The following is a 57671-nucleotide window of genomic DNA, read 5'->3' on the forward strand; positions in this document are numbered from 1 at the left end:
CCCGGCAGGTACTTCGCCAGGTGCTCGCGCACCGCGACCGGACCCACGCCGGGACCGCCGCCGCCGTGCGGGATGCAGAAGGTCTTGTGCAGGTTCAGGTGGCTGACGTCGCCGCCGAACTTGCCCGGACGGGCCAGTCCGACAAGGGCGTTCAGGTTCGCGCCGTCCACGTACACCTGACCGCCGGCATCGTGCACCAGCCCGCACAGCTCGGCCACCTCGTGCTCGTACACGCCGTGCGTGGACGGGTAGGTGATCATGATGCAGGCCAGCCGCTCGGCGTGGTCGGCGATCTTGGCGCGCAGGTCGTCCAGGTCGATGTCGCCGTTGGGGCGGGTCTTCACGACCTCCACCCGCATGCCCACCATGGCGGCCGAGGCGGCATTGGTGCCGTGCGCCGAGGACGGGATCAGGCAGGTGTCGCGGTGCGAGTCACCGCGATCCAGATGGTACCGGCGAATCGCCAGCAAGCCCGCGTACTCGCCCTGCGATCCGGCATTGGGCTGCAAGGAGACCCGGTCGTAGCCGGTCACCGCGGACAGCCAGCCCTCGAGGTCCTGGACCAGCTGGATCAGGCCCGGCGCGTCGGCCTCGGGGGCGTACGGGTGCACCCGGTTGAAGCCCGGCCAGGTGATGGATTCCATCTCGGCCGCGGCATTGAGCTTCATGGTGCAGGAACCGAGCGGAATCATGCTGCGGTCCAAGGCGATGTCCTTGTCCGACAGCCCGCGCAGGTACCGCAGCATGGCGGTCTCGGTGCGGTAGCGGGTGAACGCCGGATGGGTCAGGAACTCGGAGGTGCGGACCTCGATGTGCGGGCGCGGCTTGCCGTGGAAGAGCGCGCCTTCCGGCCCGACCGGCACCTCCGCGCCGAAGCAGTCGAGGACCGCCACCACGTGCGCGTCGGTGGTGGCCTCGTCGCAGGCGATGCCCACGTGATCGGCGTCAACCAGGCGCAGGTTGATCCCGGCCCCCTTCGCCTTGGCCACAATGGCTTCCGCGCCGCCGGGCACGTTCACCAGCACGGTGTCGAAGAAGCTCTGGTGCACCACCGCGTCGCCGAGCCCCGCCGCCAGCCACTGCGCGTGCCCGTGCACCCGCCGCGCGATCGACTTGAGGCCGTCCGCACCGTGATACGAGGCGTACATGGCGGCCACGATGGCCAGCAGCACCTGCGCGGTGCAAATATTGCTGGTCGCCTTCTCGCGGCGAATGTGCTGCTCACGGGTCTGCAACGCGAGCCGGTAGGCGGTACTGCCGTCCGCGTCCACGGACACGCCGACCAGCCGGCCCGGCAGCTGCCGCGCGTGCGGGGTGCGCACGGCCAGGTAGCCGGCGTGCGGTCCGCCGAAGCCCAGCGGTACGCCGAAGCGCTGCGTGGTGCCGAAACAGCAGTCCGCGCCCTGTTCCCCGGGCGGCGTAATCAGCGTCATGGCAAGCAGATCCGCGCCGACGGCGACCAGCGCCTTGCGCTCGTGCGCGGCCGCGATGACCGGCGTCCAGTCCACGATCTTGCCGGACGCGCCCGGCTGCTGCACCAGCACGCCGAAGAAGTCGCCCTCGGGCAGTTCGCCGCCGGACAGATCCGCCTCGACGATCTCGATCCCGAGCGGCTCGGCGCGAGTGAACAGCACCGTGCGGGTCTGCGGGAACAGATCGGAGTCGATGAGCAGCCGGTTGGACTTGGAGCCGCGATTGGCCCGCTGCAGCAAGGTCATCGCCTCGGCCGCGGCGGTCGCCTCGTCGAGCATGGACGCGTTCGCCACGTCCATGCCGGTCAGATCGCTGACCATGGTCTGGAAGTTGAGCAGCGCCTCGAGGCGGCCCTGGGAGATCTCCGGCTGGTACGGGGTGTAGGCGGTGTACCAGGCCGGGTTCTCGATCAGATTGCGCACCAGCACCGGCGGGGTGAGGGTGTCGTAGTAGCCGAGCCCGATCATGGAGGTGGCGACGGTGTTCGAATTCGCCAGCGCCGCAAGCTCGGTGAGCACCTCGTGCTCGTTCACCGCGGCGGGCAGCACGCCCAGGCCATTGGTGTCGGGGGTGTCCAGAATGCTGGCGGGCACCGCGCGCGCGGCCAGCTCGTCCAGCGATTCGACGCCCACGACGGCCAGGATGCGTTCGAGTTCGCCGCTGTCGGGTCCGATATGACGATCGGCGAAGGATCGAGTCCAAATCACGGAAGCTCTCCAAAGGGTGGGCGGGGGTCGATCGGGCGATCGACGGGTCGTGCCCTCCCCCTCTGTCCTTTGCGCCTGAGAGATTCGGACTCAGCCGGTGGCCGTGGTCCTTTCACCATGGGCGGATGGCTCGGGGGCCATCGCTTTCCAGAGGCGTCGAAACTCCGCACGGTCCCTTGTGCCTGAGAGATTGACGGGGAGGTGCTGCTCCTTCGGCGTCCGAGGATTTCCCGGAACTCTCCCGCACGGCTGCGACGCAACCCCAAGTCTAAAGGGGCCCAAGTTACGGCAATGTTGCCTGGGTTCTGTTTCACACCGGCAGGCCGGGAAATTCATGATCGGCTTCGGGCGCGCCCACTCGGAAAAGCCGAGAGCGCGCTGCCTCGGCAGCGCGCTCTCGCTCAGCTCTGGACCGGACTAACCGGTCTTGCTCATCCGGGCCTTGCGACGGAAGGCCAGTTCGTCCTCCGGGCGATCCGAGGCGGTCGCGACTTCGGCCCGCTCGGCCGGGAAGTTGGCGATGGCCCCGGTCAGCTCGCGCATGGCGCCGCTGACCGCGATGCCGAACACGCCCTGTCCGCCCTGCAGTAAATCGACCACCTCTTCCGGCGAAGAGCATTCGTAGACCGAAGTGCCGTCGGAGAAGAGCGTGATCCCGGCCAGATCCTCGACGCCCCGGCTGCGCAGATGATCCACGGCGATGCGGATGTTCTGCAACGAGATGCCGGCGTCGAGCAGCCGCTTGACGATCTTGAGAACCAGGATGTCCTTGAAGGAGTACAGACGCTGGCTGCCCGATCCGGACGCGGAGCGAATGGACGGGACGACGAGTCCGGTGCGTGCCCAGTAGTCCAGCTGACGGTAGGTGATGCCGGCCACCTGACAGGCGGAGGGCACCCGGTAACCGACTAGTTCGTCCGGCACCGTGTCATCGGGGAACAGCCCTGGCTGCACCACATCCTGCGGTTGCGGTTGATCTCCCACTGACTACTCCCTACTGCTGGCCTATCAAGGGCGGGGCTCGTGTCATCGACCTGGAGCGTGGCCTAACAATCGAGGCTACTCCCCTGATTGTCTCGGGAGTAAGGGCACCTTCCAAGCCTGACGGACCGCGTGTTTCTCGACCTAAACCTCAGGTCGAGACACGATTCCGCATAGACGTCGGCGATCAGCTGTCGGTGGCCTTGAAGTCGTCGGGTGAGACCGACTCCAGGAATTCCTTGAACTTCTCGACTTCGTCTTCCTTCTCGTCCGGCATGACCAGTCCGGCTTCCTCGAGCACCGGTTCCTCGGCATAGATCGGACAGCCCACCCGCAGGGCGATGGCGACGGAATCCGACGGGCGCGCCGAGACGCGGAGATCGTTCTCGAAGACCAGATCGGCGTAGAAGGTGCCCTCCTGCAAGTCCACGATGCGCACCTCTTTCAAGGTGTGACCGAGGTCCTTGATGAGGATCTTGATCAGATCGTGGGTCAGCGGCCGGATGGGCGTGACGCCCTCTTGCTCGAGCACGATCGCGGTGGCCTCGGCCTGCCCGATCCAAATGGGTAGATACCGGTCGCCCGACACCTCGCGGAGCAACAGCACGGGCTGATTCTGTGGCTGTTCGACACGGATGCCGATCACACGCATTTCGCTCATCGCACTGCCTCCCGAATACTCGCCGGCCGCCCCGCGCGGGAACAGCGGGGCCGACCGTATTACCGAGTCTAGGCGAAGATTTCAGCCCCCGAGGGAAGCGCGCACAGAGGTCTTCACCAGGCATGTGTGCAGGGTCAGCGACAACGCCGCCAACTCGCGCACGGTCTCTTCGGCACGCGCGCGGGCATCCGCGTCACGGCTTTTCGCGATGGGTGCAGCGATCTGTGCGACCATCGCCGCCTCCCGGTCCGCGGCCAGTTTGAAGGCGCGCAAATGCCTTGCCTCCAAACCGAATTCACTCAACGCCTGGGCGGTGCGCGCCAGCGTGACGGCGTCGGCGTCGAAGTACCCGGCGGCGCCGGGGGTGATCAGGTTGGCCCGGATCAGTTCGGTCAGGAACTTCTCGTCGATGCCGGCCTTGTCGAGCAGATCCGCCCGGGTGATTCGGATTTCGTGATCGAACCGAAGCTCCTCGGGCGACACCTCACCGGGCACGACGCCCAGCCGGCGCAGCCGGCCGCCCCCGTTGGTCTCCATGGCATCCGCTCCCACGGCTCCCACGGCCGAAGCCCGGCGCGCGCGAGCCTCGCGCACACCGAGCGTCGCCGCCCCGCTGTCGATCGCTTCGAGCTGTTCCTTGATGACCTTCAAGGGGAGGTACTGATCCCGCTGCGCCGTGAGCACGAACCGCAGGCGCTCCACATCGGCGACGTGGAACCTGCGGTACCCCGACGGGGTGCGCTCCGGCATGATCAGCCCCTCGGATTCGAGGAACCGGATCTTGGAGATGGTGATGTCCGGAAAATCCGGACGCAGCAAATCCAGCACGGAGCCGATCGACATGCCTCCGCGTGCCCACTGCGCTGCGCCTGTCATTCCGGTCGGCCCTATAGTGCGCCCGCCGCCGATTCACTCGACGCGGGGCGCGGACCGGTCAGGAATACCAGGCGGAACTTGCCGATCTGAACCTCGTCACCGTTCTGCAGTTCGGAGGAATCCACCGGCTCGCGGTTGACGTAGGTGCCGTTCAGGCTGCCCACATCGACCACCTGGAAGGTGTCGTCGTCCTGGCGGAATTCCGCGTGACGACGGCTGACGGTGACATCGTCCAGGAAGATGTCGCTGTCGGGATGGCGTCCCGCGGAGGTGGTGGGCTGGTCGAGCAGGAATCGCGACCCGGCATTCGGGCCACGCTTGACCACCAGCAGGGCCGCACCCGCGGGCAGGCCCTCCACTCCCTGCACCGGCTGCTCGCCGGTCTGCTCGGTGCGCGACGTGTCGACCTCGTTCAGGAAATCAGCGCGGAACACCGAAGTGGTCTCTGCTGCCGTCTCCTGGTAACCCGGGTCCTTGTTCTCGCTCACCCTTGCTCTCCTCCTCGAACCGAATAATCCATGCAAGCAGTTGATGCCCTCAGTCAGCGTCGCGGCCGCCGGCCACTTCCCCGCTGTCGGGTAGGTCCGAGAACCCGGGCACCGGCTGCCGCACAACTGTTGGCATTGACCGTACCCTGCCGGGGCTTCCCCGTGCAGGTAGAACTGTGAAGGCTGCTTCAGCCTCCGATAACTCCTTGATAACCTGCGGCGTCCAGCAGCTTTTCGAGCTCGGCGTCGAGGGCGGCGGCATCGGCCACCTCCAGCTCGAACAACCAGCCGTCGCCGTAGGGATCGGAGTTGAGGGTTTCCGGCTCCGAATCCAGAAGCTCGTTCACCGCAACGACTTTCGCGGCCAGCGGAGCGTAGATGTCGGAAACGCTCTTGGTGGACTCGACTTCGGCGATGCTCTCGCCCGCGGCAGCATCGGAATCGACGCCCGGCAACTGCACGAACACGACGTCACCGAGCTGTGACTGCGCGTAGTCGGTGATGCCCACCCGTACCCGGGTCGGCCCCAGCTTGCGCACCCATTCGTGTTCCTCGGTGTAGCGCAGGTCCTCGGGTAGTGCGGTCACAGGTGTCCTTTCACTGGGCGTCCTCTCGCGGCAAACCACATCAAAGCAGCCGGGGCTGACATTCGATGCGTCGGGCACACCCTATCGGTTAGGGATTACGGTGCGGCGCGGCCGGTATGGCGCGTGCCACCGCGATGGCCTTACCGAGGTAGAGAATGCCGGTCCACACGTAGACCGCCGTGCCCCAGACCAAGAATGCCCCACCGAAGGCCCGGCTGAAACCCGCAGCGGCCCAGTCCATCTGCCCGGCGAGCCACCAGGGCAGTGCCGACATGAGGGCGAAGGTGGCGGCTTTGCCCAGGTAGATCACGTCGGGCGGGGGTAGTTCGCGGCGTTTGTAGATGCCCAGGGTGAGGGTCAGGATCGCGTCGCGGCCGACCAGGATGAGCACCACCCACCAGGGCAGGATGCCGCGAATCAGGAAGCCGCCCAGGGTCGCGATCAGGTAGAGGCGGTCCACCAGCGGGTCCAGGATGGCGCCGAGCCTGGACGACTGATCAAGCAGGCGTGCGAGTTTGCCGTCCAGGAAGTCGGTGAAACCGCTGACCACCAGCAGGGCGAAGGCCCAGCCGTCGGCCTCCCGCACCAGCAGCAGCCACAGGAAGACCGGGACGCCGATCAGCCGGATCACGCTGAGCGCGTTGGGCACGGTGAGGATGCGGTCGCTGTACACCGGTTCGGCGTTCCGCTCGGTAGTCACAGACCGGTCTTACCGCAATCGCTCCCGAGTCACCATCCGGCCACGCCGCTTCGCCCCGGCCGCGACTAACCGATATGGTCTCCGCCATAGCCGATGGGTGACAGAATGATATGACATCTTTCTCATCCATTGAGGCAAGTGGTCCGGGTGCACGGCGAGAGGAAACACCATGCCCGACTTCGACTACGACGTCGTTGTGATCGGCTCCGGGTTCGGGGGGAGCGTGAGCGCGCTGCGCCTGACCGAGAAGGGCTACCGGGTGGCCGTGCTGGAATCCGGCCGCCGCTGGAATGCCGAGGACATCCCCAAGACGAACTGGAATGTGCGCAAGGCGATCTGGGCTCCGCGCCTGGGCCTGACCGGCACCCAGCGCATCAGCGTGCTGGGCAAGTGCGCGGTGTTCTCCGCCTCCGGGGTGGGCGGCGGTTCGCTGATCTACGGGAACACGCTGTACGAACCGCTGCCGGCCTTCTACACCGATAAGCAGTGGGCGCACATCACCGACTGGCGCAGCGAGCTCGCGCCCTACTACGACCAGGCCCAGCGCATGCTCGGGGTGGCGCAGAATCCGCGAATGACGCCCGCCGACGAGGTGATTCGCGCGGTCGCCGACGATCTGGGCGTGGCCGACACCTTCCACGCCACCAATGTGGGCGTGTTCTTCAACGAGGCCGATCCGGGCACCGAGGTCGACGACCCGTACTTCGGCGGGGCGGGCCCGCGGCGCAGCGGCTGCATCCACTGCGCGCGCTGTTTCACCGGCTGCCCGCACAATGCCAAGAACACCACCCCGAAGAACTACCTGTACCTGGCCGAACAGGCCGGCGCGCAGGTGTTCGAGCTGACCACCGCGACCGAGGTGCGGCCGATCCTGGGCGGCGGGTACGCCATCGAGACGGTGCGCTCGGATCGCTGGGTTCGCAAGCAGCGCAAGGTGTTCACCGCCGAACAGGTGGTGTTCGCGGCAGCGGCGCTGGGCACCCAGAAGCTGCTGCACAAGATGCGCGACGAGGGCGTGCTGCCGGAGCTGTCGCCGCGCCTCGGCGAGCTGACCCGGTCCAATTCCGAGGCCATCCTGAACGTGGTGAGCAAGGCCCGCGACGATTTCGCCGAGGGCATCGCCATCACCTCCTCGATCCATCCCGAACCCGATACGCACGTCGAGGTCTGCCACTACGGCAAGGGACAGAACGGCCTGTTCCCGCTCTCGGTGCCGCTGGTGGACGGCGGCGCGTTCCGGTTCCTGCGCTTCCTGCTGGCGATCCTGCTGCATCCGGTGGTGTTCGCGCGCAGCCTCAATGCCCGGCACGCCTCCGAGAAATCGGTGATCCTGCTGGTCATGCAGTCCTTGGACAATTCGCTGACCTCGTTCCGGCGCTGGGGGCAGCTCAAGACGAGACAGGGCACGGGCAAGCCGAATCCGACCTGGATTCCGCTCGCGCACGAGGTCGGGCGCAAGTTCGCGGGACATGTGGACGGCGATGTGCAGATGCTGGCCATGGATGTGTTCAATATCCCGGCGACCGCGCACTACATCGGCGGCTGCGTGATCGGCGAGGGGCCGGAATCCGGTGTGGTGGACCCGTATCAGCGCGTCTACGGATACCCGGGACTGCACGTGGCGGACGGCTCGGCGGTGACCGCGAACCTGGGCGTGAACCCGTCGCTGACCATCACCGCGCAGGCCGAGCGGGCGATGGCGTTCTGGCCCAACCGGCACGAGGCCGATCCGCGGCCCGAGCTGGGCGCGGCCTACCGGCGCATTCAGCCGGTCGCGCCCAAGCAGCCGACGGTGCCCGACTTCGCGCCCGGCGCACTGCGACTGCCGCTGTTCCCGGCGCACTGACCAGCGGCTTCCCGGTCCGTCCGGTGGGCCCGCGGGCTCGCTGAGCGGACCGGTGAGCGCGCCGGTAAGTTGGAATGTTGTGTGCTCCAATGTGATCGACTTCCGTACCCCCGTCTCGGCCGAGGAGGTACGGGCCCGGGGACGGGCGCTGCGGGAGAAGACCCCCGTGCAATCCCGGGATCGGGCGGCGCTGGGAGCATCCCGGCCCGAGGTGCTGGAATTCATCGAGGCCAGCAATCGCGGGCGTTTGGAGCGGCTGATCCCGCTGCGGATCGGGCGGATGGCGGCCTCGCCGTACTCGTTCTTCCGGGGCGCGGCCGGTTTGATGGCGGCCGATCTGGCCCACGGCCCGGTGAGCGGGCTGCACGCCCAGCTGTGCGGTGACGCGCACGCCGCCAATTTCGGTCTCTACGGTTCGCCGCGCGGCGAAATCGTCATGGACATCAACGATTTCGACGAGACCGTGCGCGGGCCGTGGGAATGGGATGTGGAGCGGCTGGCGGCCAGCCTGGTGCTGGCCGGCCGCGAAGGCGGGGCCTCGGAGGACGAGTGCCGGGCCGCGGCGCGCGATGCGGCGCGCTCCTACCGGCTCACCGTGGCCGGTCTGGCCGAGGAACCGTTCCTGTCGTCGTGGACCGCGCTGTCGGCCGAATCGATGATCGACAAGGTGAGTGCCGAACCTTTGCTGGACGCCTTCAAGAAGGCCGCGAAGAAGGCGCGCAAGAACACCAGCGCCAAGGTCGCCCGCAAGTGGACCGAGCATCTCGAAGATCACCAGACCGGTGTCGCCAAGCGGAAATTCGTCGCCGATCCGCCGATCTTGACACCGGTGGACGGCGGCGTCGCCGAGGCCGTCATCGACGGGCTCACCGAATACGTGGGGACGCTGCGCGAGTCACGCCGGCGGCTGATCACCCGATTCACGGTGTCCGATGTGGCATTCCGGATCGTCGGCACCGGCAGCGTGGGACTGCACTCGTACATCGCGCTGCTGCACGGCAATGGCGACGAGCCGCTGGTGCTGCAGATCAAGCAGGCCGCGCCGTCCGCGCTCACCCCCTACGTGACCGCGCAGCCGTCCCGGCACGAGGGCGAGCGAATCGTGCAGGGGGCGCGGGCGGTTCAGTCCGAGACCGACATCCTGCTGGGCTGGACCACGCTGCGCCTGGACGGCGCCGAACTGCCGTTCATCGTGCGCCAGTTCCGCAATCTCAAGGGCGGCATCGAAGTGGCGGAACTGGATTCCGCGCATCTCGACGACTACGGGCGGCTGGCGGGCGCGCTGCTGGGCCGGGCGCACACCCGGTCGGTGGATCCGCGGCTGGTCGCCGGATATCTCGAGGACGGCGAGGCCTTCGACGATGCCGTGGCCGCCTTCGCCGTCCGCTACGCCGACCGCACCGAAGGCGATCACGCCGAGCTGGTCGCCGCCGTCAAGGACGGGCGGCTGGCAGCGGAAACCGACTGATCGGCACCGACACACGACCGAGTCGTAAATCTGTGCCGTGACGACCACCCGTCCGTACCATTTCACCTATCTATCGACGAGAAAGGTGTGAGCGCCGATGCTCGTTCGAGTACAGAACCCCGCGGGCACGCATGCCGAGAGGGTCCTCATCGACTGGCTGCGCACCTGGAAGGGCAGCGGAGACCCGCACGGCGTCGCCACCGTCAATTGCAGTCTGTTCCACGGTGATCGGCTGTATCCCTTCGACGCGGTGGTGTGGACGCCGACCAGCTGCGTGGTGATCGAGGCCGAAGCGCTGTCCGAGCGGATGGACGGCGAACTGGAAGTGCCGATCAACGGGCCGTGGCGGGTGGCGGACCGCATCATCAACTTCGACGGCGGGGACAAGCGCACGCCGCTGGACAAATCCCGCGATCACACCTTCGCGCTGCAGACCTGGCTGGCCGAGCGCGGGCTCGGGCAGCGCGTGGTGCACGGGGTGGTGCTGGTGGTGCCGCCCCCGGGTTCGCAACTGCAGGTGCAGCAGTTGTGGAGCGATCCGAGTTTCCAGGTGCTGCTGGGCGAGGACCCGAACCGGCTGCGCGAGTACTTCGCGCAACTGTCGGCGCGCGGGCGGCCGCAGTGGTCGGCCAATGATGTGGCGTGGGCCTTCCGCGGGCTGGGCATCCTGCCGTATCTGCCCGGGCCGCAGGATCTGATCAACGAGGGATTCCTGGGGCCGGTGGACATCACGCTCTGGCACGGCGGCCCGCAACAGGCGCAGGCCGAGGCCTATGCCGAGGAACAGGCGCAGCTCGAGGCCGATGCGGCGCGGGCGGGCGGGCGGTTCGCGGTGCACGCGCCGTGGTTCGCGCCGAGCCGTTTGTATCCGCGCGAATCCAACGATATCGATCTCGGGCGCGGGGTCATGCGGGTGCTGCTGACCATCGGCATGGTGGTGGCGCTGCTGTGGGTGGTGTGGATCGTCATCGCGGGAGTGGTCGCGTACGGGTGATCCGAGGGCGGATCGGGAGGTAGAGCGCGGTCACCACGGCGATGGCGGCGGCCGCGCCGCCGATCACGTCGGTGGGATGGTGATAGCCCTCGCCGACCATGCCGACCAGTACGGCGGGCAGGACGACGGCCATGATCACCACGATGGTGACGCGGGCGCGGGCCGATTCGCTGACGAGTGCGACCGCGGTGACGACGGCGACCAGGTGCACGGTGTGGCCGCTCGGGTAGGCCAGGTAGTGGTGCAGGGGGCGGTCCCAAAGTGGTTTGAGCACCAGTGAATTCAGGACGATGGTGAATTCGGGGGCCAGTAGCACGAACCCGGCCTGCCACCACAGCCGCTGATACGCGAACCAGCCGGCGGCGGCCAGCAGCAGCGGGATCACCACGTAGGCGTTGCTCGGGAAGACCAGCGCCGAGTAGAGCCCGGGATGGCCGCCCAGCGAGGAATGGATGTGCTCGCCCAGATTGCGGTCGAAGCCGGTGGGGCCGCCGTCGGCCGGAAAGGTCAGCGGCACAACGACGGTCACCAGCAGCGCCGCCACCACGACGGCGGGCAGTGCGGCCCGCCGCGCCCAGGTCTCGTCCGGCGTCCGCACCGGCGTACTGGTTGAACTCACGTCCACAACATAGCCGCGCCATGTGCACCGCAATTCGGCCGACCTGGTCCCGCCTCAGCTCCTCTCATTCACGTACGGAGACCTTTTCGAGCAGGGGTCGGGTGCGGGCCGGGACCCACCAGTTGGCGGTGCCCATGGCGCGCATGAAGGCGGGCACCAGGATCATGCGGACCAGGGTGGCGTCGACCAGGACGGCTACGGCGCAACCCAGGCCGAGCATGCGGTTCATGGTGACGGCGCTGACGCAGATGCCGGCGAAGACCACCGCCATGAGCAGGGCGGCGGCGGTGACGATGGGGCCGGAACGGGCGATGCCCAGGGCCACCGCGTTGTCGTTGTCGGCGCGGGTCTTGCCGGAGCTCTCCCATTCCTCGGTGAAGCGGGCGAGCAGGAACACCTCGTAGTCCATGGAGAGGCCGAAGGATACGCAGAACAGCAGCACCGGCAGGGTGGCGATGGTGTAGCCGGTGGCGAAGGTGCCGAGACCGGACAGGTGACCGTCCTGGAAGATCCACACCATCGCGCCGAAGGTGGCCGACAGGGATAGAACGTTGAGCACCAGGGCTTTCAACGGCAGCACCGCACTGCCGGTGAGCAGCAGTAGCAGCACGAAGGTGATGATCGCGATCCAGGCGGCGGCGTACGGGAAGCCCTGGGCGATACCGGAAGCCGAGTCCGCGGTCTGCTGGGCGAGCCCGCCGAACAGCACCGGCGAACCGGGGCCTTCCACCGCGCGCAGGGCTTCCAGCTGACGCTGACCGTCCTGCGAGTACGGATCCAGATGACTCACGATGGTCAGGTGCGCACTCCCGGCGCGCTGCCCGTCCGGGTCCGCCACGCCCAGCGGCTGTCCCTTCGACCAGGTCCCCGCCGGTCCGGTGACCGCCTGCACCTCGGCCACATTCGACAGCGCCTGCTCATAACCGCTCAGATCGCCGACCGTATCGCTCCCCGCGCCCGGCAGCACGATCACGTGCACCTGCCCGGTGGCGTTGTTGTCGAAGCGATCCCGCAGCAGATCCCCCACCTGCCGCGAATCCAGACTCGTCGGCAGCACCCGGTCATCGGGCAGCCCCATCTTCAACCCGAACACCGGCGCGCCCAGCACCAGCAGCAACGCCACCACCGGCAGCGCGCACAAGGCCGGCCGCCGCTGCACGGTCCGCGCCACCCGGTACAGCAGGCTCTGCTGCACCGGTTTGGCTTCCCGCAACGGTTTCCGGTTGATCCGCTCCCCGAGCAGCGCCAGCAGCGCGGGCACCAGCGTCAGCGCCAGCACCACCGACAATGCCACCACCGCGAGCCCGGCGAAGGCCAGCGATCGCAGGAAGGCCATCGGGAAGAACGACATTCCGATGAGCGCGATGCCGACGGTGATGCCGGAGAACGCCACCGCCCGCCCGCCGCGCTTCATGGCCAGGGTGAGTGCGTCGGTGCGGTCGCGTCCGGCCGCGATCTCCTCCCGGTACCGCCCGATGATGAGCAGCGAGTAATCCACCGCCAGCGCCAGCCCGATCGCGGTGGTGATGTTGAGCGCGAAGATCGACAGCTCCACCACGAAGGTGAGCAGATACAGCACCGCCGTCGTCCCGACAATGGCGACCACCCCGGTCACGAACGGAATCGCCGCCGCCACGAGGCTTCTCAGGAACCACACCAGCAGAATGAAGGTCAACGGCAGCGCCACCGCCTCGGCCAGCCCGAGATCCTTCTGCGTTTGCTGCGCCGTCTCGTTCCAGATGATGGCCTGCCCGCCCGCCAGCACCCGCACCCCGTCGCGTTCCCCGGCGTATTCGTCAGCGAGCTTGCGCGCCACCCCGGGCGCGCTGTCCTCGTCGCCGCGCACGGTCGCGACCACCAGCCCGATCCCCCGATCCCGGCTGGTGAGCACCGAGCTCAATTGCGGATCGGTCCACGGCGAAACCGCCCGCGAGACTCGCGAATCCGATTTCAGCGCCTGCGCGATCTCCTGCCCGCGCGCCTTGATCTCCCCGCCCCGCGATTCCACGGTCAGCACGAGCTGCATGCCCGACATCCCGTAGTCCCGCTCCAGGATCTCCCCGACCCGCGCGGATTCCGAACTGGTGGACACGAATCCGCCATTGGACAGCTTGCTCGCGACCTGCGACCCCATCGCCCCGCACAGCAGGAACGCGATGCCCACCACCACGAGCACCAATTTCGGTGCGCGCACGGCGATTCCGGCCAGTCGTGCGATCACGGCCTCCCCCTTACCGATCTGTTCTCCCCCGCCCTCCGGGGCGGTCGGAAGTCATCCTGAACTTCCGCCCGCCCCGGTGGTCCGGTGTGTGGTCAACCTCTCACGAACGCGTCCCTTCGGGCTCCTGCGCCAGCATCGCGGCGTGCAGCGATTTCTCGGGTACGCCGAGGCCCGCTATCAGCGTAAGGGCTTGCGGACGTAGCCGGTCCACCAGTTCGTTGACTCCGCGCCGGACGGCCTTGGCGCGTTCCACCGACATGAATCGGTGCATGATGAACCAGGCCTGGTTCTCCTCGATGATCGTGTACACGAACAGGTCGCACACGGTGTCGGCGAGGGCGCGCGTCTCCGGATCCTCGATATCGGCGATGGCGTCGATGAAGGCCTCCAGGGTGAGGCGTTCGATATGCGCGGTGCCGGCGGCGAGAATGTGGTCCTGGGCGTTGTTGAACGCTTCGAAGGGGCCGGTTTCCTTTGCGCGAGCGCGCAATCGGTGCGCGGCGGTGCGGGTGAGGTAGTCCTCGCGGTCGGCGAAGAGCTGCAGTTGCACCGAGCGGCGGGACAGGTCGCCTTCGTCGACGGTTTCGTCGGAGCGGTCGCGCAGGCGCTGGATCATCTGGCGCACGCCGGAGCGTTCGCGGACCACATCGCGGGCCATGGTGGAGGCGAAGCGGACCCAGCCCAGGGCGTCGAGATCGCGGACCTCGTCGGAGTAGGCGGTCAGGAGTTCCTTGGCGACCAGCTGGGTGAGCACCACATTGTCGCCTTCGAAGGTGGTGAAGACGTCGGTGTCGGCTTTCAGGGTGACCAGGCGGTTCTCGGTGAGGTAGCCCGCGCCGCCGCACGCTTCCCGGCATTCCTGGATGGCGCGGGTGGCGTGCCGGGACTGGGCGACCTTGAGGCCGGCGGCCCGCTTCTCCAGGGCGCGTTGCGCATTCGGGTCCAGGTCCTGGCCGGTCTGCACCAGGTGCATGCGGCGCACCAGGTCGTTCTGGGCGAAGGCCAGCGCGTAGGAGCGGGCGATCAAGGGCAGCAGCCGGCGTTGATGGCTGCGGTAGTCCATGAGGACGGTTTCCTCGCCGGTGTCGGGATCGGCGAACTGGCGGCGCTGTTCGGCGTATCGGACGGCGATGCTCAACGCCACCCGGGCCGCCGCGGCCGCCGCCCCGCCGACGCTGACCCGCCCGCGCACCAGGGTGCCGAGGGTGGTGAAGAAGCGCCGGCTCGGGTTCTCGATCTCGGAGCTGTAGGTGCCGTCCTCGGCCACGTCGGCATACCGGTTGAGCAGGTTCTCGCGCGGAATTCGCACCTGGTCGAACATGATTCGGCCGTTGTCGACGCCGGGCAGGCCGCCCTTGAGACCGCAGTCGGAGGTGGTGACGCCGGGCAGATCGTTGCCTTTCTCGTCGCGGATCGGCACCAGGAAGCAGTGCACGCCCTGCGATTGCCCGCCGGTGATCAACTGCGCGAAAACCGCTGCCATGCGGGCGTGTTCGGCCGCGCCGCCGATGTAGTCCTTGCGCGCGGACGGAGTCGGGCTGTGCACCACGAACTCCCGGGTGCCCGGGTCGTAGGTCGCGGTGGTCTCGAGGTTCGCCACATCACTGCCGTGACCGGTTTCGGTCATGGCGAAACAGCCCAGCAGGTCCAGGGAGATGAGCCGGGTGACGTATTCGCGATGCCGTTCGGTGCCGAGGTTCTCCACCGCGCCGCCGAAAAGTCCCCACTGCACACCGCATTTCACCCACAGCGACAGGTCGGTGTAGGCCAGCATCTCGAGGGCCGTGACCGCGCCGCCGGGGTCCCCGGTACCCCCGTCCTCGAACCGGAAACCTTTTTCGACCCAGCCGAATGAGGACACCAGTCGCATTTGTTCCAGCACGCGGGTGCGCGCCGCCTTGTAGTCGAGGTAAGGATCGCCGAAAAGACGATCGTCGTCGAGGTGTTGCCGGGCTTGTTCGCGCACGTCACGCCAGGATCCGTCGAGTGCCGCGCGTAGGGTTTCCGCTATCGATTCGCCACCGCTCGCCATACTCCAAAACACTACTGCCCTCGGCACGCTCACCCCGGTGATCTATGGCACCCGTGTACGTTTCTCTTGTGAGCAATGAGCTGGCGACCGAGCAGTCGATCGGTGCGGCGAGCGCTCCGGGCCGGTGGCAGCGCTGGCTGAGCCGGGCCGTCGACCGGGTGCTGGGCGAGCGGCGCGCCACCGCGGACGCCGTGGTCGAGGCGCCCGCGCCGCTGCAGCCGATCGATCTGACCGACGATGCCGAAGTGACCCGCGTGCTGGATCTGGCCGAACGGGTCGGGGAGGTGGTGCTGGCCTCGGGCACCGCGGTCACCGACACCACCACGCAGATCGAATTCATCGCCGCCACCTACGGCTTGGCGCAGGTCGATATCGACGTCACCTACAACTCGATCCGTATCTCGGCCGATCGCGGTCCGCGACTACCGCCCGCCTCGACCATGCGGGTGGTGCACTACCGTTCCCTCGACTTCACCCGGCTGGCCGCCGTGGATCGGCTGACCCGCCGCATCCGCCGGGAATTGCCGCCGCCGGAGGAGGCTCTCGAAGCGCTCGACGAGATCACCACGGCGCCGCACCCGTATCACCGCTGGGTGGCGACCTTCGGGTGGGCGCTGATGGCCGCGGCGGTGGCGCTGCTGCTGAACGGCGGCTGGCTGATCGCTCTGCTCAGTTTCGCGACCACCACCGCCATCGACCGCACCAATCGCCGCTTGAACCGGCGCGGCCTGCCGTTCTTCTTCCAGCACATGGCCGGTGGCGTCATCGCCGCCATTCCCGCGGTGCTGGTCAGTTCCTATGTCAGCACCCTGCACCTGGATCCGGCTTTGATCATCGCCGCCGGTATCGCGGTGCTGCTGGCCGGTCTGCAATTGGTCGGCGCGGTCGAGGACGCCATCACCGGCGCCCCCATCACCGCCGCCGCCCGCATGCTCGAGGTGATCATGATGACCGGCGGCATCATCGCCGGCATCGTCCTCACCCTCCGGGTGGCCGAACTCCTCAGTCTCTCGGTTCCGTCGGTCGACATGGCCCCCGCCCGCGATCTCACCAACCTCCCCCTCAAACTCCTCGCCGGCGCCCTGACCTCCATGGCCTTCGCCCTGGCCTGCTACGCCGAACGCCGCGCCCTCGCCGTCGCCGCTTTCAGCGGCGCGGCCGCCATCATCGTCTACCTGCTGGCCGAACAACTGGGCTTCGGTCCCGTCGTCTCCTCCGGTGTAGCCGCCGTAGTCGTCGGCCTATCCGGCGGCCTCCTGGCCCGCCGAGCCCTCACACCCCCGCTGGTCGTAGCCATCGCAGGCATCACCCCCCTGCTCCCCGGCCTCCGCGTCTACCGTGGCCTCTACGCCCTCCTCAACGACGAACAACTCATCGGCCTCAACCAACTCCTGAGCGCCTTCGCCGTTGGCCTGGCCCTCGCCGCCGGCGTCACCCTCGGCGAGTGGATAGCCCGAGACCTCCGCCGCCCCCGCATCCTCCAACGCTTCGGCACCCTCCGCCGCCCCCGCTTCACCGCCCGCTGACCGGCAGCCTCTCGGCCACCACCATCCGCTCCGGATCGAACGTCGTGGACAGCGGAGCGCGCCCTTCCCGCTCGGTGATGGCGATCGTGTTGCCGTCGGCGAATGCCACGCGCGCAGGACAATTCGCCTCGATCCGCTCCCACACCAGGGCCCGCCTGGCGAACAGCCCATCGCGCTCCCGCAGCCAGACCCGGCACGACGGATCGATCATATTGGTGAAGTACTCGGTCACCAGCTCATGCCGGCCATCCCCGCTGACCTGCACAGCTCTGACCTTGCTGTCATCCGATATCAGCGCCGACGCGATCAGCATCAACGCCCACAGCGAAACGGTCACCACCGCCAGCGGAACCGCCCCCACCACCCACACCCACGTCCGCCGCACGACCTTCCCCGCGAACGCCCCATAAACCACCAGCCCCGCAGCCCAACACACCGGCCACAGCCAAATCGAAACCACATCGAACCGGTAATACGGCTCCGACAACCTCTCCGCATACATCACCCCGAGCCCCGCCCCATACAGCCCAAGCACCCCGGCCACCCACCCGATCCGCCGCCACCGCAGTACCGACCCGGCCACGGAACCGCGCTCCCACTCCTGTCCGGCCAATGCCCCACCCTCCAACACAATTCGCTTCCGGCTCCGCCCATCCTGCACCGCTCCGGCGCCATCCGCAGGCTTCGCCCACCCTTCGGTTGAGCGTCGAAAGGGTGCTGAGGCGGTGTCAGCCGACCGGGCCGAGGCCGATGCTGCGGCCGATGTCGGCGAGGGTGGAGTCGAAGAGGGCGTCGGGGTTGGTGATGGGGATGGGGTAGTTGCCGAAGACTTCGAGGGTTACGTGGCCGTAGAGGCGGGCCCAGAATTGGATCATGACGTAGCTGACGCCGAGGTCCAGTTTTTCGGCGGGGAACTTCTGGCCGGATTCGGCTAAGACGCGCAGCAGGTCCGATTGGAAGCGGATCAGGTCGTCGCGGAGTTCGGGGGGGATGAGTTCGGTTGGGGGAGTTACCACGTCGTAGTCGGTGAGGAGGCGGCCGGCGGCGCCGAGGAAGAGGCGGCCGACCGGTTCGCCGAATTGCTGCATGGCGCTGTTGATTCCGGAGGTCGTCGGGGAGGCGAAGACCAGGGTGAATTCGCGGGAGTGGGTGAGGGCCCACTGGCGGAAGCCACGGCAGACGGCGAAGAAGTGCACGGCCGCGTCGTCGGGGAGGTCGGCGAGGGCCGCGGCGAGATCGATGGCCAGGTCGGCGCAGACGTCCATGCGGACGGCGGTGACCAGATCGTCGCGGGATTCGTAATAGCGGTAGAGCGCGGGAGCGGTGATGCCGAGTTCGCGGGCGATGGCGCGCAGGGTGACCGCTTCGGGGCCCTGCGCCACCAGGAGCGACCTAGCGACGCGACGAATGTCGGCATCGCTTACCGCAGGCATCCGCCCGCGTCGCTTGGTCGTCTCTGTCATTCGTACTTGACCTGCCAGCTCTTGATGCCGTTCAGCCAGCCCGAGCGCAGCCGGACCGGGTCGGAAACCTGGCTCAGGTTCGGCATCACATCGGCGATGGCGTTGAACATGAGGTCGATCTCCAGGCGAGCGAGGTTGGCGCCCACGCAGAAGTGGGTGCCCGTGCCGCCGAAGCCTACATGGGGATTCGGGTTCCGGAGGACGTTGAACTCGAAAGGCTTGTCGAAGACTTCCTCGTCGAAGTTGGCGGCGGAGTAGAACATTCCGACCCGCTGGCCCGTCTTGAGCTCCTGGCCGCCGAGGACGGTGTCCTGCAGCACGGTGCGCTGGAAGGCGATGACCGGGGTGGCCCAGCGGACGATCTCGTCCGGAGCGGTGCGCGGACGCTGCTCGCGGTAGATCTCCCACTGCTCCGGATTGTCGACGAACGCCTTCATGCCGTGGGTGATGGCATTACGGGTGGTCTCGTTGCCGGCGACCGCCAGCAGGATGACGAACCAGGCGAATTCCTCGGAGTTCAGCGCTTCGCCGTCGACGTCGGCGTTCAGCAGCGTGGACATGATGTCCTCGGCCTGGCCGTGATCGACGGGGCAGCCGCGCTTCTGCTCGGCCAGATTCCACGAGTAGCCCATGACCTCGGCGGTGGCGACCTTGTGGTCACCCTCGAAGTCGGGATCGTCGTAGGAGATCATCTGATTGGTCCAGTCGAAGATCTTGCCGCGATCTTCCTGCGGGACGCCGATCAGCTCGGCGATGGCCTGCAACGGCAGCTCGCACGCGACGTCCTTGACGAAGTCGCCGGAGCCGTTCTTCTTGGCCTCGTGCACGATTCGCTCGGCGCGGTCGCGCAGCGCGTTGCGCAGCGACTCCACCGCGCGCGGGGTGAACCCCTTGGACACGATGCGGCGCAGCTTGGTGTGGCGCGGCGGATCCTGGTTCAGCAGCAGGAAGCGCTGGACCTCGATCTCCTCGCGCATGATGTCGTCGTAGAAGCGGATGACCGCGGTGTTCTCCTCGGAGGAGTACACCTCCGGAGTCTTCGAGATCTCCTTGATGTCATCCATCTTGGTGACGGCCCAGTAGCCGTCGTCCTTGAACCCGCTGCCTGCCTGGGGAACCCAGGCGACGGGGGTGGTGCGGCGGAGCGCGGCGAATTCCTCGACGGGAAGACGCTGGGCGAGCAGGTCCGGATCGGTGAAATCGAACGGGGTGGGAATGGACGGCGCGGACACGGGTACCTCCTTTGGAACACGTTCGCCGACGAGTGAACCACACCACACCCCACTTTGTGAACACCTATTAGTAAATCCTGTTCACTTGATGCGTCAGCACAGCGGCAGGGCCCGCCGCGACACTGCGGCGGGCCCTGTCTCCGAGGCGCAAAGCAGTCTCAGTAAGCCCCTTCACCCCTGGTCACGGCCCCGATCGTCTTGGCGATCAAGAGCAGATCGAGCACCATGGACCAGTTCTCGACATAGGACAGGTCCAGCCGCATCGCATCCTCCGGCGTCAGATCCGAACGGCCACTCACCTGCCACAGCCCCGTCACGCCCGGCTTCACCAGCAGCCGCCGCCGCATCACGCCGTCGTAGGAATCGACCTCGCGCTGCACCTGCGGCCGCGGCCCGACGATGCTCATCTCCCCGCGCAGCACATTGAAGAACTGCGGCAGTTCGTCGAGCGAGTACTTGCGGATCACCCGCCCCACCGGCGTCACCCGCGGATCGTCGCGCATCTTGAAGAACAGCGGATTCCCGCCGTTGCTGTCGATGAGCGCGTTGATGTGCGCGTCGGCGTCGGCGAACATGCTGCGGAACTTGATCATCCGGAACGGCTGCCCGTCCCGTCCGATTCGTTCCGATCGATAGAACACCGGCCCCCGGCTGCTCACCTTCACCGCGAGGGCGATGGCGCACAGCATGGGCGCGATGGCCGCCACTGCGAAGAATGCGAAGCAGAAGTCGAAGAGCGCCTTCCGAATCGACTTGGCGCGGTCGTATTGCGGCTTTTCCACGTGCAGCATGGGCATATCGGCCAGCAGCCGGTGGGTCAGCCGGGTGCCGGCGATGTCCACCAGCCCGGGGGCGACGATGAGCTCCACCCCCAGCGGATCCAATTCCCATGCCATGCGCCGGAAGTCGGCCGGCCCGAGATTGTCGGTGGCGGTGACCGCCACCGTATCGGCCCCGCTGCGCTGCACGGCCTCGATGACGCCGCGGTCGCTGCCCACGATGGGAATCACCTTCTCCCCCACCGCGAGACCGCGCTCGGCCAGCTCGCCCTCCTCGCGGGTGCACACCCCGATGACCTGGTACCCGCCTTCGGGATCGCGGGAGAACGCGCCGACCATGGCGCGCGCCGCGTCCGGACTGCCGACCACCAAGACGGCCGTGCGGTATTCGCCGCGGGCGCGACGCTGCGCCACCCAGCCCCGCCACACGCGCCGTTCCAGCATCAGCCCCAGCATGCCCAGCGGCAGCGCGAAGGCCAGATAGCCGCGGGCGATGTCCACCCGCAGCAGCAGCGAGACGATGGCGATGCCGCCGAACAGCTTCAGCGACGCCGCCACGATCCGCCGGTATTCCTCTGTGCCACTGCCGATTACACGAACGGATCGGGTGCCGGCGAGCGCCAGGGCGAGCGCCCAGGCCACCGCCAGCACGGCCGACACGACGGTGTAGCGCACTTCCAGCGGCAGGGTGGAGGCCAATGGCGGGTCGGCGGGTCCGCCGAAGCGGATCCATTGCGCCGAGCCGACCACGAGCACCACCACGAATAGGTCGCTGAAAAATAGCTTGCGCGCGTAATCCGCTTGCCAGCGCTCCCGATCCGACCGTGGTTCCGGTCGTGGCAGCCGATTCACGCGCACGGCGCGACCGGCTGAAACCTCGTAACTCATGAAACGAACGCACCTCCCCCACGGGAGAACTCGGTTCCGATCCCCACTGATCAGTTCCACAGAACTTGCAGATCGCCGGTCCCCAAGGGCTTTCCGGACCATGACAAAACCGATTGGGGCTGCCGACTTCTTCGGCGGCCCGCTGCCGAGTGTTACACACCCGGGGTGACGCGACGTGCCAATCTTGCGATGGGCCAGTGTATCCCGCAATTTGCGGGTTCCGTCACGACCGGTTTCGTTTTTGTTTCCCCCTATTTCCCCTATTCGCAAGTTCGCAGGTCCCGACCCCCTGGACAACCGGTCTGACCTGGACGTAAGCCTTGGGTTGCAAGCCTCGGAGGTTAGCCGATCAAACGCCCAGTTCTGCGGGGCGCAGAAATCCGCTTCCCGAACCCGGGCCGGCCTCCGCCGGAGCACGGCGAGGCACGCCAATCCTGTTGTAACGTAGGGCCCGACCGAGCCGACCTGAAGTTCAGCCGGGCGTAAAAGCCGGCGCCGGGTTCGGTGAAAGGTGGGGAATCTGCGTGCAATGCCGTCTATGTGACTCCAAGCAATTGATCAGCGTGCTCGATCTCGGGGCGACCCCGCCGTGCGAGAAATTCCTCACGGCCGCCGAACTCGATCTGCCCGAGCCGACCTACCCGCTCCACCTGCGGCTCTGCGAAAGCTGTCTGCTGCTACAGATTCCGGCCTTGATCACCCCGGCGGACACCTTTTCGGAATACGCGTATTTCTCTTCTTATTCCGACAGCTGGGTCCGGCACGCGAAACTCTTCGTGCAGGATGCTATTGCCCGTTTCGGCCTGGATTCGGACTCCCTCGTCGTCGAAGTCGCCAGCAATGACGGCTATCTCCTGCAGCACGCGGTGGCCGCGGGCATCCCGTGCGTGGGCATCGAACCCTCGGTGAACGTCGGCGCGGCGGCCCGCGACAAGGGCGTACCGACCGTCACGGCGTTCCTCGACGAAGAGGTCGCAGCACAGGTGCGCGCGGAACACGGACCGGCGAATCTGTTGGTGGCCAACAATGTCTACGCCCACATCCCGGATCTGCGGGGCTTCACCCGCGCCCTGCGCGGCCTGCTCGCCGACGACGGCTGGCTGTCCATCGAGGTGCATCACGCACTGAACCTGGTCACCCTCGGCCAGTTCGACACCATCTATCACGAGCACTTCCAGTACTACACGGCGCTGTCCGCGCAGCGTGCCCTCGCCAGTGCGGGCCTCACCCTGGTGGATGTGGAACTGCTTGGCACACATGGTGGTTCACTGCGGCTGTGGGCGCAACCGGAGGCCGTGGCCGCACCGACCGAGCGGGTCGCCGAAGTGTTGCGGATGGAGGCCGAAGCGGGCCTGCACGAGGTCGGCGGCTACCTGCAACTGCGCCCGCGCACCGAACGCGTGCGCCAGGAACTGCTGCGATTCCTGTTGGACGCCAAGGCCGCCGGCAAACGCGTGGTCGGCTACGGAGCCCCCGGCAAGGGCAACACCCTGCTCAACTACTGCGGCATCCGCGCCGACCTGCTCGAGTACACCGTCGACCGGAACCCTTACAAGCACGGCCGTTTCACCCCGGGCGCCCGGATTCCCATCCATGCCCCGGACCGCATCGACGCGGACAAACCCGACGTGGTCGTGGTGCTGCCCTGGAATCTCGAAGCCGAGATCACCGCGCAGCTCGCGCCCGTCCTGGACCGGGGCGGCGAGATCGTCTACCCCCTACCCGCACTTCATCACGCGGAAAGGCAACCGAAGTGAAGGTCGTACTCTTCTGCGGCGGCTACGGCATGCGCATGCGCAACGGCACCGAGGACATGATCCCCAAGCCCATGCAGATGGTGGGCCCGCGCCCGCTCATCTGGCACGTCATGCGCTACTACGCCCATTTCGGCCACAAGGACTTCATCCTGTGCCTGGGCTACGGCGCGGCGCACATCAAGAACTTCTTCCTCACCTATCAGGAGTCGGTGTCCAACGACTTCGTGATCCGCGACGGCAAGGTCGAACTGCTGCAATCCGATATCAGCGACTGGACCATCACCTTCGTCGACACCGGCGTGGAATCCCCGATCGGGGAACGCCTGCGCCGGGTGCGCGGGCACCTCGAGGGCGAACGGTACTTCCTGGCCAATTACGCCGATGTGCTCACCGACGCCCCGCTCGACGAGATGATCTCGCGGTTCCGCGATTCCGGGGCCGCGGCCTCGATGATGATCGTGCCGCCGCAGTCCTCCTTCCACTGCGTGGACGTGAACTCGGCCGGTGAGGTCAAGAACATCACCCCGGTCTCGCAACTGCCGATCTGGGAGAACGGCGGCTATTTCGTGCTCACCCCGGAGGTGTTCGAGCATCTGCCGGCGGGTGGCGATCTGGTGGAGGACGCCTGCGGGGCGCTCGCGGCGCAGGGCCGGCTGTACGGCTATCAGCACCACGGGTTCTGGAAGCCGGCCGACACCTTCAAGGAGCGCGCCGAACTCGACACCGGCTATCAGCAGGGCGATCGCCCGTGGATGGTGTGGGAGACAGCCGACGCATGATCCGACTCGATACCGGCGGGGTCCGCGAGCTCGCGCTGCTGGGCGCGCACTGCGACGACCTCGCCATCGGCCTGGGCGGCACGCTGCTGGCATTGTCGAATGCCGTTCCGGGACTGCGCATCCGGGCGCTGGTGCTGTCCGGCGCGGGCACCGAGCGCGCGTTCGAGGAGCAGGCCGCGCTGGCGGCCTTCTGCCCCGGAGCCGATCTCGATCTGCGCATCCTGGATGTGCCGGACGGCTACGCGCCCGCGCACTGGGAACGGGTCAAGGACGCGGTCGGGGCGCTGCGGCGCGGATCGCACGCCCAGGTGGTGTTCGCGCCGCAACGCCATGACGCGCATCAGGACCATCGGCTGCTGGCCGAGCTGACGCCGACCGAGTTCCGCGATCACCTGGTGCTGGGCTACGAGATCCTCAAGTGGGAGAACGACACCCCGCAGCCCACCGTGTTCCATCCGCTGCCCGCCGCGCTGGCCGAGGCGAAGGCCGCGCTGCTGCTGAAACACTATCCCTCGCAACGCAATCGGGACTGGTTCGACGAGCAGTCCTTCCTGGCCCTGTCCCGGCTGCGCGGAGTGCAGTGCCGCGCCCCGCACGCCGAGGCCTTCCTGCTGGACAAGGCCACCATCACTTTCGGAGGTGCGTGATCATGCATGTGCTCGTCACCGGACATCAGGGTTATCTGGGCACCGTCATGGTGCCGGTGCTGGAGGCGGCCGGTCACCGGGTGACCGGTTTGGACAGCGGCTTCTTCGCCGAATGCGTACTGGGCGAGGCGCCGCCCGCCCCGCCGGCGCTGAGCGTGGATCTGCGCGAGGTGACGGCCGAGCAGCTGGCCGGCTTCGACGCGGTGGTGCATCTGGCGGCGCTGTCGAACGATCCGCTGGGCGCGCTGGCCCCGCGGATCACCTACGACATCAATCATCACGCCTCGGTGCGGCTGGCCCGCCTCGCCAAGGAGGCGGGGGTGCGCCGATTCCTCTACGCCTCCACCTGTTCGGTGTACGGCGCGGCCGGGGACGGCCTGGTCACCGAGGACGCCCCGCTGCGGCCGCTCACCCCGTACGCGGAATCCAAGGTGCGCGTCGAGGACGATGTGGCCGCGCTCGCCGACTCCGGGTTCGTGCCGGTATTCCTGCGCAATGCCACCGCTTTCGGCTTCTCGCCGCGCCTGCGCGCCGATATCGTGCTCAACAATCTGGTCGGGTACGCGGTGCTCACCGGCGAGGTGAAGGTGCTCTCCGACGGCACCCCGTGGCGGCCGCTGGTGCACGCGCAGGACATCGCGCGCGCTTTCGCGGTCTGCCTGGACGCGCCCGCCGAGCTGATCTCCTGCCGGGCCTACAACGTCGGCACCGAGACCAACAATCTCACCGTGGCCGAGATCGCGCGCGCGGTGGTGAACGCGGTGCCGGATTCGACGCTGGTGATCACCGGGGAGAGCGGGGCCGACCCGCGTTCCTACCGGGTCGATTTCGCCCGCGCCCGAGCGGAATTGGGGTTCGAGGCCGCTTGGACCATCCCCGCCGGGGCGGCCGAGCTGTATCGCGAGTACACCGCGCGCGGCCTCACCGCCGACGGCTTCTTCCAGCGCTTCACCCGGCTGGCCCACCTGAAGTCGCTGCAGGAATCCGGGGTGCTCGACGACGAGCTGCGCCGGATCAGGATCGAGGCTTGAGGTGCCCCAGCGCGGCCAGCAGCTGCCGCCACGAACCCGCCCCCGCATCACGATCGGAGACCACGGTCACCGGTTGCGGCCAGGCGATGGCCAGGTCCGGATCGTCGTAGGCGACGCCCAGGTCCTCGGTCGCGTCGTGCGGGCGGTCGATGCGGTAGCAGACATCGGCGACCGGGCTCAGCGCCTGGAAGCCGTGCAGGAACCCGGGCGGCACGTACAGGTGCCGGAAGTCGTTGTCGTCCAGCAGGAATGCCCGCTGCTGCCCGAAGGTGGGCGAGGCGGGGCGGATATCGACGAGCACGTCGTGCACCGCGCCGTGCGCGCACCGCACCAGCTTGGCCTCGCCGCGCCCGGAGCGGCCGTGCATGCCGCGCACCACGCCCCGATAGGAGCGGGACTGCGAATCCTGCACGAACCCCGCCGACAGTCCGGGTTTGCCGAAGTGGTCGTCGAATTCGGTGGCGTCGAAGGTGCGGGTGAACAGGCCCCGGCCGTCACGGAACGGTTCCGGGGTCAGCACCAGTACGTCGGCCAGCTCGGTGGTTTCGATGCGCACGAGGTCATGGTGCCATGAGTATCGCACCGGCGCGGGGATGTCGAGGATGTGGTTCCGGATCGCTGATCCGGGTGCTGGATCTCGGGAAAATGCCTGCCGCAGACGACTTTCCGGCATCGGGACCGGTCCGTCCGGGCGGGGACGCGGCCCATCCGCTCGCCATGGACCTATGCCTGGACTGCGGGCTCGCGCAGCTGGCCGAGGACGACACCGTCACGGCCGAACCACGCGGGGTGGAACCGCAGGCGCTGCGCGATCAGGCGGCGGACGCGCTCGCGCGGGTGGCCGCGGACGGCTGGCTGTCCGGGCGCACGGTGCGGGAATTCGGTTCGCCGCACGGCGGCAGCTGGCTACCCCTGCTGGCCGCACGCGGTTTCACCGAGACCGTCGAACCGGCCGACGTGGTCATCGACTGCTTCGGCATCATGCACGAACCCGATCAACGCGCCGCCTTCGCGGCCCGGGCCGCGGCCACCGCACCCGGCGGGGTACTGCTGCTGCAGTTCCATTCCCTGCATGCCATCCTCGCCCAGGGCCAATGGAATGCGCTGCGGCACGGGCATTTCGCCTACTACTCCCTCACCGCCCTGATCCGGCTCGTCACGGCCGCCGGGATGAGCGTGGCCACGGCCTGGGAATTCGACCTCTACGGCGGCACCGTCCTGATCGCCGCCGTCCATCCGCCGATGGCCGCCGACGCCGCGGTCGAGCGCATTCTCGCCGCGGAATCGGCTGCGACGGAACCGGATTCGGTGCGCGTCCTGCAACAGGAGGCCGACCGCCAGGCGCACGCGCTGCGCACCTGGCTGGAAGCGGAGGCCGCGGCCGGACGCCGGGTGTACGCCTACGGCGCGGCCTCGCGCGCGGTCGCGCTGTTCCATCTCGCCGGCGCGCACCGCGGCCTGCTGACGGGGGTGGCCGACGCCTCCCCCGCCAAGCACGGCCGCCGCATGCCCGGCACCGACATACCCATCATCGATCCGGCGGAACTGCTTGCCGCGCAACCGGATCGGGTGCTGCTGACCCTGCCGGACCTCCTCCCGGAGGTCGAACGCAGTCTGCCGGAGCTGCAGGGGAAGTGGGTGATCGACACAGTCGTGTGAAGTACGGGATGCCGAACATCCCGGTGATAGTGGGCAAATTCTCTACCCGCGTACTCATTACGCGCCGCAGCACCTGATGAGGGAATGGGGAAATCATGAACAGTTCGACCTCGCGCGCCACCGTGCGCACCGCGGCCGTCGCCGCCGCGCTGACCTTGGGCCTGGCCCTGAGCACCAGCATGTCGGCGGCCGCGATCGACAGCAGCAATTCGATCGTGGACCGGCAGAATCGCACGGTCGAGGCCATCCAATCCGATACCAAGATAAGTTTCGTCGCGCCGCTGGACGGCAATCCGCTGACCCGGGAGTGGTTCCACGACGGCCGGGCCTCTTTCAAGATCTCGGGCGCCAAGGCCGAGGACTGGTCCGGGAAGATCACCATGGGCTACCAGGTCGGCTACCCGGCCACCCTGGACGGCAAGATCCGCTTCCAGTGGTGGAGTCCGAGCATCGGCGTGGAAGTCGGCGAAGATCCGAAAATCACCCTCGGCAGCCTGATTCCGCAGCTCGGGCTGGAGATCGCGGTGGGCTTCGGACCCGGCATCCAGACCATCGAGGCGGCCGGCGCGTCGATCTCGGGGGTGGACGGCTACATCCAGATGTCGGGCTTCCACGGCACGGTCACCGGTGTACTCGGGCAGGTCACCATCCGGCCGTGGGTCAGCATCGTCACCGGCAACGGCGACACCGTCGTCACCTACGGTCCGCTCTGGACCAATTGACCCCGGGCGAAAAGCACGGCGGTCCGGCCATTTCCGGCCGGGCCGCCGTTTCACTGTCCGGCTGCGATGCTCAGTGCAACAGTTCGGGACGGCGCAACGCGGTGGCCGTGGCGCGCACCCGCACCCGGTCCGCGGCCGCCCGCGCCAGCCGCATATCCCCCGCCAGCACCGCGCTCTTGCCGACCAGTTGCGGATACTCCGAACCCAGCCGGTGATGGAAGCGCAGCATCTCGGTCAGCTTGCTGACGGTCGAGGTGTTGCTGCACAGGTTGAAACTCGAATTGCGCCAGGCGGCAAGGATATCGGGGAGGCCGTAGAACAATCCGAAGGCGCTGACCCGGGCGAACAGATCCACGTCCATGGGGAACACCAGGTCCCCGCGGAACCCGCCGACGCGGTCGAAATCGGCGCGGCGGAAGACGGCGGCGGCGGTGGGCCCGAAGTCGGCGGGACCGCGCCGCACGATGACGCGCATGAGGGTGCGGGCATCGCGCGGGCCGAGCAGGTCCGGCAGGCCGAGATCGGTTTCCTCGACCGCGCCGGTCTCGTCGATGACCTGGAATTTCGACGAGCAGATGGCGACGCCGTTGTCGCCCATCACCTCCAGCTGTTTGGCCAGGGCGCCCGGCAGCAGGATGTCGTCGGCGCACACCACCTTCACCAGGCGGCCGGTGGCGTGCCAGACCACCTTGTTCCAGTTCTCGCCGATCGGCAGCGTCTCCTCGTTGCGGAAGACCTTGACCCGGGGATCGCCGAAGGATCTGGCGATGGCGCCGGTGTCGTCGACGCTGGCATTGTCCAGCACCACGACCTCGCAGTCGGTGTCCTGGTCCAGGATCGAGCGCATGGTGGTAGCCAGGGTGCGCCCGGAGTTGTAGGCCGGGACGCATACCGACAGTACTGTCATCATTCCCCCTGAGCTGGTACGACGGTGTCGGCGGGCCGGTCTCCTTCCCGTCCGCCCACGAGCCGGAATACCCGATCCAGGCCCGCGCGACCGGCATCGATCTGCTCAACCGCCTTCTGCTGCAGCGTATCCCGCAGTTCCGGCGCCGACTCCCACAATTCCCGAACGGCATGTGTCAGTTCGGTGTCGAGGTCGCCGGTCGCCAGCGGCACCACCCGCAATCCGGCGCCGAACATATCGGCCAATCCATTGAATTTGTCGTCGTAGTACCGGGAGGCCGTTACAGCGACGGCCGGAATGCCCTGGGAGAGCGCGAAAACCGCCAGGTGGTAGGCGCTGGTGACGAGAATGCGGCAGCGCGAGACCTGCCGGGCGCAGTCCTGCGCGGAACCGGCCCGGCTCAGCACCGGCCGCACCTTGGGCGCGTGCGCCAGCAGCGGCAGCGTGAAACGCCGGTCCTCGTCGTCGTATTCGGAGATGATGAGCGGGGCCAGATGGGTGTCGAGCGCGACGGCCTGCGCGCGCATCACCTCGCCCAGGGTGTCGCGGGCGGTGTCGCTGACCTTCGAATAGTCCGAGATGCGCAGGCACAGGCCGAGATCGGTGCCGATCTCCGGGCGGCGCAGGCGATAGGAGAATTCGACGGCGTCGTCACCGGTGACCAGGACCCGGTCGGCGGCGACGCCGAGGTCGGCCAGCAGCTTGGGGCCCTGCAGTCCCTCGCGCAGGCCGATGTAGTCCACGCCCGGCAGCACTTCGGCGCAGCGGCGCAGCAGTTCCGGATCGGTCATGGGTCCCAGGCCCTGGCCCAGCATGACGTTCGGAATGCCTTGGCGCTGTGCGGCTTCCAGCAGGTTGAGGGTGCGGTGCGCCTGGTACAGGTCGACATCGGTCATGTAGCCGCCGCCCTGGGCGATGACCAGGTCCGCCTCCGGTAGCGCGGCCGGCACCGGCGGCAGCTCCGGAATGCCGCCGCTCGCCGGGGGTTCCGGCGGGGTGGCGCCGCGCAGCGCGCGCACCTGGTCGCGCAGCTGGTTGCGTACCCCGCGCAGGTGATGCTTGGGCACCTCGGTGGCCGCGCGCCAGTGCAGGGCGGCGGGTCCGGTCACCCGGGCACTGGCCTGCTGGTCCACCCAGCCCGCCAAACCGCTTCTGCCCCAATGGCCGCCGGCGGTGGCGAACAGCGGTTCGGCGTCCGGCAGCAGCGCCCGCATGACGAGCGGCTGATCGGTGAGCATGCCGACGCGCGCCCGGGGCCAGTGTTCGCGTATTCGGTTCACGGTTATGACCATCATGGCCAGATCACCGCGATTTCGTAACCAGTACTCGCCGTTGTCGACCAGTACTCGGAATTCCCCGGCACTTTCCCCCGCGCCAGACTTCCCCACCAGTGTTGTCCTTCCGGAGCCCGGCCCTGTTGTCCGCAGCGAATCTTACGCACAGAGCGCGGCATCCACCACCGCGTCCAGGTCGATATTCCGCGAACGCGCGGCCAGGATGTCGGGAATCTGGTTCATGCTCACCGTGACCGACCGGGTGGTGGTAGCGCCGCCGTAGACGAAGGTGCCGTGCATGGTGCCGCCGTGGCCCCAGGCGTCCAGGCCGCAGGAGGTGACCCAGTGGAAAAGGCCCAGGCCGAAGTCCTCCGAGCGGCGGAAATCGCCGCTCGGGACGGTGCGCTGCATGTCGGCGAGCTGGGCGGGCGCGACCACGCGACCGGCAAGCAGGGCGGCGAAGTACCGGTCCAGGTCCGCGCCGGTGGACACCATGGCGCCGTCGGGCAGGCCCCAGCCGGGGTCGATATCGGTGACATCGATTCGCTCGCCGCCGAATTCGTGGTAGGCGCGTGGATGGGGCTGGCGTATCACATTTTCTACGGGATACAGCGGCCAGTACGTGCCGGTGAGTCCCAGTGGTACGAGAATCCTTGTGGTGACTTCAATACCGACCGGCATCCCTGTTACTTGGCGGACGAGTTCGCCCGCGATCAGATAATTCGTATTGGAATATGTCGATTTCTCGCCGGGCGTGAATTCCGAGTTCTTGGCCATGCCCAAGCCGATCAGGTCGCCGATCGGACGGGAGGCCTGCAAGCCCGCCACCGAGTTCAGATCCAGCTCGGTGAGGTAGTCGGGGATCCCGCTGGTGTGCTGCAGCAGATTCCGCACGGTGATCAGAGTGCCGTCGCCGCCGGGGGCGTGCACCACCCCGGGCAGGTAGTGCTCGATCGGGGCGTCGAGTTCGATGCGGCCCTCCCCCACCAGCTGCAGCACCACGGCGGCCACGAACGACTTGGTATTGCTGGCGATCCGGACCTGAGCGCGGTCGGGGAAGGCCGCGCCGTTGCCGAGATCGCCTACGCCGCTGTTGATCTGGATCTCGGTATCGCCGTCCAGGAGGATCAGCTGCGCGCCGGGCACATCGCTGCCGGCGACGGTGTCGTCCAGGCCGATCTGCAGGCGCTGGGCCAGCGCCGAAGGCTGGGCGGTGGTGGCGGGAATGGAACCGGTCAGCACCGCGGCGGTGGCGGTGGCGAGGATCCCCAGGGTGAGGGCATGGCGACGCACCTGGGGCCATACGCGGCGTACCCGGTTCCGGTTCGACGGCTCCGGAACGGTTCAGGTCGGGAACAGCGGGCTGGACCACTTGCCGCACAGCCATTTACCGTCCACGTAGTCCATCGACATGGTGATGTTCTGCTGCTCGGTGGTGTCGGCCTTGCCCTTGGTCGAGTTGACCACGGTGATGTCGGCGGTCAGTTCGTAGTGGGTGGTGTTCCCCGAGGTGATGACGCATTTCGCGTCGGTGCCGCGGCTGTGCTCGGAATCGGCTTCCAGCAGTAGCCGGATGGCGGGCAGCAGCTGCTGCGATTGGGTCTTCCAGGTGCCGGTGGCCCCGGCCACGACCTTGGTCTGCCAGCCGTCGCCGTCGTTGTAGTCGTAGGTGGTCATGAGCAGGCCGTAATCGCAAGCCGCCTTGATGGCGGCGTCGCGGGACGGGTCGGTGGCGCTCAAGCCGGGTGCGCCGCCGGTGAAGGTGAAACGCAGTGCGCCGGAGCCGAATCCGACGCCGATGCCGCCCGCCAGCACGGCAGCGACGATCAGCCCGGCCAGGACGAGGCGTTTGCGTCCGCGACGGGTCGGCGGCGTCTCGGGCTGGGTGGGGTAACCGAGCTGGGTCGCGATACCGGCCTGGGTGGTCGGTCCGGGTTGCGGCAAATGGCCCGGCCCGGTGGTGGTTACCGGGGTGCGCCGCGGTCCGGTGGTCACGGGGGCCGGTGCGTCTTGCGGTCGGGTGGTGGCACCGGAGCCGTACACCGGCAGCGGGGCGAACGCCGGGCGCGGACCGAGGTCCTGCCACGGCGATCCGGTGTGGACCGGAGTGCCCAGCGCCTGTTCCGCGGCCGCCGCGAGTTCACCGCAGCTGCCGTACCGGTCGCCCGGTTGCTTGGCGAGCGCCCGCGCGATCACCTGGTCGAAAGCCGTTGGCACACCGGGCCGCCGCACGCTGGGGTGCGGAATCTCACCGTGCAGATGCCCGGCGACCAGCTGCGCGGTGGTCTGGCCGGGGAAGGGCAGTTCGCCGGTGAGCATGTGGAAGAGCGTGCAGCCCAGCGCGTACACGTCGGCGCGCTGATCGAGGTCCGCGCGCAATTCGAACTGTTCGGGCGAGGCGTACTGGAAGCTCGCGTACATCTCCCCGGTCCGGGTGAGCGCGCCGGTCTGATCGAGGGCCTTGGCGATGCCGAAGTCCGCCAGGAACACGCGCTGCTCCGGGCCCCAGGCCAGCAGGATATTGGCGGGCTTCACATCCCGGTGCAGGACGCCCGCGCGGTGCGCGTGATCCAGGGCCCTGGCGGTCTCGCCGAGAATCCGCACCGCGTGCTCCGGCCGCAGCGGTCCCTGGGCCAGCACCTCGGCCACATCGGTACCCTCGATGTACTGCATGGCCATCCACAGGCGGTGGTCGTCGTTGCCGCGCGCGTACACCGCCACGATATTCGGATGTGACAGCCGGGCCGCGGTATCGGCCTCGCGCAGGAACCGCGCGCGCACCTCCGGATCGTCGGATTTGCCCGGGGCCAGCAGTTTCAGGGCGACCGGGCGCGGCAGATCGCGGTCGCGGGCCAGATACACCTCGCCCATGCCGCCGACCCCGAGCAGCCGTTCCACGAGATAGCCCGCGAATACCTGCCCGCGCTCGAGTGTCCGCCCCAAGACCGCTCTTCCTCCGATAACGTCCCGTTCCCGCTCACCGTAACCCACTATTCGGCAAAGCCGTACGGCCGGTTGTTAGCCCGGCGATAACCCGCCCAGCTGCGCGGATTGGCATACACTTGCGCTGCAAGGGCGTTCGGGTTTGCGATCGCGGCTCGAGCGTGGCTGACCGACCCGGGGGTGAGGGTGTTGGCACGACCGGTTCGGGTGTATATGACCGGGTCAGAGTGGTTCGGAGCGGCTCCCGGGGGGCTGAACAGATACTTTACGGACCTGTCCGCCGCGCTGGCGGCGAGCGGGGAAATCGACGTCACGGCAAAGGCTTTCGGAGATGCGCCGGCGGGCGGCGGCAGCTGGGGGCCGACGGGCGGTTCCACGCTGACGCGGGCGCGCACGGCATTCCTGGATCGCGAGGCGCTGCGGCCGGGGACGGTGCTGGACCGGCATTTCTGCCTGTACGGTCCCGCGCCGCTGGGACGACATCCCTTGGTGGTGCATTTTCACGGGCCGTGGGCGGCCGAGAGCCGGATGGCGGGCGAGAGCGCCTGGCCGGTGCGCGCGAAGTACCTGGTGGAGCGGCTGCGGTATCTGCGGGCGGATCGATTCATCGTGCTGTCCCAGCATTTTCGGCGATTGCTCGTCGAGGACTACCGGGTGCCGGAGCGGAAGGTGCGGGTGATCGCGCCGGGCGTGGACCTGGAGCGTTTCCCCTCCCCCGAACCCGCCACCGAGAACGGCGTGGTGCTGTGCGTGCGGCGGCTGGAGAAGCGGATGGGCATCGATGTGCTCATTCGCGCGTGGGCGGCGGTGCGGGCCGAGCATCCGCATGCCCGGCTGGTCATCGTCGGAACCGGCACGGCCGAACCGGAATTGCGGGCGCTGGCGCGGCGGGACGACTCCGTCCTCTTCACCGGCGCGGTCAGTGACGAACAGCTCACCGAACTCTATGTGCGGTCGGAACTGACCGTGGTGCCGTCGCTGGCGCTGGAAGGATTCGGGCTCATCGCGCTGGAATCGCTGGCGGCCGGGCGGGCGCCGATCGTCTCCGACTGCGGTGGATTGCCGGATTCCGTGCGGGAATTGGACGCCTCGCTCATCGTGCCGCCCGGTAATGCCGAGGCCCTCGCGGCGCGCATCAATGCCGGGCTGGCCGGGGTGCGGCCCGACGCGAAACAGTGCCGCGCGCAGGCCGAAACCTTCTCGTGGGCGGTCGCGGCCCGGCGGCATCACGAGGTGTACGCCGAGCTGGCCGGCGGAGGGCGCGCATGAAAGCGATCTTCCTGGCGCATACGGCGGCTCCGTCCGGAGCGGAACTGGCCACCCTGCGCCTGGTTTCGGCCATGCCCGCCGCAAGCACGGCGGTGGTGTACACCGAGGACGGGCCGATGCTGCGGCGCATGGCCGCGCGCGGTATCGAAACCCGCACGGTCACCGGCGATTTCGACTCCCGCGCGCTGACCATCGACAAAGCCGGGGTACGCAGCCTGCTCACCGGATGCGTGAACCTGGTGCGACTCGGCTGGCGGCTGGGCGAGACCGTCCGGGAACTCGACGGCACCGTGGTGGTGGCGGGCAGTTCCAAAGCGCTGCTCATGGGCGCGGTCGCGGCGCGCCGGGCCCGCGTCCCGCTGATCTGGCATGTGCACGACCGCATCTCGGCCGACTACTTCGGCCGCTGGCTGGCCCTGGCACTGCGCCTGCTGGGCTGGATCGTGGCCCACGGCTATATCGCCAACAGCCGCGGCACCCTGGCATCGCTGAGCACGCGGGGACGGCGGACGCTGGTGGCCTACCCGGGCGTCGAGTTCGACAACCAGCCGCAATTCCGGTGCGGCAATGCCATCCCGGGACTGGTGGACAACTCCGAAACGGCAAGCGCCGACGAAACCGACCGCAACACAACCGATCACGACACGTTCTCGCTGATCAGCTATCCGCAGCGACCCGCGGCGGAGACCATCGTCGTGGTGGTCGGGCGGCTCGCACCGTGGAAGGGGCAGGATCTGTTCCTGCGCGCGCTGGCCGATGTCGAGATCCAGCCCTCGAGCGTCTATCTGGTCGGCGGCACCTTCTTCGACGAGGAGCCCTACCACGCCGAGCTCGAGATGCACGCCACCGCATTGAATCTCCCCGTCGTGTTCACCGGCCACGTGGACGACCCGGAGTCGTACCTGCGCTACGCCGACATTCTCGTGCACTGCTCGGTGCTTCCTGAGCCGTTCGGCCAGGTGGTGGTGGAAGGCATGGCCGCCGGTTGCGCGGTGATCGCGACCCGGCCCGGCGGTCCGGAGGAGATCGTCGAACCCGGCGTGAACGGCCTCCTGGTGGACGCGGGCGATCGCGCGCAATTGACGCGCGCCCTCGACCGGTTGATCGCGGACCAGGAACTGCGCGCCAAACTCGCCGACGCCGCCCGAATCCGGGCCCGTAACTTCGACGTCGCGGTATCCGCCCGCGCCGTCACCGCCTTCCTGACCGGTCTGCCCGGAAGACGCTGACGCCGTGGACGATCCGACCGAGCGTCTACCGCGCTACGACCCACCCACCACACCCCTGCGCACCCTCGACCGCCTGCGCCGCCGCCGCACCATGCGCCACGGCCTCGCCGACCCGGACGCCGACGCATTCGAATCCGACCGGTCCGCCCGCAAACCCACCCCGCCCCGCGCCGACCCGGACCCCCACCCCAACGCCTTCGACGGCCACAACGCCGCCTACTTCGCCGCACCGAATACCAGTCCCATGGGCTTCCCCGTCGCCAACACCCTCCCGCGCCCCGCCGCACCCGCCCCGCTGCGCGACGCCACCGGCGCATACGCACCGTCGGACGAAAGCCCGGACCCGCGACGCGGTCAGCACGGCGGGTACCGGCCCGCCCCGCAAGGCCGGACCGCCGCAGCCGATCCCGACGGCGATTATGCGCTGCCCACCGAAACTCCCGGCGCCGCATACGAGCCGAACCGCGGGTACGCGGTTCCTCCCGGCAGCCCGGGATATGCACCCGGTCCGCACGGTGTGCGCCCGTCCGTCTCCGGACAACGCGAGACGCGGCCCGGGACCCACGGTGCGCAGCGGGATGCCGCCTGGGCTGCCGGGTCGGGCGGTGACAGCGGTGGCGATCACTCGTTCGTTCCGGAGACTCTCGATCCGTACGGCGCGTGGTCACCGGCGGCGGGACTTTCCGGCGGGCAGCGGGATTCGGTGGGTGCGCGCGGTGGGGCAGCGGAGGATTCCGGGCCGCAGCCGGGTGTGGCGGAGGCCGGTGGTGGGGAGGCGGAGCGGGTTGCGCGGGGGCGGGGGCGGCATCGGAAGCAGGCCGGGCATGGGATGGGTGGGGTCGGGGGGATTCTGCGGGATATCGCGTTGGTGACGTTCGGGAAGTATGGGCAGTACGTCATTACGTTGGTGACGGTGCCGTTGCTGGCTCGGACGTTGGGGCCGCACGGGACCGGGTTGCTGGCGATCGGGATGTCGTCGTATTTCATCGGGTCGTTGCTGGTGGATTTGGGGATCACGCAGTTTCTCGCGGCGCGGGTGCACGAGTCGGAACTCGGCCGGGCGGAGATCAATCGGCTGCGCGGGAGTTATCTGGCTATTCGGCTCGGGACGCTCGCGGTGATCGGGGCGACGCTGCTGGGGAGTTTGGCGGCGGGGGCGGCGCCGCCGTTGCATATGGTGCTGCTCGGGTTGTTCGCGGGCGGGTTCTGGTCGGTGTCGGAGGATTGGCTGCTGATCGGGCAGGGGCGGTTCGGGTCGTCGACCGGGTATCAGGGGGTCGGGCGGATCGTTTATCTGGTGCTGCTCATAGTGCTGCTGCCGCACTATCCGACGGCCACGACGGCCGTACTGTGCCTGCTGATTTCGTCGGTGCCCACGGTCGGGCTGACCTGGTGGGATTCGGTGCGCAATTACGGGCCGCCGGCCAAGCCGTACGGGGTGCGGGCCATGATGCGCATGGCGGCACCGGTTTTCACCTCGCGCATGCTGGTCACCGGGTACGGGCAGGGGTCGGCCGCGGTGTACAGCGCGGTGCTGGACGCGGCGTCGCTGGGCTTGTACTCGGCGGGCGATCGGCTGGTGCGCGCCATCCAATCGAGTTTAGATCCCATCGGTTTCGCACTGCTGCCGCGCATGGCCCGGCGCAGCACCCATGATCGCTTCTGGCGCAATTCGATTCAGGCGCTCGTCGCGGTGGTCACGGTGGCGACCGTCGCCACGGTGAGCGTCTGGGTGCTCGCGCCGACCCTCATCCACCTCATCTACAGCCACGACTTCGACGGCGCGATCGGGCTGCTGCGCCTGGAAGTGCTCATCCTGCCCGCCACCACGATCACCTCGTATGTGACCACCGCGATCCTGCCGGTCAAGAGCGACACCATGGGCGTGCTCATCGGCGCGATCATCGGCACCTGCATCGCGGGAATCGCGCTGGCCTACGCGGTGCGCACGCAATCGGTCTGGACGCTGGTGTACGGCACCGTTTCCGCGGAAATCGGTGTCGCGCTGTGGTACATCATCCGGGTGCGGTGGCTCATCGTGCGGGAACGATCGGTACGCAGTGGGGCGTCCGGATCCGATCCCGCCACCGTACTCATGGGCAAGGGAGACCCGGCATGAGAATCCTGTTCGTCGGCGACGACTGGGTGGGCAGTAACGCGCGCTCGCTCGCCGACGGCTTCCGGCAGGCGGGCCACGAGGTGGTGGTGGTCGACACCACCGCGGTCACGCTGCCGGCGCGACTGTCGCCACCGTGGGTGTACTCGAAGTTCGCGCACCGGCGCGCGCCCTGGGATGTGACCGCCCTGCACGACGAGATCGAAAGCGCCGCCGCGGCTTTCACCCCGGACGTACTGTTCGCCTTCAAGTCCGTGCATCTGGACCAGCGGCGGCTGCTGACCACACCGGCCGGTCTGCGCGTGCACTACAGCCCGGACGACGTGTCGAATCCGTACAACACCTCCCCGGACTATCTCGCGCACGAAGCGGCGTGGGACCTCATCGTCACCACCAAATGGCACAACGTCCCCGAACTCACCGCCCGCGGCGCACAACACGTGAAATTCGTTCGCAGCGCATACGATCCGGCCTGGCACCACCTCACCGCCCGGCGCGGCGCCCGGCGTTTCCTGCTCGGTTTCATCGGCGCGGTCCGCCCAGACCGCCGCGACCTGCTCATCGCCCTGGCCCGGGAATACCGGGGCGACATGCTCTTACGCGGCCCCGGCTGGCGGCGCGTGCGCCCGCTCTGGCAGACCGGAGCCGAGATCGGCGGCGCGGTCTACGGCGAGCACTTCTCCGCCGCGATCGCCGCCACCACCGCCAACCTGGTGCTGCTGAACTCCGACAATCGCGACACCCATACCTGCCGCACCTTCGAAGTGCCCGCCGCCGGTGGCCTTTTCGTGGGCGAACGCACCGACGAGCACGCCGAGCTGCTGCAGGACGGATCCGAATGCTTCCTGTTCTCCGGCCCCGCCGAACTGCGCGAGATCATCGACCGCTGCCGCCGCCACCCGGATCAGGTGGCCAAGGTCGCCGAGGCCGGATACCACCGCATCACCGGCGGCGGCCACGCCTATGTGGACCGGGCCCGCGAGATCGTCGACGCCCTGGAATGACCGGCGACACTCGCGGTGCGCGACGCGGCCGCCGATCGGGTAACGACCGGGCGCCGCGCGCGGACATAGGGGTGAGGGAGGACGCGTGATGGCCCCTGCGCAAACCGAAGTGGTGCTCGTCGCCGCCGCGCTGGCGACGATCGTGGTCTCGGCGATGTATCTGCCCGGCGTGGCCCGGGTGTTCCTGATCGCGCAGACCGCGCACTGGTCGCTGTCCTATGTGGCCCGGCCGGTGGCGCTGCTGTGGGTGAAACCCGAACCGCACTACGGGGACAATGTGCCGGATCCGCGGCTGTACCAGTACGGATACGACGAGGGCATCGCCATGGTCCTGAAGCCGGTGGTGTTCGGGCTGTGGGTGTACGCGGGACTGGTGCTGGCGTACACGGTGTGGACCCGCGCCCGAGCGGTGCGACCGGCCGGTACCGAAAACCCGCCGCGCGTACCGTATTTCGCGACCGACCCGACCTTCATCACCACCCTGATCGCGCTCTACGGCCTCGGCACCCTGGGCCGCCTGGCCGCCGTCGCGACCGGCAGCGTCGGCAAGGCCGGTGAACTCGAGAGCCCCAATCCGGTGATCAACCTGATCACCATTCTGGCCACCCTCGGCGCGGTCGGCCTGATCGTGTTCTACCGCAACGACAACGGCCGCACCACCGCCCTGGTGCTGGGCGCGCTCACCTGCGGCGAACTGCTGTGGACGGCCACGGTGCAATCCAAGACCCCGGTGATGGGCGCGGCGCTGGCCATCGCGGTGCGCTTCGCCATGATCGGCTGGACCCGGACCAAGGTGATCGGGGTGTTCGCCATCACCGGCCTGGCCATCGGCGGCTTCGGCTGGCTGCAATCGCTCAAGACCGACGCCGCCGCCAAAGCCGAAGCCGCACAGGTGGATGCGCAGTACCCGACCGTGGTGCAGCCGTTCCTGAGCCTGCTGCGCCGCTTCGATCTGCTGGAAGCCGCCACCGACGCCTGGTTCGCCGGACCGAACTCCTGGCTGACGCCGGGCGAGGTGGCGACGCACGCCGTGCAGAGTCTCATCCCGACCCAGCTGCTCGGGGCCGAGAAGTTCCGCTCCGGCGCGGCCTGGGCCGAACAGGTGCGCGGCGGTTCGGTCGACATGTCCACGGTGTCGGTGTCGCTCGCCGAGGGCAATATCAACGAAGGCTATGTGCTGGGCGGCTATTTCGGCGTGGCGCTCGGGGTGAGCATCACCTTCGCGCTGCTGCTGGTGTGGATCCACTCGCTCTACGCACGGTCGTTCCCGCTGCCGGTGTTCGGCCTGGCCCTGATCGAAGTGCCGGTGCTGTTCGAGCGCGGCGTGCTGGGCACCGTCGAAACGCTCGGCAAATACCTCCAGGCCGCCGTGCTGGCCTGGTTGACCTATCTCATTGTCGGGGAATACCGCAGACGGGTGGACCAGCTGGCGCGGGCGCCGATCCGCCCCGGCGTCGCATCGGGTCCATCCGGGAAAAAGAGGACAGCGCAATGGGTTTGATCGACTACTGGCGGCTGCTGCGGCGACGCTGGCTGATCCTGGTCGCCACGGTGGCGGTGTGCGCCGCCGCGGCGGCCGGATACGCGAGCACGCTGCCGACCACCTATACGGCATCGAGTTCGGTGTACGTCTCCATGGCCACCGGCACCTCGGTCAACGACTCCTATCAGGGCGGGCTCGCCGCCCAGCAGCGGGTGCGGTCGTATGTGGACCTGGTCACCAGCGTCACGGTCGCCACCTATGTGAAGAACCAACTGGCGCTGAACGTCTCGGTGGACGATCTGCGCAGCCGGATCACCGCGGTGTCGCCGCCGGCCACCACCATCATCGTGGTGTCGGTGACCGATGCCACCCCGGCGGGCGCGCGCACCCTCACCGACGAAGTGGTGTCGCAGTTCCGGGCGCTGGTGTCGCGGCTCGAGGTCATCCAATCCGATGCCGCGCCCGCCGCCCGGGCCGAGGTGATCGACAAGGCGCAGACGCCGACCTCGCCGACCTCGCCGCAGAAGAAGCGGTACTACCTGCTGGGTGTGCTGGCCGGGCTGGTGCTGGGGCTCGGGGCGGCGCTGGTGCGGGACAAGCTCGACAAACGGCTGCGCACCTCGATGGATGTGGAAGCCATTGTGCCGGTGCCGATCCTGGGCATCGTCGACGAGGGCCGGCCCGGGGCGGCGGGGGAACTGCGCCGGCTGCGCACCCGGCTCACCGAGGATCCGGATCGCACCGTCGTACTGTTCACATCGCTCGGCGCCCGGTCCGAACCGGATGTGGCGATCGGACTGGCGCGCACCTTCGCCGATACCGGCGCGCGCGTGCTGCTGGTGGACGCCGACACCAGCGGGCAGGGCTCCAGCAGCGCCGTCCCGGCCCGCACCGGACTCGCGGAACTGCTGCGCACCAACGCTTCCCCGTTCGACGCGGTGGCGAGCTGGCCGGAGGCGGGCATCAGCGTCATGCCGCTGGGCGGGCAGGATTTCCGCACGCCGGACATGCTCGGTTCGGAGCGCTTCACCGAGATCATGGCCAAGCTGCGCGGTGAATTCGACTACCTCATCGTGGAAGCCGCGCCGGTGACAGCGGCGGCCGACGCCATCACCCTGGCGCGGTCCTGCGACGCCACCGTCGGGGTGATCGAACTCGGCAGCACCTCCGATCAGGTGCGCGGGGCGCTGGCCACCTTCGGGCTGGACAACGAGCGGCTGATCGGCGCGGTGGTGTTCTCCCGGCCACCGGGCGGGCTGCGCGAACTCGTGCACAAGCCACTCGATCTGGTGAAGCGGTGAATGGAGCGTCCGGGGGGAACGACGCGGAACGCCTGCGACGGCGGCGGCTGCTCGCGACCGGATTGGGGGCGGCCGCGGTGCTGCCGCTCGCGGCGGCGTGCGGATCCGGGGATTCCGCGGGTACGGAATTCCGGTCGCCGCATGTGAGCGATCAGCCGTCGGCGCGGAACGTGAAGGACTTCGGGGCCGTCGGCGACGGGCACACCGACGACACGGCCGCGTTCGCCGCCGCCGTGGCGGTGGGCGACAAGCCGCTGGTGCTGTACATTCCGGCCGGGCAGTATCTGCTGAAATCCTTTCCAGCGCTGCCGGATTACGCGTCCGTGCTCGGCGACGGCGGGGATGTCACCACCCTGTACTACGAGGGCGACGGGACGCTCGTCGAGTTGAAGCGCAAACAGCGGGTCCGGTTCTCGCGGCTGGGTTTCTATCTCACCGGGTCCAAGTCGACGGCGGTACGGCTGTCGGAGTGCTTCCGCTGCACCTTCGACTCGGTGGTGCTGCGCGGCAATCACATCAGCGAGAACTCGCCCAAGTTCGCCGGGCAGCGCGGGCTGGTGCTGGATCAGAACACCGGCGGCACCGCCGTGATCAACTGCGATATCAACAACTTCGGGTACGGGATCGTCACCTCGTGCATCCAGAACTATGTGACGTCCTCGAAGCTGACCAACAATCTGGTCGGGGTGCTGGGCACCGGCGGCGACCACAATGCCGGATTGGCGTTCACCAACGTCGAATTCGTCTCCGACTCCGATCCGCGCACCACCGAGAAACACATCATGATCGACGGGGCGGCCAATGACTGGTGGCTGACCAATGTGTGGTTCGAAGGGGCAGACACCGCGCTGTCCATCGGTTCGCCCAGCGGCGGGCCCGCGCAGTTCGGCATGGTCAATTGCAAGGTGGCGGCGCGCAAGGTGTGCCTGGACCTGATCTATTGCCGGCAGCCGTATCTGGCCAATGTGCAGTTCGATCCGGATCTGAACGCGCCGCCGATCGAGGTGCGCATCGACGAGAAGGGCGTGCCGGAGGGCACGGCCGTCAATCTCATCTCCGGCAACTACGACGATGTGGACCCGCGGGCGTTCCCGGAGGGCTGGCATGTGATCGGGCGCGGGCGGGTGCACGGGGCCCGCTTCTCCGGCACCATGGTGGCGCAGGCGGGGCGGATCGACAGCGACATCGTGCAGGCGCAGGACCGTGACGGCGGCGTGCTGTCGGCCGTATTGTCCAGCGGCGCTTATCTATCCGATCGCAGCGAGGGGGGCATCGTGCTACGGGATCAGGCCGGAACGTATTGGCGGCTGTCGGTGGGCACCGACGGCGCGGTGAAGACCTCGTCGCTGGGCAAGCAGCGGCCCACCGCGTGAGCGCCGGGCTCACGGGCGTGCGGCTGGGCCCGGTGCGGTTGCCCGGCGGCACCCTGGTGCTGCGCGCGCCGCGGTTCGCCGATTACGCGCAATGGCGGCGGCTGCGGTTGCGCGACCGGGCGCTGATCGAACCGTTCTGGCACAGTTCGCCCCTGGATTGGCAGCGGCGGCACTCGGAGAGACGCTGGGTGCGCGAATGCCTGGAGGCCGCGACCTATGCCCGGGCCGGGCGGCGGCTGACCACGGTCATCGAGATCGACGGGCGGTTCGCCGGGCAGGTGGAGATCGGGAATATCGATCCGGTGGCGCGGCAGGGGGAAATGGGGATCTGGATCGATGCCGAACTGGCGCGGCACGGGTTCGGCGGGCTGGCGGCGGCCCTGATCCTGGACTTCGGGTTCGAGGTGCTCGGGCTGGAACGGGTGATCGCGCCGATCTCGCCGGAGAACACGGCGGCGGCACACGGGGCGGCGCAGGTCGGGTACCTGCGGGAGGCCCGGATGGCCCTGCATTTCGATGTCGGGGGAAAACGCTCCGATCATGATCTGTGGGCGCTGACAAGGGCCGACATCCCGCCGAAAGGGTTCACCGACACCTGGATCGAGCGGGTGCTGACGCGGCGCAGCGGGACCGTGCCGGTGGTGTTGCCGGCCGCGGAGCGGGTGCCGGGGGTGCTGACGGTGGCGGTGGTTTCGACGCGGTACCGGCTGGCGCAGGCGTGGCGGGTGGCCGAGCGGCTGCTGCCCGCCCGGCCGTTGACGCTCGCCCTGCCCGGCCATCCGGCGGTGGTGCTGCGCAGCCCGCGCCTGGGCGATGCCGTGCGCGCCGGGCGGACGCGACGTAGTCTCGAGAGCGGGTGCCGATGGCGTGAATTCGTCAGCGGGACAACGGGTATGCGCAACCCGCGCGGACTGCTGCTGATCGTCGAGGTGGACGGGCGGCCCGCCGGGCGGGCCCGGCTGTTCGATATCGATCTGTTCGACCGCAATGCCCGGATCCATCTCCGTCTCGATCCCGCCCACGCCGACGACAAGGTCCGCCTGGCGGCAACCCGGGCACTGCTGGACCATGCGTTCGGCGCTGCCGGACTGTACCGGGTGACCACGGAGATCGAATCCGGGGACACCGCAACGGCCGCGGTCGCCGCGCGAGCGGGACTGCGCAAGGAGGGTGTCATGCGCGGATTCATCGGACCGGACGGGCGGCGCGCCGACCACGAACTGTGGGCCGTCACGGCGGGCGGAGCCGGTGATGCGTGAATTCGGGCGCAGCAATGCGATTCAGGAGCGACTGCACCAGCTCGTACCGGGCGGGGCGCACACCTACGCGCGCGGCGCCGACCAATATCCCGACGGGATGGCGCCGGTCCTGGTGCGCGGGGCGGGCGCGCGGGTGTGGGATGCCGACGGGAACTCCTATGTCGAATACGGCATGGGATTGCGCTCGGTGACGCTCGGGCACGGGTACGCGCCGGTGGTCGCGGCCGTCGCGGCGACCATCGCCGACGGGGTGAACTTCTCGCGGCCCACCGAACTGGAAATGCTTGCGGCCGAGGACTTCCTGAGCGTGGTGCCGGGCGCGGACATGGTGAAGTTCGCCAAGAACGGCTCCGATACCACCACCGCGGCGGTGAAACTGGCGCGGGCGGTGACCGGGCGGGAGACCGTGGCGGTGTGCGATCAGCCGTTCTTCTCCACCGACGACTGGTTCATCGGGACCACCGAGATGGATGCGGGGATACCGGGCGTCGGGACGGTGAAGTTCCGGTACAACTCCCTGGAATCGGTTGCCGCGGTGCTGGAGTCGGGGGCCGTGGCGTGCGTGATCCTCGAACAGGCGACCGCGATGGCCGAACCCGCGCCCGGATTTCTGGAAGGCGTTCGGGCACTGTGCGATCGGCACGGCACGCTGCTCGTTTTCGACGAGATGATCACGGGCTTCCGGTGGGCGCTGGGCGGGGGGCAATCGATCTACGGCGTGATCCCGGACCTGTCCTGCTGGGGTAAGGCCATGGGCAATGGTTTTCCCATCTCGGCATTGGCGGGCAAACGCGAGTTCATGGAACTCGGCGGCCTGCGCACCGACGCCGACCGGGTGTTCCTGCTCTCCACCACCCACGGCCCGGAAACCGGTGCGCTGGCGGCCTTCCGGGCCGTCGTCGAGGCCTACCGCACCACCGACCCCGTCGCCCGCATGGAAGCCGCCGGCAACCGGCTGGCCGACGGGGTCGCCGCCATCACCGCCGAGCTCGGCCTCAGCGAGCACCTGCAGGTGATCGGCCGCCCCTCCTGCCTCGTCTACGCCACTCGCGACGCCGCGGGTCGGCCGTCCCAGCCCTTCCGCACGCTCTTCCTCCAGGAACTCCTCGAACGCGGCGTCCTCGGCCAATCCTTCGTCACCTCCGCCGCGCACACCGACGCCGATATCGATCACACCCTCGACGCCGTCCGCGACGCCGCCGCCGTGTATCGCAAAGCCCTGGACCAGGGTTCGGTCGACGGCCTGCTCAACGGCCGCCCCGTCGCCCCCGCCCTGCGCCGCCACGCCGCCCCGCGGCGGGCCTGACCACCCGAACGACAGGACGGCCATGACGGCACCGCGCATCGCCATCGTGCACGAACGACTCACCGAATACGGCGGCTCCGAAGCCGTGGTGGCGGAGTTCATGAAGACCTGGCCGGACGCCCCGGTCTTCGCACCGATCGCCGAACCGCAGTGCACGCGAACACTTCTCGCGGCGGCCGAGCGACACACGGACGCCACCGGCGATGCCCGATTCCCGGCGGTGGGGCGCGTGCACGACACCTGGCTGTCGCGGGTACACGTCGGGGCCGCGCGCCGGGCACATGCGCCGCTGTTGCCGTTCGTGCCGCGGGTGCTGCGCGGATTGCCGCTGGAGGACGGTTACGACGCGGTGGTGGTCAGTCATCACGCGTTCGCGACGCAGGCGGCGCTGGCCACGTCCGCACCCGTCATCGCGTATGTGCACAGTCCGGCGCGATGGGCGTGGGACAAGGGGTTTCGGCGGCAGGAAGGCGGTGGGCGGGCGGGGCAGGCGGCGCTCACGGCGCTGGGTGCGCTGGCGCGGCGGAGTGAGCTGCGGGCGGCGCCGCGGTTGACCCATGTGGTCGCCAACTCGCAGGCCGTCGCGACGCGGGTGCGGGAGTGGTGGGGATTGCCCGCTTCGGTGGTGAATCCGCCGGTGCGGGTGGAGCGGTTCGCGCCCGATCCCGCGGTGGTGCGCGAGGATTTCTTTCTGGTCGCGGGGCGGCTGGTGCCATACAAGCGGCCCGATCTGGCCATCCGGGCGGCGCGGCGGGCCGGGGTGCGGCTGATCGTGCTGGGCGACGGGCGGTTTCGGCGGCAGCTCGAGGCGATCGCCGGCCCGGAGACGACGTTTCTCGGGTCGGCTTCCGACGAGGTGCTCCTGGATATGTATCGCCGGTGCCGGGCCCTGCTCATGCCGGGCGTGGAGGACTTCGGCATCGTGCCCGTGGAGGCCATGGCGTGCGGGACTCCGGTGCTGGCGGTGGGTGCGGGCGGGGCCCTGGATTCGGTGCTGCCGGGGGTGTCGGGGGCACACGTCGAATACGGCTCCGACGAGCACGTGATCGCCGGATTCGCGGCGGCGCTGCGCGATTTCGATCCGGGCCGGTACGACGCGGCGGCGATCCGCGCGCACGCCTCGACGTTCGCGCCGGAGGCTTTCCGCAAACGGATTGCGGACATTGTGTCGCAAAACATCCGCTGACCGACTATTCATGGAATCCGAAGGGATTCATGGACGGCGGAACGGATGGGGCAGTGGGTGGATCCGGCAGCGTCTCCGGCGCACTGGTGACCGGCGGCGGGGGTGATATCGGGCGCGCGGTGGCGCGGCGGCTGGTGGCCGCGGGGCGGGCGGTCACGCTCGCGGATATCGATCTGGCCGCCGCCGAACAGGCCGCCGACCAGCTCGGGGCGCACGCCACCGCGGTGCGATTGGATCTGACCGACCCGAACAGCATTGCGGCCGTGGCCGATACGGTGCGGGACTCGGTCTCCGCCGTGGTGCAGTGCGCGGGCACCGCCATCGTCGAACCGTTCGTGGACAGCAGTCCCGGGCACTGGGATCTCATGCACCAGGTGAACCTGCGCGGACCCATGCTGCTCACCCAGCGGCTGCTGCCCGCCCTGCAGCAAAGCGACTGTGCGCGGCTGGTTTTCGTATCCTCGGACGGAGCGCGCGCCGGCGCCGCCGGTGAAGCCGCCTACGCCGCCTCCAAATCCGGTCTCTTCGGCTTCGCCAAATCCCTGGCCCGCGAGGTCGCCCGGCACGAACTGACCGTCAATGTGGTCTGCCCGGGACCCATCGCCGGGCAACTGGTCGACCGCACCATGCGCGACCACCCGGGCGCCCTGGCCGCCCTCGAAAAGGCCATCCCGCTCAAACGTCTGGGCCAGCCGGACGAAGTCGCCGCCCTCATCGCATGGCTGGCGAGCCCGGAAGCCAGCTACGTCACCGGCCAGCTGATCAGTGTCAGCGGCGGCATCACCATGCACTGAGGAGACGCCACAATGCCCACCCATCCCATCGTCGACGCCCACATGCACCTGTGGGATACCGGCGCGCACCCCTGGTATCCGCGCCTGCCCGAATTCGCCGCCGCCCTGGGCGAACCCGGGCTGGCGGGGAACTTCCTGCCCGCGGACTACGACAAGGCGACGGCCGGGGTGACCGTCAGCGGGCTGGTGCACGTCTCGGCGACCACGGCCCGGCACGCCTATCTCGCCGAGACCGCGTGGGTGGACGGCCTCGCCCCAAGCCTGGACCGACCGGTCGCCATCATAGGTACGGTAGACCCCACGCTCCCGGTCCCCGAACTCCTCACCCACCTCGAAACCCAATCCACCGCAACGCGTTTCCGCGGCATCCGCGTCTTCCAGGGCCTCTCCCCCAACTCCCCCGCCGCCGATGCGATAGCGAGCTGGCTCCAGGACCGCGACGCCGTCTTCGATCTCGTCGCCCACCCCGGCAATATGCTCGACTGGATCGACTTCCTGGCCGGCTACCCCGACCTGCGCGTGGTCCTCGAACATCTCGGCCTGCCCGAGAGCACCGCCCCCGACCATCGCACCGCCTGGTCCAACGCCTTGTCGCTGGCCGCCAAGGAAACCCCCTGGCTGTGCAAACTCTCCGGCCTCGGCATGATCTGCCCCGACCTCACCTGGCCCACCCTCGAATACTGGCTCGAGACCAGCGTCCAGCTCTGGGGCTGGCACCGCCTGGTATTCGCCTCCAACATGCCCGTCGACTCCGCCGCCGGCACCTACACCGACCTGCTCACCACCATCGACCACGCCGTCACCGCCGACGCCACCGACCACGAAGCCGAACTCTTCTACGCCGCAACAGCATCCACCACCTACGCCCTGAAACCCACCGCCTAGCCCTGGCGCAGGAAGAGTCCTAGCGCGTCTCGGCAGCGGGCGACCAGGGTGTGCGGCGCGGGATCCAGGCGGGGACGTTGCGGCGGTAGTCGTCGTATTCGGCGCCGAATTGCTTCCGGAGGGTGGGCTCTTCGTAGAGGTGGACGAAGGCGGCTTGGGCTAGGGCGACTATGACTCCGTACCAGAGGAGGGGGGATTGGCTGAGGAGGAGGGCCTGGCCGAGGATGAGGGCGACCACGGCTAGGTACATGGGGTTGCGGACGTAGCGGTTGGGGCCGCCTACGACGAGGTGTGCGGTGGGGGCGATGGGGGCGGGGGTGCCGCGGCCCTCGGTGGCGAAACGGCGGATGGCGGACAGCAGGATGGGGAGACCGGCGAAGAAGAGGAACAGGCCCAGGAAACGCAGGGGCGTGGCGGGGGTCAGGTCGGAGCGGCGGTGCCAGCCGGTCAGCAGGATCGGGATGAGGATGGCGACGGTGCCCGGGACGAGGATCGTGAAGATGAGGCTGCCCCAGACCGCTTTTCGGGTCACAGGTAGAGGGTACGGTTTCGCGAATCGGGGAGAGGCCCGAAATGGGGCGGTTGGTATTGCTCGGTGCCGCGGTCAGGCCGGGAGCGGGGGTAGTTCGAGGTTGTCGCGGAAGGTCGCGCCGCGGTAGTCGTCGCCGACTATGCGGCGGCGGCGGAGTTCGGGGAGCAGGCCGTTGAGCAGGAAGTCGCGGGTGCGCGGGTCGGTCAGGCCGCCGAGGGAGATGACGTCCAGGACCCCCGCGTCGTAGCGTTCGGCGATGGCGTCGGCGAGTTGTTCGGGGGTGCCCGCGGCGGCCCAGTGACCGGTGTCCTTGGCGGCGATGATGAGTTCGCGCAGCGTTTTGCCGGAGCGGGCGAAGGCGTTGAAGATTTCGACGCGACCGCGGCGGCGGTGAACCGAATGCACGTCGGGCAGCAGCGATTCGGGGATGGGGCGGTCCAGGGGGAGATCGGAGAGGTCGATGCCGCCGCCGAGCATATCGGCGAGGGCGAGGCGGCCGGCGTCGAAATCGGTGGCCTCGTCGCGTTCGCGGACCAGGCGGCGCACCTCGGCCTCGGTGGCGCCGTAGGTGGCGTGGAAGGAGCTCATGATGAGCGGGAGCTGCTCGGCGCGACCCAATTCCGTTGCGCGGGTGCGGATTCGCTTGGTGTAGGTGACCGCGTCCTCGAGGGTGGGGAGCGAGGTGAACACGACCTCGGCGAAGCGCGCGCCGAGTTCGATGCCCGCATCGGATTGACCGGCCTGGAACTGGACCGGGCGGCGTTGCGGCAGCGGCGGGATATTGAGCGGCCCGCGCACGGTGAAATGCTTGCCCGCGTGGTCGATCGGGCGGACCAGGCTCGGATCCAGCACCGCGCCACCGCGACCGTCCGGGGTCAGCGCGCCCGGACCCCAGCTGTCGAACAGGGCGTTCACGATCTCGAGCGATTCGGCCGCACGCTCGTACCGCTCCTCCGGCGACGGCAGGTCACCGTCGCCGTAGTTCTCCTCACCGACCGAGGAGGTGACCGCGTTCCACGCGGCCCGCCCATTGCTCACATGATCGAGCGTGCCGAACAGCCGAGCCAGGTTATAGGGGTGATGGAAGGTGGTCGTCACGGTGGCGATCAACCCGACATGGCTGGTCACGGCGCTGAGCGCGGCCAGCACGATGAGCGGCTCCTGCGCCCCGATCGCCCCCTGCGCCCCGAAACTCAGCAGGTCCGCCGCGAACAACGCGTCGAACTTGTGCGCCTCGGCGAGCTTCGCGATCTCCAGGGCCTCGGTCAGCGTGGACCGCCCCGGATCCACCGCGGCGGCGTACACATCCGCCGAACCACTCACTCCCGTAACGGTTTTCAACAGTCGCCGCGTATCGCCCATCCCGCCGACACTAGAAGCCCGCCCCGGCCGCGACGATGGTTAGCTTCGCCGTGAACGAAACCCGGTCAGCCCGGCCGCAGTTCCGACACCAGCCGCGAACCGGTGAGTTTGTATTCCGCGCCCTGCAGCTCGTACATGGACACGAACCCGTCCAGGTCCTCGGCGGCGGTATCGCCCCGGATGATCCAGCAGTGCGGAATCCGCAGCTGGGCGTACACGCGCAATTTCTCGATGGCATCGCGCACCTGCCCCTCCGACGCCACGGCTTCGATGACCGCGAACAGCGCGGCGGGCGCGTGCACGGTGGTGTGCTTGGCGGGCAGATGGCCGGGCTGGAACACCACCGCGTCGGCCACGAAATTGTGGTGCCCGATGCCGCCGCGCGCGAACCCGGAGTCCGCCACGTACTGATCGGCGGCGATCTCGTACCCGTGGTTGCGCCAGAACTCGAGGACGCCGAACAGGATCCGGGAGTACCAGAACGTCACGGGCATGAGGCTGAGCTCCAATCGGCCGGCGCGCAGTTCCCAGGCCCAGCCGCGCGGGACGGACGGCAGGGCGTCGAATTCGGCGCGGGTGCGGATTCCGGTCAGGGGTAGGTCGAGCTGGTGGGGCACGGACTCCCTCCGGTGGTGAATGCGCCGACAAGACTGGAACACCTTAGCGTCAGATTGCTCCGGCCAGGGCGTTCACCAGCAGGTTTGCCGCTCGGCGTGGCGATTCGGGCAAATCGGATATCCAAGATCGCCGGGAACTAGCGGAGCGCGCACCGGTAAGCCCGCGCTTAGGACACTTGACCAGTAGCTGACAAATTGCCAGCTGCGTCCGAGGGTTACACGAAAACGCTTGTTACACACAACAACTCGAATAGCTCCGGGGTGACCATTCACACATGCCCCGAAGGCCCGTTTCGGTTGATACGACTTTTTCTGGGCCGTAAAGTTACTCACCAGTTAGGCACGAAGGTGTTCCTACCTCGGCCCGACATTCGGTAAGGGGGCCGATTCAATCCACGTCCGCATCCACCGACGCATGTCGGACGAACACTGTTGGCTACCAACTGGTTCGTAATTTAAGGAGGGGGCGATGGTTTCCTACATCGTCACAGGCGGGACCGGATTCCTCGGACGGCGCGTGGTCGCCGGACTGCTGCAGCGCGATCCGCAGGCCGTGGTGCACGCGCTGGTGCGCGAGGCGTCGATCGCCAAACTGCGCGAGATGGCCGCGGGCTGGGGCGCGGAAGATCGAGTGTTCCCGCTGGTCGGGGACCTGACCGCACCGGGCCTCGGGCTCACCGACGAGGCGCCGCACGCCGACCACGTGGTGCACCTGGGCGCGGTCTACGACATGACCGCCGACGCCGACGTCACCTATGCCGCGAACGTGCGCGGCACCCAGTCGGTCATCGCGCTGGCGCGCGAGCTGGACGCGGTACTGCACCATGTGTCCTCGGTCGCGGTGGCCGGCGATCACAAGGGCAAGTTCTTCGAAGACGATTTCGATCTCGGGCAGAACCTGAATTCGCCTTATCACCGCACCAAATTCGAGGCCGAGAAGCAGGTCCGCGAGGCCGAGGGGCTGCGCTGGCGGGTGTATCGCCCGGCCATTGTGGTCGGCGATTCCCGCACCGGCGAAATGGACAAGATCGACGGCCCGTATTACTTCTTCCCGGCCATCGCGGGATTGGCCGCACTGCCCGCCGATCTCCCGATGCCATTGCCGGATCTGGGCGCGACCAATATCGTCCCGGTCGATTTCGTGGCCGCCGCCATGGTGGAACTGATCGGCAAGCCCGGACTGGTCGGCCGTACCTTCCATCTCACCAATCCGGAACCGCAGCCGTTCGGCGATATCTACGCCGCGCTGGCCCGGGCCGCGGGTGCGCCCACCGGTATCGGCCCGCTGCCCGGCAGCCATACCGCGCTCCATGCGCTCGGCGTCATTCCCGGCGTGCCGGCGGTGCGCGATTTCCTGTTGGAGCGCTTCGGCATTCCCGCCGAGGTCGCCCCGCACACCGCCTTCGAATCGGAGTTCGTCTCCGAATCGACGCAGGCCATCCTGCGCGCGGCGGGTATCGAGGTTCCGGAATTCGCCGATTACGCGGACACGCTGTGGAACTACTGGGCCGATCATCTGGACCCGGATCGCGCCCGTCGCGGCGACGGTGACGGACTGGCCGGTCGCATCGTCCTGGTCACCGGTGCGTCGTCGGGTATCGGCCTGGCCACCGCGCACGCTGTCGCCAAGCGCGGCGCGACCGTGCTCATGGTGGCGCGCACCCCCGAGGACATCGAGGCGGCCGCCGCCCAGGTGCGCGCCGAAAGCGGTGCGGCCCAGGCCTACACCTGCGACATCACCGACGAGAAGTCGGTGGAGCTGCTGGTCAAGCAGATGCTGGCCGATCACGGGCACGTGGATTACGTGGTCAACAATGCCGGCCGCTCCATCCGCCGCTCGGTGCTCAACTCCACCGACCGCATGCACGATTTCGAGCGCACCATGGCCGTCAACTACTTCGGCGCGGTGCGGTTGATCCTGGCGCTGCTGCCCTCCATGCGCGAACGCCGGTTCGGGCATTTCGTCAATATCTCCTCGATCGCGGTGCAGACCAAGGTCCCGCGCTTCGCGGCCTACGTGGCGAGCAAGTCCGCCCTGGACAATTTCAGCGAGATCGCCGCCGTCGAGAACGCCGATGCCGGAATCACCTTCACCTCGGTCCGCATGCCCCTGGTCCGCACCCCGATGATCGCCCCGACCGACCTCTACAAGTCGATCCCCGTCCACACCCCGGAGCAGGCCGCCGGCATCGTGGTGCGCGCCCTCGAACACCGCCCGAGCCGCATCGACACCCCCATCGGCACTTTCGCCCAGTTCGTCGACACCGTCATGCCCTCGGTGAAGCGAGCCATCCTCTCCCAGGGCTTCCGCATGTTCGGCGAATCCAAGGCCGCCCACGGCACACCCGTCGAAGCGACCCCCGACAAGCCCGAATCTCGCAGCCCCCTGATGGTTCTGGCCCCGATCGTGCAGCCCCTCATGGGCCTGCCCTCCCCTGCGGCCCGCATCGCCAACAAGATCCCGGGCCTGCACTGGTAGTGCGCTTGCCGGACACAGCGATTCGGCCCGATGGGCAGGTGGATACCCATCGGGCCGCGCCCCGGGCTTGCGGCGACCGCCCCTTGTAAAAATGCCGCCGCGCCGCGGGATTCGGGTGGCTCGGATCAGAGGCGGTAGGCGGCGAAGTTGGCTGCCGCCACCAGACTGTCGCCGTAGGAGACGTGGGCGTAGGCGTTCGAGCCCGCGCCGCAGATGGGATCCCCACTGGTGCACCAGGTTCCGGTGCGAGCCAGGTACGGGTCGGGGACGCTCCAGCCCATGGCCTCCATCGGGTCGCCGAAGAGCAGGATGGCGGACACGTGGTCGGCGAGGTAGGACGGGAGTTGCGTGCGGTTGGGGTACCAGGACACCGCGCCGGTGCCCAGGGCCGCGTGGACGACCGCCGCACCCTGTGAGTAGCCGACGAGCACGAAGGACTGGGCGGGGCAGGCGGCGACCTGAGAAGTCAAGTGCGACACCAGGTCCGAGGATCCCCAGCCGAGATTGAAGCTGTAGTCGGCGGGATAGGCGACCGAGTACGCGGTGGTGGTGCGGGGCAGGCGATCCTGCAGATAGCCGTAGAGCTGATTGCCGACCACGTCGCCGAGCCAGCCGGGTTCGCCGGTGCCGCGCGCCACCACCACATCCACGTCGGCACACCAGTTCGCGTGTGCCGTCCCGGGTTGGAGCGGGATCAACGCGGCCGCGATCAGCAGCAGGATCGCGAAACCCCAAGCGCTACGCCATGTACCAGGCAGCAAAACCTTCCGGTCGCCCATGTTCCTCACCTCACGCCGTTGTGAGAAGCCGGGCGACTCTTGTCAGTGACAAGTGACACTCGCCCGGCTATGTGACCCAAGGTACGAACGGGGTGCGCGGGCGGCAACGAATTCCATTGGAGAGATACCCAATCGCGGCCCAACCGTATCGGTATGAAACTTGTTATCTACAAGCTACTTCGAGGCAACGGAACGGGCTCCAACCGGTCAACCCGGGTGCAGCGATCGGTGCGCAAAATGGAACCGGTTCCCATATCGTCTTGTTATGGAACGACTTACCGGGCTGGACGCCAGCTTCCTCTATCTCGAAACAGACACTCAACTGCTGCACGTGTGCGCATTGCTCATAGTCGACCCGGCCGCCGACGGCGTCGAGTTCGACTTCGAGACCTTCAAGGCCGAGCTCGGCCGGCGCCTGCACCTGATCCCGGCCATGACCAGCCGCCTGCATCCGGTGCCGTTCAACCTCGATCATCCGCTGTGGGAACGGGATCCGGATTTCGATCTCGGCTACCACGTCCGCCGCGCCGCGCTCCCCGCCCCGGGCGGCCGCCGCGAATTGGCCGACATCACCGCCGATATCGCCGGCCGGCCGCTGGATCGCGGTCGCCCGCTGTGGGAGATGTGGGTGGTGGAAGGGCTGCCGCACGGCAAGGTCGCGGTGGTCTCGAAGTACCATCACGCCATCGTCGACGGCATCACCGGCACGAACATGATGATGCATCTGTGCGATCTGGAACCGGGCGTGAGCTACACCCCGCCCGCCGAAATCCCGGCCGCCGAACCGAAACCCGATGATCTGCGGCTGGCCGGTGAAGCGCTGCTGAAGCTTCCGGGCCGGCTCGGGCTGGTCGGGCTGGTGCCCAAGACCGTCGGCATTCTGGGCGGTCTGGTGCAACGGCGGCGCGGCACTGGCAGCCGCGGTATGCCGCTGCCGTTCACCGCGCCGCGCACCCCGTTCAATCGAGCGATCACCCAGCATCGCGCCGTCTCCTTCATCCAGTCGGACCTGGCCGATATCAAGGAGATAAAGACCGCGTTCGGTGTGAAGGTCAACGATGTGGTGCTCGCCGTCTGCGGCGGCGTGCTGCGCGCGTACCTGGAGAACCGGGACGAACTGCCCGAAACCTCGCTCATCGCTTCGGTTCCGGTGTCGGTGCACGACACCACCAGTCACGAGAGCGGCGCGAATCAGGTCTCGACCATCTTCGCCCGGCTCTACACCGACATCGCCGATCCGGTGGCGCGCATGCTGGCCATCGCCGAGGATAATCGCGGGGCCAAGGAGGAGCACAATCTGATCGGCGCCGACTTCCTGCAGGATTGGGCGCAATACGCCCCGCCCAACACCTTCCAGCTGGCGGCGCGCGCCTACTCCTCGTTCAAGCTGGCCGAGCATCACCCGGTGGTGCACAACCTGGTCATCTCGAATGTGCCCGGACCCAACTTCCCCATGTACTTCCTGGGCGTGCGGGTGGCGTCGATGTATCCGTTCGGACCGGTCTTCCACGGTGCGGGCCTGACCGTCACGGTCATCTCCACCAACGGCAATCTCGACTTCGGTTTCATCGCCGACCGCGAACTCGTGCCCGATGTCGACCAGCTCGCCGACGCCGTGCCCGAGGTCATCACCGAACTGCTGAAAGCCGCCCGCGAAAAGCATTAGCCCCCGGCGCTATTGCCTTTCCACCACCGAAGCGACGGCCTCGAGGAACACCGGGACAAAGACGTCCGCCTCGAGTGCGCAGGCCGCATGACCGGCCTTCGCGAGGAAAATCTCCGCTCCCGGAATCATTTTCGCCATTTCCAGCTGACGGCCCACCGGCAGGGCCCGGTCCCGTGTGGTGATCACCACCGCCGTCGGCGTTTTCAGGCTCGGCAGCCATTCCGAGGAATCGAACCGCCCCAGCGCCACCAGTGATTGCGCCAGCGCCCAGCCGCTCGTACTGCGCATTTCCGACATGGCCCAGCGATCCATCCGGCCCACCGGCCACGAGTACTCCGGCAGTTCGGTGAGTTTGTCGCGGCGTAGTTCGGCCCGGCGGAACGACCATTCGCTGAACGAGGTGGCGATGGCCGCCCAGGTGCGATGAAAAGCCCGCTCGCGCAACTTCTCCTGGAATTTGTAGGTGGTGGCGGCCAGGACGATGCCGCCCACCCGGTCCGGATGCCGGTGCGCGGCCAGCTGTGCGACCAGGCCGCCCATCGAATAGCCCGCGAGCACCGGACGATCCACGCCGAGCGCGTCGGCGACCGCGATCACATCGTCGGCCAGATCATCGAGATCGAAACGCTCGGAACGGATTCCGCGGCCGTGCCAGCGCTGATCGAACAGGATCACCCGGTAGTGCTCGCCGAGTTCCTTCAGGCACGGGAACCAGTTCAGCATAGCGGTGGTGGACGCGCCGTGCAGCAGGATCACCGCCGGGGAGTCCACGGCCGGGCCGGGCAGGTCCACCACATAGGTGCGGCCGCGGCCGGGCAGCTCGACCATGGCGCCCTGGGGCACCTCGGTCAATCGTGAGATCCGGGGGGACAGGCGGCGGCCGCGGCGGGGTTCTCCGGTGGATCCGTTCGCGGCCTGCGCCAAGCTGGGGTTCGTCATCGAAATGCCTCCCGACGTGCTGCTTCAATAGGCGAAAATGAAACACGTTTCACCTGATGATGCCATAGGTCGGCGGAATGCTCGCGGTTCGTTCGATCACGGTTTACACGTGTGCGGGCCGCTCACCACAGTCGTGACCACCACCGGGGCCGGCGGGGGCGGCGTTTCGGTGACCGGGATCGCGCCGGGCATGTCGTAGAGCCGAATCCCGGTGTAGCGCAACTGTCCCGGATCGACGGCGACGCCGGGAATCAGCACCTCGTGGTCGTATTCGTCGATCACCAGGGCGGTGAAGGGGCCGGGGCCCAGGCCCGAGAGCGACCAGGTGTTGTCATAGCCGCGGCGCAGCGAGACCCAGTCGCCGCCGGACTCCGGACGCAAGGCCACCTGACGCAGGGGGTTTCCGCTGCCGCCGAAGAGCAGGCCCAGCCAGTCGGCATTGGAGCCCGGCTGGACCCGGTAGTAGATCTCGGGGGCGGGGCTGGGGTCGCGGACCTTGGTGATGCGGATCTGCGCGACGCCATCCTTGGTATTGGCGATGGCCTCGAAAGCCGTTCTGCTCAAATCGTATTGGTTGGCCGCGCACCCGGGGCAGCGGTCCACGATCTGGGCGCGCACGCTGCCGAGCGGGCCGTCGATGTCGACGTAGGAGCCGCACGGCGCGGAGCCCCCGTACTCCGCGGTCGGGATACCCACGTAGTAGCCGTCCAGCGGCAGGTCCGGCAGCGAGCAGGCCACGCCCTGACTGAAGGCGTAGTACCGCGCTTCGCCCCGCACCGGCGCGGGCGGCGGCTGGGTCGTCGGAAGCTGCTGTGCGGCAACCGGTGTCGGC

49 protein-coding genes and 1 riboswitch (2 of these 50 running past the window's edge) are annotated in these 57671 nt (G+C 68.2%); of the genes, 24 read left to right on the top strand and 25 right to left on the bottom strand.

Features of this window, described 5'->3' with window-relative positions:
• The 7 genes from gcvP to NY1_RS07490 form a co-directional block, all read right to left on the bottom strand.
• A protein-coding gene (gene gcvP / locus NY1_RS07460; protein WP_067709770.1) for an aminomethyl-transferring glycine dehydrogenase crosses the window boundary here: on the bottom strand, positions 1-2180 show its 5' portion. The gene continues 661 nt to the left of window position 1, outside the view; 2180 of the gene's 2841 nt are visible here — the first part of the coding sequence; its start codon is at positions 2178-2180; the stop codon falls past the left edge of the window.
• A 159-nt stretch (positions 2181-2339) separates the two neighbouring features.
• A riboswitch (glycine riboswitch) is annotated at positions 2340-2434 on the bottom strand.
• Between the two features lie 163 nt (positions 2435-2597).
• Positions 2598-3164 carry a MerR family transcriptional regulator gene (locus NY1_RS07465; protein WP_067709772.1) on the bottom strand — a complete coding sequence of 189 codons (567 nt, stop codon included), beginning with the start codon at positions 3162-3164 and terminating at the stop codon, positions 2598-2600.
• Between the two features lie 184 nt (positions 3165-3348).
• Positions 3349-3822: a bifunctional nuclease family protein gene (locus NY1_RS07470; RefSeq protein WP_067709773.1), complete on the bottom strand. Its 474-nt coding sequence runs from the start codon at positions 3820-3822 to the stop codon at positions 3349-3351.
• Between the two features lie 81 nt (positions 3823-3903).
• The gene (gene ftsR, locus NY1_RS07475) at positions 3904-4665 is read right to left on the bottom strand and encodes a transcriptional regulator FtsR (protein WP_157762100.1); all 762 of its coding nucleotides are present in this window, start codon (positions 4663-4665) and stop codon (positions 3904-3906) included.
• 44 nt (positions 4666-4709) lie between these two features.
• On the bottom strand, positions 4710-5186 hold the full coding sequence (gene garA, locus NY1_RS07480; RefSeq protein ID WP_067709776.1) for a glycogen accumulation regulator GarA: 477 nt from the start codon (positions 5184-5186) through the stop codon (positions 4710-4712).
• 188 nt (positions 5187-5374) lie between these two features.
• On the bottom strand, positions 5375-5773 hold the full coding sequence (gcvH, locus tag NY1_RS07485) for a glycine cleavage system protein GcvH (RefSeq protein WP_067709778.1): 399 nt from the start codon (positions 5771-5773) through the stop codon (positions 5375-5377).
• 88 nt (positions 5774-5861) lie between these two features.
• A complete protein-coding gene (locus NY1_RS07490; protein ID WP_067709779.1) occupies positions 5862-6473 on the bottom strand; it encodes a CDP-alcohol phosphatidyltransferase family protein in 612 nt (203 codons plus the stop codon).
• A 169-nt stretch (positions 6474-6642) separates the two neighbouring features.
• Between NY1_RS07490 and NY1_RS07495 the strand changes: the two genes are divergently transcribed.
• The 3 genes from NY1_RS07495 (at position 6643) to NY1_RS07505 (ending at position 10781) form a co-directional block, all read left to right on the top strand.
• Positions 6643-8319 (top strand): GMC oxidoreductase, encoded by a 1677-nt coding sequence (locus NY1_RS07495; RefSeq protein WP_067709781.1) that lies wholly within the window; start codon positions 6643-6645, stop codon positions 8317-8319.
• 94 nt (positions 8320-8413) lie between these two features.
• A complete protein-coding gene (locus NY1_RS07500; protein WP_084534770.1) occupies positions 8414-9787 on the top strand; it encodes a DUF2252 domain-containing protein in 1374 nt (457 codons plus the stop codon).
• A 97-nt stretch (positions 9788-9884) separates the two neighbouring features.
• Entirely contained in the window at positions 9885-10781 is an 897-nt protein-coding gene (locus NY1_RS07505) for an NERD domain-containing protein (protein ID WP_067709784.1), read from the top strand.
• Here NY1_RS07505 and NY1_RS07510 read toward each other — a convergent pair.
• The 3 genes from NY1_RS07510 to NY1_RS07520 form a co-directional block, all read right to left on the bottom strand.
• Complete coding sequence (locus NY1_RS07510; RefSeq protein ID WP_233434242.1) at positions 10753-11400, bottom strand: phosphatase PAP2 family protein; 648 nt, start codon at positions 11398-11400, stop codon at positions 10753-10755. The genes NY1_RS07505 and NY1_RS07510 overlap by 29 nt on opposite strands.
• Positions 11401-11464: 64 nt before the next feature.
• Positions 11465-13621 (bottom strand): MMPL family transporter, encoded by a 2157-nt coding sequence (locus NY1_RS07515; RefSeq protein ID WP_067709786.1) that lies wholly within the window; start codon positions 13619-13621, stop codon positions 11465-11467.
• 100 nt (positions 13622-13721) lie between these two features.
• Positions 13722-15653, bottom strand: a complete 1932-nt coding sequence (locus NY1_RS07520; RefSeq protein ID WP_067709788.1) for an acyl-CoA dehydrogenase family protein — start codon at positions 15651-15653, stop codon at positions 13722-13724.
• Between the two features lie 98 nt (positions 15654-15751).
• On the opposite strand from NY1_RS07520, the gene NY1_RS07525 reads away from it, so the two are divergent.
• On the top strand, positions 15752-17179 hold the full coding sequence (locus NY1_RS07525; RefSeq protein ID WP_439956003.1) for a threonine/serine exporter family protein: 1428 nt from the start codon (positions 15752-15754) through the stop codon (positions 17177-17179).
• On the opposite strand, the gene NY1_RS07530 is transcribed toward NY1_RS07525, so the two are convergent.
• The 4 genes from NY1_RS07530 to NY1_RS07545 form a co-directional block, all read right to left on the bottom strand.
• Positions 17166-17723, bottom strand: coding sequence for a hypothetical protein (locus NY1_RS07530; RefSeq protein ID WP_157762101.1), 558 nt, complete (start codon positions 17721-17723; stop codon positions 17166-17168). The two genes, NY1_RS07525 and NY1_RS07530, sit on opposite strands and share 14 nt — an antisense overlap.
• A gap of 184 nt (positions 17724-17907) precedes the next feature.
• Positions 17908-18642 carry a TetR/AcrR family transcriptional regulator gene (locus NY1_RS07535; protein WP_067709791.1) on the bottom strand — a complete coding sequence of 245 codons (735 nt, stop codon included), beginning with the start codon at positions 18640-18642 and terminating at the stop codon, positions 17908-17910.
• On the bottom strand, positions 18639-19874 hold the full coding sequence (locus tag NY1_RS07540) for a cytochrome P450 (RefSeq protein ID WP_067709793.1): 1236 nt from the start codon (positions 19872-19874) through the stop codon (positions 18639-18641). The genes NY1_RS07535 and NY1_RS07540 overlap by 4 nt, the downstream gene beginning before the upstream one ends.
• A 158-nt stretch (positions 19875-20032) precedes the next feature.
• Positions 20033-21541: a sugar transferase gene (locus NY1_RS07545; protein ID WP_067709795.1), complete on the bottom strand. Its 1509-nt coding sequence runs from the start codon at positions 21539-21541 to the stop codon at positions 20033-20035.
• Between the two features lie 524 nt (positions 21542-22065).
• Here NY1_RS07545 and NY1_RS07550 point away from each other — a divergent pair.
• Genes NY1_RS07550 through NY1_RS07565 form a run of 4 tightly spaced genes read left to right on the top strand, consistent with a single transcriptional unit; the run spans position 22066 to position 25755 of the window.
• Positions 22066-23298, top strand: coding sequence for a class I SAM-dependent methyltransferase (locus tag NY1_RS07550; RefSeq protein WP_067709796.1), 1233 nt, complete (start codon positions 22066-22068; stop codon positions 23296-23298).
• Positions 23295-24077, top strand: coding sequence for a sugar phosphate nucleotidyltransferase (locus NY1_RS07555; RefSeq protein WP_067709798.1), 783 nt, complete (start codon positions 23295-23297; stop codon positions 24075-24077). Before NY1_RS07550 ends, NY1_RS07555 begins: the two co-directional genes overlap by 4 nt.
• Positions 24074-24724, top strand: a complete 651-nt coding sequence (locus NY1_RS07560) for a PIG-L deacetylase family protein (RefSeq protein WP_067709800.1) — start codon at positions 24074-24076, stop codon at positions 24722-24724. The genes NY1_RS07555 and NY1_RS07560 overlap by 4 nt, the downstream gene beginning before the upstream one ends.
• A gap of 2 nt (positions 24725-24726) precedes the next feature.
• A complete protein-coding gene (locus NY1_RS07565; RefSeq protein WP_067710145.1) occupies positions 24727-25755 on the top strand; it encodes an NAD-dependent epimerase/dehydratase family protein in 1029 nt (342 codons plus the stop codon).
• On the opposite strand, the gene rfbC is transcribed toward NY1_RS07565, so the two are convergent.
• Complete coding sequence (gene rfbC, locus NY1_RS07570; RefSeq protein WP_067709802.1) at positions 25739-26311, bottom strand: dTDP-4-dehydrorhamnose 3,5-epimerase; 573 nt, start codon at positions 26309-26311, stop codon at positions 25739-25741. The two genes, NY1_RS07565 and rfbC, sit on opposite strands and share 17 nt — an antisense overlap.
• Positions 26312-26325: 14 nt before the next feature.
• Between rfbC and NY1_RS07575 the strand changes: the two genes are divergently transcribed.
• The gene (locus NY1_RS07575; protein ID WP_067709803.1) at positions 26326-27414 is read left to right on the top strand and encodes a class I SAM-dependent methyltransferase; all 1089 of its coding nucleotides are present in this window, start codon (positions 26326-26328) and stop codon (positions 27412-27414) included.
• A gap of 95 nt (positions 27415-27509) precedes the next feature.
• Positions 27510-28136 (top strand): MspA family porin, encoded by a 627-nt coding sequence (locus tag NY1_RS07580; protein ID WP_157762102.1) that lies wholly within the window; start codon positions 27510-27512, stop codon positions 28134-28136.
• Positions 28137-28206: 70 nt separating this feature from the next.
• On the opposite strand, the gene NY1_RS07585 is transcribed toward NY1_RS07580, so the two are convergent.
• The 4 genes from NY1_RS07585 to NY1_RS44145 are packed head-to-tail and all read right to left on the bottom strand — an operon-like array spanning position 28207 to position 33260.
• On the bottom strand, positions 28207-29046 hold the full coding sequence (locus NY1_RS07585) for a glycosyltransferase family 2 protein (protein ID WP_067709805.1): 840 nt from the start codon (positions 29044-29046) through the stop codon (positions 28207-28209).
• On the bottom strand, positions 29043-30431 hold the full coding sequence (locus tag NY1_RS07590; protein ID WP_233434243.1) for a polysaccharide pyruvyl transferase family protein: 1389 nt from the start codon (positions 30429-30431) through the stop codon (positions 29043-29045). Before NY1_RS07590 ends, NY1_RS07585 begins: the two co-directional genes overlap by 4 nt.
• A 45-nt stretch (positions 30432-30476) precedes the next feature.
• The gene (locus tag NY1_RS07595) at positions 30477-31610 is read right to left on the bottom strand and encodes a serine hydrolase domain-containing protein (RefSeq protein WP_084534736.1); all 1134 of its coding nucleotides are present in this window, start codon (positions 31608-31610) and stop codon (positions 30477-30479) included.
• 51 nt (positions 31611-31661) lie between these two features.
• Positions 31662-33260, bottom strand: coding sequence for a serine/threonine-protein kinase (locus NY1_RS44145; RefSeq protein ID WP_067709808.1), 1599 nt, complete (start codon positions 33258-33260; stop codon positions 31662-31664).
• A 213-nt stretch (positions 33261-33473) separates the two neighbouring features.
• On the opposite strand from NY1_RS44145, the gene NY1_RS07605 reads away from it, so the two are divergent.
• From NY1_RS07605 to NY1_RS07660, 12 genes are all read left to right on the top strand, one after another.
• Positions 33474-34529 carry a glycosyltransferase family 4 protein gene (locus NY1_RS07605; RefSeq protein ID WP_067709810.1) on the top strand — a complete coding sequence of 352 codons (1056 nt, stop codon included), beginning with the start codon at positions 33474-33476 and terminating at the stop codon, positions 34527-34529.
• Entirely contained in the window at positions 34526-35758 is a 1233-nt protein-coding gene (locus tag NY1_RS07610) for a glycosyltransferase family 4 protein (protein WP_067709812.1), read from the top strand. Before NY1_RS07605 ends, NY1_RS07610 begins: the two co-directional genes overlap by 4 nt.
• Before the next feature lie 829 nt (positions 35759-36587).
• Positions 36588-37877, top strand: a complete 1290-nt coding sequence (locus NY1_RS07615) for a lipopolysaccharide biosynthesis protein (RefSeq protein WP_067710150.1) — start codon at positions 36588-36590, stop codon at positions 37875-37877.
• On the top strand, positions 37874-38878 hold the full coding sequence (locus NY1_RS07620) for a CgeB family protein (protein ID WP_067709814.1): 1005 nt from the start codon (positions 37874-37876) through the stop codon (positions 38876-38878). The genes NY1_RS07615 and NY1_RS07620 overlap by 4 nt, the downstream gene beginning before the upstream one ends.
• Before the next feature lie 88 nt (positions 38879-38966).
• The gene (locus NY1_RS07625; RefSeq protein ID WP_067709815.1) at positions 38967-40379 is read left to right on the top strand and encodes a hypothetical protein; all 1413 of its coding nucleotides are present in this window, start codon (positions 38967-38969) and stop codon (positions 40377-40379) included.
• A complete protein-coding gene (locus NY1_RS07630; RefSeq protein WP_067709816.1) occupies positions 40370-41662 on the top strand; it encodes a Wzz/FepE/Etk N-terminal domain-containing protein in 1293 nt (430 codons plus the stop codon). The genes NY1_RS07625 and NY1_RS07630 overlap by 10 nt, the downstream gene beginning before the upstream one ends.
• Complete coding sequence (locus NY1_RS07635; protein WP_067709818.1) at positions 41659-43035, top strand: glycosyl hydrolase family 28-related protein; 1377 nt, start codon at positions 41659-41661, stop codon at positions 43033-43035. Before NY1_RS07630 ends, NY1_RS07635 begins: the two co-directional genes overlap by 4 nt.
• Positions 43032-44294, top strand: a complete 1263-nt coding sequence (locus tag NY1_RS44435; protein ID WP_067709820.1) for a GNAT family N-acetyltransferase — start codon at positions 43032-43034, stop codon at positions 44292-44294. Before NY1_RS07635 ends, NY1_RS44435 begins: the two co-directional genes overlap by 4 nt.
• A complete protein-coding gene (locus tag NY1_RS07645) occupies positions 44287-45600 on the top strand; it encodes a glutamate-1-semialdehyde 2,1-aminomutase (RefSeq protein WP_067709822.1) in 1314 nt (437 codons plus the stop codon). The genes NY1_RS44435 and NY1_RS07645 overlap by 8 nt, the downstream gene beginning before the upstream one ends.
• Before the next feature lie 22 nt (positions 45601-45622).
• Positions 45623-46786 (top strand): glycosyltransferase, encoded by a 1164-nt coding sequence (locus NY1_RS07650; protein WP_067709824.1) that lies wholly within the window; start codon positions 45623-45625, stop codon positions 46784-46786.
• Positions 46787-46839: 53 nt separating this feature from the next.
• The gene (locus NY1_RS07655; protein WP_218028324.1) at positions 46840-47580 is read left to right on the top strand and encodes an SDR family NAD(P)-dependent oxidoreductase; all 741 of its coding nucleotides are present in this window, start codon (positions 46840-46842) and stop codon (positions 47578-47580) included.
• A 12-nt stretch (positions 47581-47592) separates the two neighbouring features.
• Positions 47593-48465, top strand: coding sequence for an amidohydrolase family protein (locus tag NY1_RS07660; protein WP_067709828.1), 873 nt, complete (start codon positions 47593-47595; stop codon positions 48463-48465).
• Positions 48466-48484: 19 nt separating this feature from the next.
• Here NY1_RS07660 and NY1_RS07665 read toward each other — a convergent pair whose 3' ends face one another.
• From NY1_RS07665 to NY1_RS07675, 3 genes are all read right to left on the bottom strand, one after another.
• Positions 48485-48997: a methyltransferase family protein gene (locus tag NY1_RS07665; RefSeq protein WP_067709830.1), complete on the bottom strand. Its 513-nt coding sequence runs from the start codon at positions 48995-48997 to the stop codon at positions 48485-48487.
• A gap of 72 nt (positions 48998-49069) precedes the next feature.
• Positions 49070-50359, bottom strand: coding sequence for an NtaA/DmoA family FMN-dependent monooxygenase (locus tag NY1_RS07670; protein ID WP_067709832.1), 1290 nt, complete (start codon positions 50357-50359; stop codon positions 49070-49072).
• 65 nt (positions 50360-50424) lie between these two features.
• The gene (locus tag NY1_RS07675; protein ID WP_067709833.1) at positions 50425-50976 is read right to left on the bottom strand and encodes a Uma2 family endonuclease; all 552 of its coding nucleotides are present in this window, start codon (positions 50974-50976) and stop codon (positions 50425-50427) included.
• Positions 50977-51445: 469 nt separating this feature from the next.
• Between NY1_RS07675 and NY1_RS07680 the strand changes: the two genes are divergently transcribed.
• On the top strand, positions 51446-53455 hold the full coding sequence (locus NY1_RS07680; protein WP_067709835.1) for an SDR family oxidoreductase: 2010 nt from the start codon (positions 51446-51448) through the stop codon (positions 53453-53455).
• Positions 53456-53580: 125 nt separating this feature from the next.
• On the opposite strand, the gene NY1_RS07685 is transcribed toward NY1_RS07680, so the two are convergent.
• A complete protein-coding gene (locus NY1_RS07685; protein ID WP_067709836.1) occupies positions 53581-54234 on the bottom strand; it encodes a cutinase family protein in 654 nt (217 codons plus the stop codon).
• Between the two features lie 265 nt (positions 54235-54499).
• Here NY1_RS07685 and NY1_RS07690 point away from each other — a divergent pair, with 265 nt between their 5' ends.
• Positions 54500-55900 carry a WS/DGAT/MGAT family O-acyltransferase gene (locus tag NY1_RS07690; protein WP_067709838.1) on the top strand — a complete coding sequence of 467 codons (1401 nt, stop codon included), beginning with the start codon at positions 54500-54502 and terminating at the stop codon, positions 55898-55900.
• Between the two features lie 9 nt (positions 55901-55909).
• Here the strand turns inward: NY1_RS07690 and NY1_RS07695 are convergent, their stop codons facing one another.
• Both NY1_RS07695 and NY1_RS07700 read right to left on the bottom strand, forming a co-directional pair.
• Positions 55910-56839: an alpha/beta fold hydrolase gene (locus NY1_RS07695; protein ID WP_084534739.1), complete on the bottom strand. Its 930-nt coding sequence runs from the start codon at positions 56837-56839 to the stop codon at positions 55910-55912.
• A gap of 96 nt (positions 56840-56935) precedes the next feature.
• A protein-coding gene (locus tag NY1_RS07700; protein ID WP_067709839.1) for an expansin EXLX1 family cellulose-binding protein crosses the window boundary here: on the bottom strand, positions 56936-57671 show its 3' portion. Its footprint extends 170 nt past the window's final position; only the last 736 of its 906 coding nucleotides appear in the window; its start codon lies beyond the right edge, outside the window; it ends in the stop codon at positions 56936-56938.

The organism is Nocardia yamanashiensis NBRC 100130, from assembly GCF_001613325.1.
Taxonomy (GTDB): domain Bacteria; phylum Actinomycetota; class Actinomycetes; order Mycobacteriales; family Mycobacteriaceae; genus Nocardia; species Nocardia yamanashiensis.

What these genes read in the sequence shown, in the direction of transcription:
- ftsR (WP_157762100.1), bottom strand. Translation starts at nt 4,665, where the DNA reads ATGTCGATCGGCTCCGTGCTGGATTTGCTGCGTCCGGATTTTCCGGAC.
- NY1_RS07650 (WP_067709824.1), top strand. Translation starts at nt 45,623, where the DNA reads ATGACGGCACCGCGCATCGCCATCGTGCACGAACGACTCACCGAATAC.
- NY1_RS07620 (WP_067709814.1), top strand. Translation starts at nt 37,874, where the DNA reads ATGAGAATCCTGTTCGTCGGCGACGACTGGGTGGGCAGTAACGCGCGC.
- NY1_RS07660 (WP_067709828.1), top strand. Translation starts at nt 47,593, where the DNA reads ATGCCCACCCATCCCATCGTCGACGCCCACATGCACCTGTGGGATACC.
- NY1_RS07560 (WP_067709800.1), top strand. Translation starts at nt 24,074, where the DNA reads ATGATCCGACTCGATACCGGCGGGGTCCGCGAGCTCGCGCTGCTGGGC.
- NY1_RS07680 (WP_067709835.1), top strand. Translation starts at nt 51,446, where the DNA reads ATGGTTTCCTACATCGTCACAGGCGGGACCGGATTCCTCGGACGGCGC.
- NY1_RS07630 (WP_067709816.1), top strand. Translation starts at nt 40,370, where the DNA reads ATGGGTTTGATCGACTACTGGCGGCTGCTGCGGCGACGCTGGCTGATC.
- NY1_RS07695 (WP_084534739.1), bottom strand. Translation starts at nt 56,839, where the DNA reads ATGACGAACCCCAGCTTGGCGCAGGCCGCGAACGGATCCACCGGAGAA.
- NY1_RS07670 (WP_067709832.1), bottom strand. Translation starts at nt 50,359, where the DNA reads ATGGGCGATACGCGGCGACTGTTGAAAACCGTTACGGGAGTGAGTGGT.
- NY1_RS07690 (WP_067709838.1), top strand. Translation starts at nt 54,500, where the DNA reads ATGGAACGACTTACCGGGCTGGACGCCAGCTTCCTCTATCTCGAAACA.
- NY1_RS07565 (WP_067710145.1), top strand. Translation starts at nt 24,727, where the DNA reads ATGCATGTGCTCGTCACCGGACATCAGGGTTATCTGGGCACCGTCATG.
- NY1_RS07580 (WP_157762102.1), top strand. Translation starts at nt 27,510, where the DNA reads ATGAACAGTTCGACCTCGCGCGCCACCGTGCGCACCGCGGCCGTCGCC.
- NY1_RS07625 (WP_067709815.1), top strand. Translation starts at nt 38,967, where the DNA reads ATGGCCCCTGCGCAAACCGAAGTGGTGCTCGTCGCCGCCGCGCTGGCG.
- NY1_RS07585 (WP_067709805.1), bottom strand. Translation starts at nt 29,046, where the DNA reads ATGATGACAGTACTGTCGGTATGCGTCCCGGCCTACAACTCCGGGCGC.
- NY1_RS07685 (WP_067709836.1), bottom strand. Translation starts at nt 54,234, where the DNA reads ATGGGCGACCGGAAGGTTTTGCTGCCTGGTACATGGCGTAGCGCTTGG.
- NY1_RS07605 (WP_067709810.1), top strand. Translation starts at nt 33,474, where the DNA reads ATGACCGGGTCAGAGTGGTTCGGAGCGGCTCCCGGGGGGCTGAACAGA.
- NY1_RS07645 (WP_067709822.1), top strand. Translation starts at nt 44,287, where the DNA reads ATGCGTGAATTCGGGCGCAGCAATGCGATTCAGGAGCGACTGCACCAG.
- NY1_RS07545 (WP_067709795.1), bottom strand. Translation starts at nt 21,541, where the DNA reads ATGAGTTACGAGGTTTCAGCCGGTCGCGCCGTGCGCGTGAATCGGCTG.
- NY1_RS07610 (WP_067709812.1), top strand. Translation starts at nt 34,526, where the DNA reads ATGAAAGCGATCTTCCTGGCGCATACGGCGGCTCCGTCCGGAGCGGAA.
- NY1_RS07495 (WP_067709781.1), top strand. Translation starts at nt 6,643, where the DNA reads ATGCCCGACTTCGACTACGACGTCGTTGTGATCGGCTCCGGGTTCGGG.
- NY1_RS07520 (WP_067709788.1), bottom strand. Translation starts at nt 15,653, where the DNA reads ATGGCGAGCGGTGGCGAATCGATAGCGGAAACCCTACGCGCGGCACTC.
- NY1_RS07505 (WP_067709784.1), top strand. Translation starts at nt 9,885, where the DNA reads ATGCTCGTTCGAGTACAGAACCCCGCGGGCACGCATGCCGAGAGGGTC.
- NY1_RS07535 (WP_067709791.1), bottom strand. Translation starts at nt 18,642, where the DNA reads ATGACAGAGACGACCAAGCGACGCGGGCGGATGCCTGCGGTAAGCGAT.
- NY1_RS07575 (WP_067709803.1), top strand. Translation starts at nt 26,326, where the DNA reads ATGAGTATCGCACCGGCGCGGGGATGTCGAGGATGTGGTTCCGGATCG.
- NY1_RS07615 (WP_067710150.1), top strand. Translation starts at nt 36,588, where the DNA reads ATGGGTGGGGTCGGGGGGATTCTGCGGGATATCGCGTTGGTGACGTTC.
- NY1_RS07470 (WP_067709773.1), bottom strand. Translation starts at nt 3,822, where the DNA reads ATGAGCGAAATGCGTGTGATCGGCATCCGTGTCGAACAGCCACAGAAT.